The sequence below is a fragment of the Dietzia sp. ANT_WB102 genome (genome assembly GCF_008369165.1).
In the GTDB taxonomy this organism is placed as follows: domain Bacteria; phylum Actinomycetota; class Actinomycetes; order Mycobacteriales; family Mycobacteriaceae; genus Dietzia.
Genome location: NZ_VOBA01000001.1, coordinates 1311183 through 1368853, shown reverse-complemented (window position 1 = coordinate 1368853; position 57671 = coordinate 1311183). Strand labels below are relative to the sequence as shown.

Sequence of the window (57671 nt, the reverse complement as noted above, 5' to 3'; positions counted from 1 at the left end):
TCGTCGTAGTTCGATGAGTCGTAGGAACTACCGAGAAGTCGAGATTCAAGGCCTCTTTTGTCGTCAATGTGTTACCTAGCAAGAAGCGCGCTGCGGCTTCTATAAATACTCCGCGGCCGCCGTCTAACACTGGACGGACCGTCACACCAGGCACTCGGCGAAGGGATCGGATCAAGCCGATCCCCTGATCAGAAAAGGGATCCAAGATTGCAAATTTAAGTTCGGGCCTCTGGCTCGGTCTATTCATAATTCGTCACACTACCGCACTTCTCGTCGACGTCGAAAAAGAATTGAAGGTCGAGGGTTCCCATTTGGCGTTATTCGCACTTCTACAATATTGCGACCAAGCATTTTAATGACTAAACTCTTCGCAGCAATCCGCCCGCCCGCCCGCAGACTCGAAGAAATCGATGCTCCATTCCGCTTTTCGACAATTGCCCAGTGGCGCCTCAGTCCCATATCGGTACAGAACGCGGACTGAGCCTCCAGCAGCTTCGCGCGCAAGCCCTTGCCCCGTTGTTCCGGCATGACGAAAGTTGACGTTTCCCTGCATTCTCCGGGTAAGGTAGGAACTGAGTCGAGCCATTCTTTCTGCTCTGGGAGATGCAGGAAAGACCACGCCACTGGAGTTCCTTCTGCTTCGTATACGAACAATCGCCAGGGACCGCCCAATCGCCGGGCAACAAGATTTTCCAGTTCGGGAGGGAGCGTTCGGAACCGTTGTAACGTATCTGTTTCTAGCGGAAGTGACACTACAGTGCGATCGCTCGGCGGTTCCGGCATATTTGCGTACTCGATAACATAGCGGACACGAAATAGAACTGCACGCTCATTCAGTAGCATTGCTATCCTTCATCTGTGTGTCGCCATCGTGACTTACACACAATTTCCGAAGTGTAACTAGTAGAGAGAACTGCGCTACGGCTCCCGAGATCGAAAAAAGAACTAGAAAGAGTTCAATCGAGCCCTGTGCGTACGCTACCGCTGCCGCACACGACACTGCGATAAGTAAGATGGCCACCTGCCATGACAAGGCCACAATTTGTCGTTCGAGAACAGCGGTGACCGTTGCAAGACCATTTGCTACAAACCTTGCCGCAAAAAGTGGTACCAACAGTTGGCAATACTCGCCCGCGACTCGCCATTCACTCCCAAAGACGAAACCGAAAAGAGAGGGAGAAATGAAAAATAGCGCAACGAATAGCGGCACCGCCAGCAGACCCAAGCGCTTAGCGAACTGGTCGAAAAGAGGCGTAAGTGGTTCGCTTGAGTGACGCCGTCTCGTAGCCTCTCGAAGGAACACCTGACTAATCGCCTGCACAACAAGCATAGTGGGCAATCCGAGGGCGCGTTGAGCAAGCGAAAAGAACCCGAGAGTTACAGTTGAGAATATTGAACCTACCAGAATATTCGTGATGTGCACCGATCCAGTGTTTGCCAAAGCCGCTGGCGCGGAGTAAAGAGGGAACTGTCGGTACCGCCTCGCAATTTCAATCGAATCGCGCCACGTTGTTTCAACGTCCCGGATTTTTGCTTTCGATGCCGATCGCGCAAGGTGGAGGGTCGCAACCGGTACACCAACCGCTTGTCCCACGATCAGGCCGGCCGGCCCGGCATGGGCTAATCCAAGCAAAACCTGACATGTTGCCACGACGAAAGACCTGGATAACTGTACTCGCGCTAGCGCAGGGTAAAGCTCGGCCCTATTGTTCAAGAAATTGAGGACATTGAACAGCCCCGTCAGAAACGCGATAGGAGGTATCAGGAATAGCCATCCAGCAAGTTGTCGTTCGCCAAGTACCCCAGCTATTGGCGAGCTGGCAACTAAGACAACACCGAACAGTAATATCGAGATTGCCGCGGCGACGCGAACTCCAGTCTTCGCGACTTTCACTGCGTAGTCGTCCGATTCAGGAAGAAGCACTGCCAGCTCGTAACGTCCGCTGACGGCTATTCCTAAAATCGATACGAGGGCAAAAAATACTGCGAATATGCCCATTTCCTCTGGGGAATATATCCGAGTCAGAACCGGATATGCACCTAGTGTCACGACCTGACCGGCCGCCGTGCCACCGGCGAGGGTCAACACGGACTTAAGCAGTCGGCCCGGTTTGGGCGTTTTCGTTTTAAACATCTGCAGACAAGGAATTACCGGCTGAGCGGGTCAAGATGAACCACCTCACTGGTTGCAGATGATCGGATAACAGCTTCAGCGACTTTAACTACCTCTAAACCGGCCTTGAAATTAACAATGTCGGACTCCGCACCTTTTACGGCGTCCCGGAAGTTCTCGTGCTCAATTCGAAGCGGCTCGGGCTTTTGAAAAGCGTATCTCAGTACGTCACCTTCGGACACCCCACGGAAGCGCGAAATCTCGTCCCATGTAGTCGGCACGCTTCCGTTTCCATAAAAGGTCAGATCTGCTGTGAGAGTATCCGCGACGAACGTTCCCAGTTCTCCGGTGATAATGGTTGAACGCTCCTTCAGCGGAGAAAGCCAGTTGACCAGGTGGCTAGTTACCGTCCCGTTATCAAGCTGCCCTATTACGGCCACGAGATCTTCATGCACGCGGCCCGACTTATGGCCGGTTTGCGCCGACACCGATGTGTAAAATTGCTGGGTTACCCACGAGGTGAGATCGAAGTCGTGCGTTGCTAGGTCTTTGACCACACCTACGTCGGCTATACGTCCCGGGAATGGGCCCTGCCGGCGCGTGGCCACTTGGTATATCTCGCCTAAGTCGCCCTGTGCAATTCTCATGCGTGCTTGCTGCAGCGCAGCGTTGTATCGCTCAATGTGCCCCACGCCGCCGATAAGGCCACGCTCTGTGAAAGCGGAAAATATTCTTCGTGCAGACTGGCTGTCATGTGCAAGCGGCTTCTCTATTAAGGCGTGGACGCCAGCGTCGGCAAGCTCCAAGGCCACATCCTCGTGAGAGCCCGTTGGCACTGCGACCACGCAATAGTCTATTCCCTGATCAATGAGCTCGGACACTGAAGAGAGCAGAAGCCGCCCCTTGGCTGCGCCGAAGTGGTCGCCCGCAGGATCTGCGACTGCCACAAGTTCGACACCTTCGAGGGTCCCAAGCACGCGTGCGTGGTGACGCCCCATCATTCCTAGGCCAATTAGTCCTGCTCTGAGATCCGCCATGTTAACTCCCCGCCTTTGCCAACTTGTTGACCGCCGTGACGATCCTGTCCAGTTCTGCCTCACCAATCGACGGGTGCACTGGGAGCGACAAGCACTCCCCTGCCGCGGTTGCCGTCTCCGGCAGATCAATATCGACGGCAAACGGGGCAAGCCTGTGATTCGGTACTGGGTAGAACAACCCCGACCCCACCGAGTACTCGTCCTTGAGCGCCGCAGCAAAACCGTCGCGATCTTCTGCGATCCTCACGGTGTACTGGTGGTAGACGTGCCGAGCGCCGGTCGCCACGGGCGGCACGATGACGCCCTCGAGATGAGCGTCCAAGTGCGCTGCGTTGGACCGACGGGTCTCCGTCCACGCGTCGACTTTTTTGAGCTGCACCCGCCCGATCGCGGCATGGATGTCGGTCATCCTGTTATTCATTCCTACGACCTCGTTGTGGTACTGCTTCTCCATGCCCTGATTGCGGTAGAGGCGCAGCTTGCGCGCGGTCTCAGCATCCGCCACAGACACCATTCCGCCTTCACCAGCTGTCATGTTCTTGGTGGGGTAGAGCGAGAACATGCCGAACCGACCGAAGGCCCCGACCGGAGTCCCGTCAAGGGATGCCCCGTGTGCCTGGGCCGCGTCTTCGAACACATCAAGACCGTGGGATTCGGCTAGCCGGAGGAGCGCTGGCATGTCCGCCGGATGTCCGTAAAGGTGCACCGGCATGATCGCTCGCGTCCGCTCAGTGATCGCGGCTTCTACTGCAGCCGGCGACAGGCAGAACGAGTGGGGGTCGATGTCCGCAAACACCGGGGTGGCGCCGGTGAGTGCTACGGAGTTGGCGGTCGCCGCAAAGGTGAACGACGGCACAATGACCTCGTCTCCGGGACCGATCCCGCTGGAGAGCAGCCCGAGGTGCAGGCCAGAGGTGCCGGAGTTCACTGCTACGCACTCGCGGCCCAGACCGAAGTGAGTTGAGAACTCCTCCTCGAACGCTCGTACCTCCGGACCCTGCGCAATCATTCCGCTGCGCATCACGCGGTCGACCGCGGCGCGCTCATCATCACCGATGAGCGGTTTGGCGGGGGGAATGTAGTCCATCAGGTTGTCTCCTCGATCAAGGTGTTTCCAGTCTCGCGGAACAGGTCGCCGGTCTGCGGGCAGATCCACGCTCCGTTGCCGGAGTCCTCGAGTGGCACGCCAGCCCGGCCGACCCAACGGATGCGGCGAGCGGGAACTCCCGCGACGAGGGCGAAGTCAGGGACGTCCTTGGTCACGACCGATCCAGCCGCAACCATCGCCCACCGCCCGATGGTGACCGGAGCAATGCACACCGCGCGAGCCCCGATAGAGGCACCAGTCCGACACGTGACGCCCACCGCGTCCCAGTCGTCTGCCCGCTTAAGAGACCCGTCCGGGGAGATCGACCTTGGGTAGTGATCATTGGTGAAAACTGCGGCGGGTCCAATAAACACCCCGTCCTCCAACTCGGCCGGTTCGTACACGAGGGCGTAATTCTGAAGCTTGCAATTGGCGCCCATCGTCACCCCGGTGCCCACATACGCGCCTCGTCCGATAACACAGTTCTCGCCAATTCGCGCATCCTCGCGCACCTGGGCTAGGTGCCACACCGAGGATCCGTCACCGATCGTCGCCGTCTCCGCGACGTCTGCGGAATCCACCACCCGCACCGCCATCAGTCGTCGGACCCTTCGGCCGGTCGCCCCACGACGAGGAACGTCGCCGAGCCGAACCGGTCGGCATCTAGGACACGCCTCCCGTCCACGACGATGCTCACCCCGGGAAGGTCGTCGGCGGAGAGCTCGCGGTAGGAGGCATGATCAGCCTGCAGGACCGCAACGTCGACGTGATCTCCCAGGGCGTAGGGCTCCCACTCGAACCCACGCAACTCCTCGTCGGAGTACATGGGGTCGTGCACGGTGACTTCGGCGCCAGCCTCGCGCAGGGCCTCGATTGTGGCAAAAACGCCAGAGAAAGCGGTTTCCTTCACACCACCCCGGTAGGCGACGCCAAGAACGACTGCTTTCTTGCCCGCAAGTGACCCGCCGGCGGCGCCGACAGCCAGGCCGACGGTGTAGCTTGGCATCGCCGCATTGGCCTCGCGCGCGGCGCGGACCACTGTCGCGTCAGGATCGTTCCACAGGTACAGCCGCGGGTACACGGGAATGCAATGCCCGCCCACAGCGATGCCCGGTCGGTGGATGTGGCTGTACGGCTGCGAGTTGCTCGCCTCAATGACCTCGTAGACGTCAATGCCGTTCTTCGCTGCAAACACACCAAACTGGTTGGCCAGTCCGATGTTGACGTCCCGGTACGTGGTCTCGGCGAGCTTTGCCATCTCCGCGGCCTCGGCCGAACCCAGATCCCATACGCCGTTGCCTCGCTCGAGATCCGGGCGCTGGTCGAACTGGAGCACCTGCTCGTAAAACTCTGTAGCGCGACGTGCGCCCTCGTTACCCAGCCCTCCAAGAAGTTTGGGGTATTTACGCAAGTCCTCAAAGACCCGTCCGGTAAGCACCCGCTCCGGCGAGAAGACGACATGGAAATCCTGGCCCTCAGTGAGGCCGGACTCTTGCTCGAGCTTCGGCTTCCACCGGTTCCGCGTTGTGCCCACCGGCAGCGTCGTCTCGTAGATAACGAGGGTCGAGTTTTCTTTACGCAGACCACCCGCGATGTCGCTCGTCGCGGAATCCATCCATGCAAAGTCGGGGCGGGCATCTTCGTCAACGAAAAGGGGTACCACAACTACAACGGCGTCGCTTTTTGCGACTGCGTCAGCGGTATTCGTTTGCGCAGTAAGCTGGCCTGCAGCCACTGCTTCGGAGAGGTATTCAGCCAGGTGTTCCTCGCCCGGGAATGGCTCGGTCCCACTATTAACCAGATCTACGACATTCTGGTTGACATCTGCACCGAACACATGATGTCCGGACCTTGCGAATTGCACCGCTAGGGGAAGTCCGATTTTCCCCAGGCCTACGACGGTGATCTTCATGTGCGTCTACCTATTACTTTCAGTCAGATAAGGCTCAAACGAGGGATACGCGTGGCTCGCGAGCCAGTCCCGAGCCTCGTCGTGATCCGCAATTTCAGCGATCTCCATTAGATCCAGCGCGATGGGGGGAACTCGAACTTCGTAGAGAGCTTCGTGTTTGGAGCTGACTTCCGGCTCTTCCGTGTCGTCAAACAGTTCCTCCGACATCTTCTCGTTCTCGCGTAGGCCGGTGTAGACGATCTCGAGTTTCTTTCCGGACTGTTCGATAAGAGTTTTTGCAACGTCGGCAATCTTGATCGGCTCCCCCATGTCTAAGACAAGGGTGTCGCCGCTCGACCCGACGGCCGCAGCCTGAAGTACCAACTGACAGGCTTCAGGGATGGTCATGAAGAAGCGATTGACGTCGGGATCGGTCACAGTCAGAGGACCGCCATCTTTGATCTGCTTCTCAAAAACTGTGAGCACAGAGCCGCGGGAACCGAGAACATTTCCAAAGCGCACAGATACGTACTTGGCGCGCTCGTTCTTTTTGGCTTCCGCGGCCGTGAGTCTTTCCGCAATCCGTTTGCTGGTGCCCAGCGCCGAACTCGGGTTGGCTGCCTTGTCCGTGGAGATGTTGACAAAGGTCTCCACGCCGCTCATCGAGGCTGCCTCGAGCAGGTTCAGGGTGCCCATGACGTTTGTCTTGAGTGCCTCAAGCGGATAGTGCTCGAGCAACGGCATGTGCTTGAGCGCTGCTGCGTGGAACACGATTTGGGGCTTACGCAGGGCAAAAATTTCCTGGATCGAACTCCGGTCGCGGATCGACGCGAGGACCGTATCCTCCCCATCAAGCATGGCCTGGTCGTGAATTGAAAGCTGGACTGCATGCAGGCCAGATTCATCTCGGTCCAGCATCATGAGTTCAGCTGGACGAAACCTGCTGATCTGGCGGCACAATTCGGACCCGATTGAGCCTCCGGCGCCGGTCACCATGATCCGCTTTCCGCGGAGGTACTCGGCAATCTGCGTCTGATTGAGTTGCGCGGGCTTACGTCCCAACAGATCATTCACGTTGATCTCGCGAAGCTCATCCGCAGCAACGCGACCCCGCATCATCGAATCGAGTGGCGGCAACATCAGCACCCGTAGACCTGCGGATTCGGCACGGTCTCGGATCTCGATAAGCTCGTCGGCGGGCAGGCTCGGTACCGCCAACAGGAGGGTAGAAGCCCCCGTCTTCTTGGCCAATTCTTCGAGAATGTCGCGTCCACCATGCACGCGAACACCCTCGATCACCATGTGGCGCTTAGCTGCGTCGTCATCCAAGATCCCGACCGGATTGAAGTGGGAGACCTCTGAACGACGGAGTTGGCGAACGAGTTGCATACCGCCATCGCCGGCTCCAAAGACCAGCGCACGCTCCGCATTCTTTGTCCCGCCTGCACCGAACAGTTTCTTCCGCCGCACCAGTGACCTGAGGACCAGTGCAGCGAGGATGGTAAATGCGCCGGTCACGATGGGCGTGGAGCGCGGGACCCCTCCGTACTGACCTCCGACGATGTGGCCGAGAAATACAGTAAATGTGGCAGTCGAAAATACGAAGGTGATGACACTGGACTCAAGAACGCTGCCGGGCACAAACCGTCCACGGTATAACCCAACCAACCAACCTAGGACCCACGTCAGCACTATGAGCGCAGCAAGTACGAAGTACGCGCTTCCCATTCTCAGGGACTGCGCGAGACGATCCACCGAGAAATCGAATCGCAGCCATATAGCGACGACGAACATTGCCGCCCATAGCACAGAGTCGACGACGGTCCATTGCGAAGTACCGAGCCCTACCGTTCGACGGTCTCGCATTCCACGCTGTCTGACCCGAGCACCGGAGGTCATCTGCGATTCCTCCCAAATCAGTGACTTCGCTGCGGACGGAGCGTGCATCAAGACTGCTCAACCATCGAAGAATTCTTGGACGAGTAATAATACGAGTCGTAGTAGCCCGCAGAACCTTTTTTAGCGGGTCTATTTGCGACAGTCACCAGACCGAGAAGGGGCGCGTCCGCCTTAGCCAGGTTATCTACGGCCTGCGCGACCTGATCTGCGGTGGTCCTGCGGGAGCGCACCACGAGCAGCGCGCCGTCGGTGATCCTCGCCAGCAACGCGCCGTCTGTCACGGGGAGTAGCGGCGGGGAATCGATGATGACGTAGTCGTACTTGCCGCGAAGGTCCTCGAAGAGATGCTGCGCCATATCCGAGGCCAGCAACTCGGAGGGGTTGGGCGGCAGCGGACCGCATGCCAACAGGTCAACACCGTCGTGTCGCGTCTCCTGTACCACGTCCGCAAAATCGGCCTGGCCGGAGAGAATGTTGGTGAGGCCGACTTTGTCCGGCATGGACATGTAACTGACCACCAGCGGCCGGCGGAGGTCTGCCTCAACGATGAGGACCCGATTGCCTGACTCTGCGAGCGCGAGCGAAAGGTTGATCGCGGTCTCAGATTTGCCCTCAGTTGCGACTGACGAGGTGAGCACAACTACGCGCGGAGGATTGTCCACGTTGAGGAACTGCAGGTTGGTGCGCAGCCGACGGAAGCTCTCGGCCGCCGGGGAGTGCCCCTCCCGGAAGGGCACGATGTGGGCGGCGTCCTTATTCCTATCCTCGTTCTTGCGGAACGGGATCGAGCCAACGACGGGCTTACCGCTAATCGCTTCCAACTGCTCCGTGGACTTCACTCTACGATCAAGAGCATTTGCGAGAAGTGCAATGCCGATTCCGGCTAGAAGACCCAGTGCCAGGCCGATTGCAATATTTTGCTCGGTCTTGGGGGCCACCGGCACTGTGGGGAGCGCGGGGGGATTGACCACACTTAGCTTGGCAAGTGCCGGTCCGCCGCCGTCCGGGGTCTCGAGGCCCTGGATCGCCTCGGGCAGGACGTCTCCGAACGCCTCAGCCATTTTTAGCGCCCGTTGGGGATCAGCGTCTGACACCACGACGTTGAGCAGCACGGTCTTGGCGTCAGCGGTGGCTGTGACCCTTCCCGCGACCTCGGTGGCGCTGAGATCGACGTCAGAGGCGTCGGCGACTTTCTGCGCAATATCCGTGCTCTTGACCAGCGCTGCGTACGACTGCACCCTCTGCTGGGCACCCAGCGAACCCTGGTAGGCCGCCGCGGCGGAGTCTCCCCCGGCGACCGTGACGTAGAACTGCAGCTTCGCTTGGTAGGTCGGCGTAGTAAGAAGACTCATTCCCAGCGCCAGGAGCCCTCCGAGAAGGGTCGCAGCCACAATGGCGATCCAGCGGGCACGGAGTACGGACAACAGATCCCGCAGATCCACTCCAGGGTCCTTTCCTCGAGGCAGTCGCACAGAAGTGACCCGGTTCCGCAGATGCGAACCGGGCCGAACGATGACACTACTTTGCTGAGGCATTCCTCAACACCCGTCGTTCACACAATGAACATGGATTAACGGATGCGCACAGTTCTCACGATCACCACCGCCGCAACTTTCCCTCGAGTCGCACCCCCCAACTTCGTCCCTGGAGAGACGCAGGCAGCGCCAGCGCTACCCAGCAATTGTTGTTGCGACACCATGTTTGCAGTTAGCGGGGTCGAAACTCCTCCTGGCTGGCAGTCTTGTTGCTCAATTTAGGGTGCGCCCAGTAGTCCATACGATCACAATCGTGGTGGTAGCAGGCCTAGCCGCAGCCGATCTGACGATACCTGAAACCTTGCTTAACGAGCGGCGGCGGACCGCATCCTCGCCATGCGTCCGCCACGCGTAACTGGCCGACCACCAAGCGCTCTTCGCATGTTCTGTACCCGCGCTACCGAGCGCACCGCAGTCGGTTACAGGTCGAAATCTCGAAGGCCACACCCGCTTTTGGCGCAGCCAAGAACGTAACCAGTGAGTAAAAGCGCTCCGCCCACAGCCGGGGGTGGGCTTCATCGATATCGAGATCGACCAGAGCCGGACCTGCCCCCGTATCCAACCCCTCCAGGCTCGCCGGGCGGATCTCATCCAGCCACAACAACGTCGGCAGCATCAGCACTATCGCGACATCGCTGCCGCAATCGAGCCGGGCCCACCCATTGTTTGGGCTGGCCCGGCTCGAGACATACGGCTTACGGCTCGAACCGAGCGAAGTTGCATCTGGTCGACTATTCGACCTCATCGTGAACCCGCTGGACGACAATCGGAACGCGCTTTCCAATCACACCAGCGTCGCTGGACCTCCACTTTAGCCATTGCATTAAACGACTCGATGTTGCATCGTGTGCAACATGGTTGTGAGGGGTGAACTCCCCGGTTCCGCACGCCAGGCCCTACCGGACGGCGTGACGTTCCTCGACGCCGAACCCGCCGTGTTCGAGGCAATGCTCGACGGCTGGGCGATGCAACAACGTGCCCGATTCCTCAAAGCCAAGACGATCGAGGTGCGCCTTGGTTTGATTCGACGCTTCGCCATTTTCAGCAACGACTACCCGTGGTCGTGGACATGCGCAGACGTCGAAGCGTTCATCTCCGACCACCGGCAAGCAGAGCACCCGATCGCGATGTCGACCGCGCGGATGTACGAGATCACCATCCGAATGTTCCTGACCTACATCACCGATCCCCGCTACGGCTGGGCCTCGACGTGCCAACAACTCTTCGACGCGGTGCCGCAGCAGATCCTGCATGAGTGGAACACCATCGTCCACACCACGGACTACGAAGGCGCCCCCGGCCGCCGACCACTGACCTACGACGAAGTGCAGGCACTGTTCGATGCCGCCGACGGACGCGCCGAAGCGATCCCGGGAACCGGACGCAAGGGCGCGCTGACTGCGCAACGCGACGCGGCGCTTTTGAAAACGATCTACGCGTTCGGACTCCGTCGCCAGGAAGCGTGGGGCCTGGATATAGCCGACCTGCGGCACAACCCCACGACGCCGGGCTACCGCAACTGTGGTGCTGTGTTCGTCCGGTTCGGCAAAGCCAGCAGGGGAGGGGCGGCTAAACGTCGCACCGTGCTGACCGTCCCGGAAATGGACTGGATCGTGCCGGTCCTGGAGAACTGGCGAAACGAAATCCGGCCACTGCTGGGATGCCGATCCCATCCAGCCTTGTGGGTCACCGAACGCTCAGACCGCATCTCCATGCGCCGCATCAATGACGCGTTCACCACCGCCCGCGACGCGGCCGGCCTGGACCCGGTGCTGGACCTGCACTGCCTGCGCCACTCCTATGTCACCCACTTGGTGGAGTTCGACTACCCCGAACGGTTTGTCTCCACTCAGGTCGGGCACTCCTACGCCGCGACCACCGCCATCTACACCGGCGTGTCCGACGAGTACCGCAACCGCTTGCTGCGCCGATCCTTGAGCCGCCACCCCGACCTCTGGGAGAGCCCGTGAACAAGAAGATGAGCTACACCTGGCACCTGCGCACCCTGATGGCCGAACGCGGACACTTCGCCACCAGCGACCTCGTCCCGCTACTAGCCGAACGCGGCGTCCACCTGTCCCGCGAACAGGTCTACCGCCTGGTCACCACCACCCCGCAACGCCTCAGCTTGGACGTGTTGGCCGCACTGTGCGACATCCTCGACGTCGACACCTCCGACCTCATCGAAATCACCACCGCCAACGTCTCGGTCACCAAACCCACCGGCACCGCCGAAGCCGGCCACCCGCCACCCGTGCGACGCACCACGATCCGCCGACCCACAGGCTCATGACCGACCCCACGACTGGCCTGGCGGCGGTGCTCGCCCTCCTCTACTCCGACCACAGCAAGGCGGCACATCGCACTGCAATCACCGCCGCGGAACTGTTACCGGACGAACTTCATCACGTGCTCCATTACGTACGTCGAAATCTCGCAACAGTGCGCACCCGCCCAGATGACGCACCGCCAGGACTGCACCGGCTACTCGACCAGGTCACGGCGCTTCCGACCGAAGTAATCACCCCGCCACAGTGCTCCGGCTGCGGCAAAGAACGTCGCCTGCGCTATCGCGCACCGAGCGGGGGACGCTGGTGCCTATCCTGCTACAACGCCTCCCGGCGAACCCCGTGCCGGCGATGCGGAATACTCGCGGTACCCGCCGCCCGCGAAGAGGACGGCGTGCTCTGCGCTCAATGCCGACGCGCAGACCCCGATCGCCGACCACCATGCTCACGCTGCCACCGGCCCCGCCCGGTTGCCTACCGCGTCGATGGACAACCCCTCTGCCAGGCCTGCGGGCCCAAAAAGCTGTACACCTGCAGCGACTGCGGACGCCCCGATCAACCGGCTCACGCCATCACCGACACCGGACCGCTCTGCCCGCGCTGTTACCACCGCAGCCGCCCCCGCACCTGCCACCACTGCACGCGATCTACGCCTCACGCCCGCCGCGACCCCGACCTCCCAGGCACGTGGATCTGCTACCGCTGCTACACCCCACCGATCGCCGAATGCACCATCTGCGGCCAAGAAAAACCCTGCGACAGGGGAGTGCCCACCGGACGACCGATCTGCTCGTCATGCCGATCCAAACAACGACCCCATCGGCAATCGAAGCCCGCCACCAAAGAGCGCTGCACGATTTGCGGTCTCACCCGATCAGTGCGCATCACCCTGCCGCTCGGGCCAGTGTGCGATCCCTGCTGCCACCAGCTGCGCGAGAACCCCATCAACTGCACTTCCTGCGGTCATCGGCGACCCCAGGCCGGCCTCGACGCGCACGGCCACCCGCTCTGCGGCCCGTGCTCTGGTGAGCACAGGAACTGGTACTGCCGCTCCTGCGGAACCATCGACCTCCTGGTCACCGCCACCGACTGCCTCGGCTGCCGCAACTCCGCCCGAGTCGACCAAGCCCTGCAGTGCACACATCCGCACCTACGCGCCCAAACCGACTCCATTCGAGCCCTGCTGCTCAAGTCCTACCCCCCGCGGCGCACCGCATTACTGCTCGAGAGCCCGCACAGTTGGTTCATCCTGCTCACCACCCTCATCGCCGAGGATGAACCCCTGACCCACGCGAGCCTGGACCGCAAGCCTCAGAACACCCGCACCCACCATCTTCGGCGGCTACTCATAGCCCTGGAGGTTCTGCCCCCACGAGAGGACATCGTCGACGGACTCAACCTATGGATCGACGCACTGCTGGCCGACCAACCTCCACCGATCGCCGTCGTACTCCAGCCCTACGCCACCTGGCACGTCACCCACCGACTGCGCCGCGCCCGCGGTAACAGCCCCTCCGCAGGCAAATACGCGCGAACCCGCATCCGATGCGCCGCCAACTTCCTGCACTGGCTCCAGGACCGCGGCACCGACCTCACCCAAGCAACCCAGTACGACGTCGACTCCTGGCTCGATGAAGGTGCCACCACCCGTCGCCGGGTCCGCGACTTCCTGACCTGGACCGCTGGACGCGGGCTCACCACAGACCTCCACGTGCCGTGGCTAGGCACCGAGGGCCCTCCCGGGTACGTCCTCGACGAAGACACCCGGTGGCAACTCTTGCGCCGGTGCCTCACCGACCCCTCCCTCGACCTGCGCGTGCGTGTCTCCGGCGCACTGGTCCTGCTATTCGGGCAAAACCTCATCCGAATCGCCGCACTACGCGCCGAGGACATCACCACCGCAGGCGACGACACCTACCTAACACTTCGTGACCACCCGGTCCTACTGCCACCCATCCTGGCCACCCTCATCGGAGACCTCGCAGCACAACCGGCACCCATCGACGATCCCCGCCCACCAGGCACCCCGATCTGGCTCTTCCCCGGCCGCAACGCAGCCCATCTCCACCCCAGCCGCCTGGCTCAGCTTCTGGGCCGCGACCTGGGTCTCGACACCCGCGCCGCCCGCGGCGGCGCGCTGCTGGCCCTGGCCTCCGACCTGCCCGCCTCCGTCCTGGCCGACCTGCTCGGCCTGTCTATCACCGCCGCCCTGCGCTGGACAGCTCTAGCGGCCCGCGACCAGGGCGTCTACCTCGCCGCACGGCTCGACAACTGCAACTGATGTCGGAGACGGCACCTATCCTCACCCCACCCGGTAACAGCTCCCCGACACCCCTCGAGGCCACCATGACCGCCGCCCTGTTCCCACGACCCGAAGGAACCGACACCCAACAGCTCTCCCTGCTCGGCGACCCGCGCCCGGTGCGCACCCCAGCCAAGCTGTGGCGGGTCTGGCTCACCGACTCCGCGACCCAGCAGCGGTTCGAGGCCAAGCGCTACCGCCGCGGCACCGATCAATGCTGGCCGTGGATCGGAGCGATCTCCTCCACCGGACACGGCTCCTTCCGCGCCGCCAGCCTGCCCGGACTCTCCCGCCGCGGCACCGTCCCCGCGCACCTGTACGCCTACCAACTCGAACACGGCATTATCGACCGACTCGGTTGGAGCGCACTGAACGACTCCATCCTGTGCCACCGCTGCGACTACGCCGGCTGCACCAACCCCCACCACCTACGCCTGGGCACCGCCACCGACAACCGCACCGAATACCTCGCCAGGCGACACGGCCCAAACAGCCCCCTGGCCGACACCCGTGGCCCCGCCGGCCTCTCCCGCGCTATCGCCGCCGCCATCCGGAACGCCCACGCCGCAGGCGAATCACCGCACATCATTGACCGACGCATTAACGACGCCGCCGATGTCGGTCGCCCTTGGTCACTTTGGTAGTCATCGGCGCTGAACACCTCGCCTTAGGTAGCTCGTAAGTCAGCTTGGAAACCTGTGTGGCGGATCAAGACCGGGCGAAGCCTGCAATACCGAGCACACCTAGGAAAGGGCCGGATAGCGTCGATGGAAAACTCACGAAGCGCGATTATTTTGCATCAGCTTGCAAAGTTGCGCCGTCAAACAGGACGATTCACGCTTTAATCAGCAAAGACCTCGACGCCGCCCTTGAACGTAATTCTCTTAACCCTGGACGGCTCACTTCTATCTAAATATCTTCCGCCGGAGTATACAACCTCGGCCTCAGGAATTTCAGCGGATATTGATCGAGCCAATTCGATCCCTCGCAAATTCCACTGATCTACGTCGAATCCATCATCCCGCCAAGTAACCCTGCCAAGATCCGCCCTAAACTCGCCCGAGCAGTGCTCGTGAAATTCGCGAGTCCATATAGTCAATCCCTCCGCGAGCTCGGCAGAGACGGGAAACTCGTCAAGTTCTACCCACGGAGGCCCGCCCTGACCTGGCGGCCTATTGGTGATATTCGTCCATATTGAAGAAGGGTGGCCAAATTCTGGCATCAGCTTGACATACGGCTTCACTCATTCCTCTTTCGCTAGGCAAGCCTATAGCGGCAGTCGCTCCAGTCCCCACTCTTAGGCGGACCACCGGCCCATGCTGTAACGATAGTATCGTCCGGGGAGACGATAACGACGCTGCCTACATCCTTGTAATTGTTTCCGCGTTGGCGTCCCCAGTTTGGATAGTCGGCAAATCCAAGTGGGGTATCCTCGGCATTTAGGGTGTGATACACGCATGACATGAAATCGAGCCAGTCCTGGGCCTCAGGGAATTCGTAGAAGTGTCCGTCTTCCAAATCCGGCATGTCGACAATGTGCTCCCTAAAAACCGCACAAGACAAAGTGACCAGATTGCTTCCCGTTTTCGAATCTCGAGTCGGAAATGCCGCAATGTTCCGTTCGGCTGGATACGCCCACTCTAGGCAAGGGAGAACTGTCGACTCATAGTTCCAGGCGACTACTTGACCATCGCTATACTGGAGAACGAGTGGATCTTCATGCATTCTCGTTCCACTAAGCTGGCCAGATTGGAACTGCTGAACGTACCAGATTCCATCCTGGCCAGTCGGATCTGAAACCGGGTACCCGTATTCCCCGAGTTCATAACCCGAATTTGACCATCTGTCTAGGATAGTTCCGCCAAGATATTTCGCTCCCGTACTGGGGTGCCAGTAGATCACACCATTCTCGAAGCGGTTCATGCGCCCAACGCCATCGGGAAGAACTCTCTCGTCGCTGATGGGATACCCGAGCATGCCTTGCTCTGCGCCGAGTTCGTGCCACTTGTCGGCTATTGCTCCTCCGATGCTGTATGCCTCGTTGAGCTTCCAGTAGATGGTGGAGCCGGTGAAGTGCTGTCGGCGGCCGATACCGTCTGGGTTGGTGATCTCGTCGGTGGTTGGGTAACCGATGTAGCTGTTCTCGTAGCCGTGGCGGGCCCAGGCAGCGAGGAAGTGATTCACGACCGGGTGGGCGCCGCCCTGGGGGGACCAGTAGATAGGGCCGTTCAAGAATTCGGTGCGCTTGCCGATGCCGTCGGGGTTGGTCAGCTCGTTGGTCTTCGGGAACAGAAGGAAGCTGTTCGGTCCGCCGAGCTCGTTGTACTTGTCCCGGATGGCACCGCATACCTCGTAAGGTGCTGGCCAGTAAACCTGGCAGCCCGGAGCCGCCAGGGCCTGATTCGCGCCGTCTTGGCTGTTGAGTGCGGCTTCCATTGTTTCAGCCTTGTCGGCTTCTTCCTTGGTGAAGCCTGCCGGAATCTCGTCGCGGTCCGACCGCATCTCACCCGGCACGATCTGCCGGTTGGGATTGCCGGTAGCCCGCCACTCCTGTTCGAGTTGGGGGGTCTGGCCACGCTGGGCGACAGGGCGGCGATCCCACTGCTCCTGAGACAACGCCGTGCCGGGAGCTTGACGAGCCATCGCAGATGCTCGAGCAGGTGGCTCGTCCAGCGGCATCGCATCAGCCGGCATCGGCGCCGCCCGCAAGGTCGTATCCGATCGCTCCGCAGGCGCAACTGTCTCGGCCACCCGGACCGGCTGACTCGTCTGCGGCGACTGCTGGGCGAACACGGTTGGCGGGGTCGTCAGCGCGAGGCCGGTGGCCACCATAAAGGCGACAGTCGAGGCTGCCGAACGAGAAAATTGCCGATACCCGGTACGAGGGGTCACGACAGCCTCCTAAACACTAAGGGAACGTACAGCTTTGACCTATGTTTACAACAGCTCGCCGTAGCGCAAGCACTCTTCGAGGAACTAAGACTCAGGTTTGGATAGCGCCTACTTGGAATACCTACCGCTTGCCAGTCATATAGGCGCCGTCGAACAGCATCGTGGAGGCCACCGTCGGCTGACGCCCTTGACCGTCTCGTCCACCACCACGTACTCCTCGGCGTTTGCGAAGACGGCGAACGGCATAACCCGGTTGAACTCCTTCTGGAGGCAGTGGAACGCAGCCATCTGCTCGTCCAGCGTCTCCACCGAGTTGAGGGCCCTGGCTGCATCGAGCTCAGGATCGTCGACGCCGTTGATTTTGGTAGATCCGCCCGGCACCACGTTGGCCAGGAAACTCGCCGATGCGTCGGCGTCCGAGGGGCTCATGCCTCCGATGGTGATCTCGAAATCGCCGCTGAACAGCTTGGCGGATTGCTGCGATGCAGGCACATTCTCCCGAATGACACCAAGTCGACGGCGTCGAGAAGGGCCTTGACCACAGTCGTCAAGCCATGTTGTTCACCCGCTCGATTGTGGTAGCCGGTTCACGACGACTCCGCCCGCGGCTGCCCGCGACGCTGTCTGTGATGCCCTGGTTCTTCCGAAACGCACCTGAGTGAGTGAGCACCGGGGCCGCGGAGGGGGGTTCCGCGGCCACCGGCGACTCTGTCACGCACGCGGCAGGACGGCGACCGGGGGGTGGTCGGCGCATCCCGCTCATCGTGCGGAGTCGGCGGCACCTAGAGGGGGAATCAGGCTCCGCCACCGACTGCCTGCGACATTAACCGCAGAATGGCTACTACACAACTGTCAAGTTGGTATGGGCTCCTAACGAAACTCACAGGCTGCTTGGTCGGGGCCTTCGTCGTCGTCAGGCTGACTTCTTCGCCGGAGCCTTCTTGGCAGCAGACTTCTTGGCTGCGGGCTTCTTCGCGGGCTGCTTCTTGGCCGCAGTTTTTTTTGCGGGAGTCTTCTTCGCCGCCGCCTTCTTCGCTGCCGCCTTTTTCGCCGGAGCCTTGGCGGCCGTGGACTTGGAGCCCTGCTTGGCCGCGGGCTTCTTCTCCGAGCCGGAGGCCTTGTCGTCGTCGTCATCGTCGTCACTATCGGCGCCAGCGTCGACCTGGCCGCCGCGGTCCTTCACGCTCGCCCGCAAGGCGGCCAGCAGGTCGGCGACCTCGTCGTCCCCGTCGTCGTCGCTCGAGGACTCACGCTCCTCGACCGTGAACGCCTCACCGCCCGCAGCCTTGGCCTCGATGAGTTCCTTGAGCTGGTGCTGGTAGTCGTCCTCGTACTTCTCCGGCTCAAAATCCGCCGCCATCGTCTCGATGAGCGACGCCGCCATCTTCACCTCCTGCGGACGGACCCTCGCCTCCGTATCCAACCCCTCCAGGCTCGCCGGGCGAATCTCATCCGGCCACAACAACGTCTGCAACATCAGCACGTCCTCGTACACCCGCAACGCACACAAACGCGTGCGGTTGCGCAGCGTAAACGTGCAGATCGCCAAGCGGTCCGTCGACTCCAACGCCTCCCGCATCAGCACATACGCCCGATTCGAGCGCGACGCCGGCTCCAGGAAGTAGGCGCTGTCAAAAGCGACCGGATCCACCTGGTCGGCCGGGACGAACTCCGTCACCGCGATCTCGTGGGTCTGCTCCACCGGCAAGGTCGCCAAGTCCTCCTTGGTGAGGATGACCATCTCGCCGTCGTCGGACTCGTACGCCTTGGCGATGTCCGAGAACTCCACCTCCTCGCCGTTGTCCTCCCGCACCTTCTTGTAGCGGACGCGCACACCATCGGACTTATCGACCTGATGCGCGTGCAGATCGTGGTCCACCGTCGCCGAATACACCTTGACCGGCACATTCACCAGACCAAAGGAAACCTCGCCCTTCCAGATGGATCGCATGAAACGAGTATGCGACAACCGGACGCGACGCGCCGCCGGTCGAGCACGCGTCCCCGGCCCCGCCCGCAGCCCGCCAGTTACCTCAGCTGGCAACGTACGTCGTGGACGCGTGCTGCCGCCGCACCCGCGCAGGCACCACGAACAGCATCACCACCACAAACACCGCCAACACCGCCCCCGCCGCGACACCGCCCGCGGTTCCCACCACCAGGGAGAAGATCAGCGCCCCGAGACCCACCATCGCCACCGCGAGCAGCGCCAACCCGACCCGCGCCAGCGTCGCCGACAGGCGCAGCACCCGATCCTTACGGTGGGAGCGGAACACCGCCCGGTGGATCATCACCGGGCTCAACAGCACCACCGTCGCCGCCAGAACCAGCGTCAACACACCCAGATACAGGGCACGTCCTCCCCCACCGATCTCGGCGAACCGGTCCTGGAACGGCACCACCAGCAGAAACCCGGTGAGCACCTGGCCGCCCGTCTGGACGATGCGCAACTCCTGCAGCAACTCGATCCAGTTGCGGTCGATGCGCTGCGCCTCGGTCTCATTGCGTTCCGTCTCGTTACGCTCCGGTACCCCGTCGGCGTGCATGTGGCCCCCTTCCGCCACCCCAGTGTGCCCCGCCGGCGCCCACCATCCACCCCACTCGCGGGATCGCCGCCGCCGCGGACGGGCACCGGACGTGAAAAGGTACAAGCACCATGCTCGCCGAAATCGCCCCGCAGCTGCTCCTCGTCGCCGCCGCGTCCGTCATCCTGGGAACCGTCCTGCAGCGGGTCAGCGGGATGGGTGTCGGGCTCGTCGTCTCCCCCACCCTCGTGCTGCTCCTCGGGCCCGTCACCGGCGTCCTGCTCACCAACCTCACCACGACCGTGTCCGCCACACTCATCGCGATCACCCTGCGCCGCGACATCGACTGGCGCCGCTACCGCCGCCTCGCGCCCCTCATCGTGGTGGGATCCGTGCTCGGAGCGCTCCTCGTGCGTGCCGTGGACCGCAGTTGGCTCGAGGTGGTGATCGGCACACTCCTGCTGGCCACGCTCGCCACCACCGCCCTCGTGCGCATGCCACCGGTCAGCGGCCCGATCCCCGCCGCCGTCGCCGGCACCGCCGGAGGATTCCTCAACACCGCCGTGGGAGTGGCCGCGCCCGCGATGCTCATCTACGCCCACGCCACCAACTGGACCCAGCGATCCTTCGCCGCCACCCTGCAACCGATCTTCGGCACCATGGGCGCCGTCTCCGTGATCACCAAGGTGGGCCTCGGCGCCGCGCCCATCACCGACCTGCCGCCGCTGATCGTCATCGCCCTCGTCGTGGCGATGGTGCCGGTGGGCATCACGCTCGGCGGGCCGATCTCCCGGCGGGTCAGCGCCGAGACCGGGCGCAGGCTCGCCGTCGTCGTCGTCACCGCCGGAGCCCTCACCACCCTCGGCCGCGGGGTTGGGCACCTCACCGGGGTGCTCTGACACCCTGACGCCCGGCCCGCGTCTTACCCACCCGGGGACACTCCACCCAGCTCTCTTCCACCCGGGTCTCATCCACGCCAGGTCTCATCCATTCGACTGATGGCAGCGCGCCACCGCGCCGTTAAGGTCGGACCAATGACGAGTGAGCAGCCCACCACCGCGGACCATCACTCCCCCGCCGGGACGCACACCCGCCCGCGCCCCAGCAAATGGTGGGCGCTGGTGGTGATGGCGGTGGGCCTGGCGATGATCGTCATGGACGGCACCATCGTCGCCGTCTCCATGCCCACCATCATCGCCGACCTCGACCTCGACCTCACCGACGCCCAATGGGTCAACTCCTTGTACTCCGTGGTTCTGGCGGCGCTGCTGCTCACCGCCGGCAGCCTCGGCGACCGACTGGGCCGGCGGCGACTATTTATTGCGGGAATCGCCCTGTTCGTGGCCGGCAGCATCTGGGCCGCCACCGCCGGCGACGCCACCGCCCTCATCAGCGCCCGCGTCCTGCAGGGAGTCGGCGGCGCCTGCATCCTCCCCACCACCCTGTCCACCGTCAACGACACCTTCCGCGGCACCGACCGCGCCGCCGCGTTCGGCGTGTGGGGCGCCGTCATCTCCGGCGCCGCCGCCCTCGGCCCCCTGCTCGGCGGGTGGCTCACCAGCACATTTTCCTGGGAGTGGATCTTCCTCGTCAACGTGCCCATCGGCGTAGTCCTGGTGGTGGCCGCACTCATCGCCGTGCCCAAGACCACCGCGCCGTCCGGCCGGCGCGGCTACGACGTCGACGGCCTGCTGCTCAGCGCGATCGGATTCGGGCTGCTCGTGTTCGCGATCATCGAGGGCTCGGCGCTCGGCTGGTGGGAACCGCTCGCCGACCTCCACCTGTTCGGGCTCACCTGGTCGCAGGACATGCCCGTCTCGATCGTGCCGATCCTGCTCGCCGTGTCCGTGGTGGCGCTTGTCTTGTTCGGGTTCTGGGAACGTCACCGCGAACGCGTCCACCGCTCCGCGCTGCTCGACCTCACCCTGTTCTTCATCCCCACCTTCAGCCTGGGCAACCTCGCCGCCATGATGATCGCCATCGGCGAGTTCGGGCTCATCTTTGTGCTGCCGCTGTTCCTCATCAACGCCGTCGGGCTGGGCACCATGGCCACCGGCTACGTGCTGGCGACCATGGCCCTCGGTGCGTTTGTCGCCGGCGCCCTCGCCCGGCACCTCGCCGCCCTCATCGGCGCCGCCGGCACCGTGCTCGCGGGCGTGGCCCTCGAGGTACTGGGCGCACTGACCCTGGCGCTGACCATCCACGCCGGCACCTCGCCGGTTGTGATCGGTGCGATTCTGGTGATCTACGGCATCGGCCTGGGGCTGGCCTCCGCACAACTGACCAGCACCGTCTTGCACGACATCCCCGTCGCCTCCTCCGGGCAGGGCTCGGCCACCCAGAGCACCGTCCGACAGGTCGGCGCCGCCATCGGCGCCGCCGTCGCCGGCTCCGTCCTCTCGCTAGGGCTGGCACAAAGTTTTGCATCCGTGACCGGCCCGGCAGCCCAGTTCGCCGATGCCACCCGCAGCTCCGCCGGCGGCGTCATCTCCGGCCTTCGCGACCAGGGTGCGCCCGACGCCCTGGTGGGCGTCCTGGCCGACGGCTTCGCCGACGCCACCCGCTGGACCCTCTACAGCACCACGGGGTTCCTCGTGCTGGGGCTGCTCGCCGCCGTCGCCGTGTTGGCGGCAGCGCGGCGGGGTGGGGCTGGGCAGGAGGATAAAAGCGTCAACGCTGAAACTGGAGCTACTTCTGTTTAGGCCGATGCTGGTGCGCGTTTACGAGATTGGTTCCGGGCACTGGCCAGTGACCGCGCCGATCGAGTTAATCTCCGCATTGGATCGAGGATCGTTCGCGTAATTGATCTGGTTGGTGCACCGATCGTCGGGCGTGGCATTCGGATCGCGCATAGTGGCACCGGACGGGTACCTGCACACCGTTCCGTCGCACTTCGGCGAGTTGGCCGCAGCCTCACCTTGCAAAGTGCGGTCGTGAACCGCTTGGCAGTAATCGGAGTACCCGGTCACGCTTCCGTCGGACCAGTAAGTCTCTACCGGCCCGAGTCCCATCTGACAGTCGACTATGTAGGGCGTCTCGACCGCGGCAAGCTCAGGCTCGCTGACAGGTGCCTCGACCGTCGTCGTAACGGTGGCGGTCGAAGGCTCACTACTCGTCGACCGTTCGCTTGTTGAAGCGGTGGCTGATTGCGGCGCCTGGGTCTCGCTCGAGCCACACCCCACCAACCCGGCACCCAGCAAAACCACGACCAGAAGACAGTACTTAGCACCCATGCCGAATATGTTTACGCTGCAATCGTGGGTTTGCGGTGGAAACGCGCGTTTACGTCATGACCTCTGGCGGGGACCTGCCAGTCCCTCTCGGATCGAGCGCAGTCCAGGCCGCACACCTGCTCCGGCGTGTCACGGACGTACGTTACGTACTCATAGTCAGGAACGGCTTCGATTGATTCAGTGTGGGCGTTCATTGCTGGTTCGTCTGCTTGGTGCCTGCGGGCGGCGGGCGGGATCGGCACACCCCCAGCGCCCGAGGGTGGCGGTTGGCAGAGACGGCCCAGTATTCAGCCCCACCCCGAGGTGATCAACGGTCTAGGCAAGATTCCATATCGCCGCGCTGCGGGCAGCCTGAGCCGAGGCGGTCGCCGGTGTCGGACTGAAGTGCCAGAGTGGACCCATGGCGACCAAGGGGAAAAAGGAGTCGGTCGAGGTCGACGGGCGGACCGTGCGGTTCACCCACCCCGACAAGGTGCTCTACGAGGCCACCGGCACGACCAAGTCCCAGGTGCTGGAGTACTACCTGGCCGTGGCGCCCCTGCTCATCACGTACGCGGGCCGGCGGCCGGTGACGCGCAAACGCTGGCCCGACGGCACCGGCGACAAGTCGTTCTTCGAGAAGAACCTCCCCTCCCACGCGCCCGACTGGGTGCCGCGGGTGACGATCGAGCATTCCAAGCGCGACGTCACCTACCCCGTGCTCGACTCGCCCGCCACGCTCGCGTGGTTCGCCCAGCAGGCCGCGCTCGAGCTGCACGTGCCCCAGTGGACCCTGGAAGACGACGAGCCCGGGCGGACGCGCCGGATCGTCATCGACCTCGATCCGGGACAGGACGTGGATCTGGATACGACGGCGAAGGTCGCCCTGCGCGTCAAGGACTTGCTGGACGAGGCGGGACTCGATTCGTTCCCGGTCACCAGCGGGTCGAAGGGAATTCACCTCTACGCCCGGCTGGACAGGGCCGTCACCGCCAAGAGCGCCTCCGCGGTGGCCAAGCAGATCGCGCAGTCGCTCGCCACGCAGACCCCCGACCTGGTCACTTCCACCATGACGCGGTCCATCCGCGACGGCAAGGTGTTCGTGGACTGGAGCCAGAACAGCGGCGCCAAGACCACCGTCTCGCCGTACTCCCTGCGCGGTCGGGCCGAGCCGTGGGTGGCCGCTCCCCGGTCGTGGGAGGAACTCGGCGACGGCGGGCTAACGCACCTGCACTGGGACGAGGTCCTGAAACGGCTCGACGCGGACGGTGACCTCCTCGACGGGCTCGAGGGGACCGGGTCCGCCAAGAAGAAGTCCGCAGCGAAGAAGTCAGGATCGTCGGCCGGTTCAGCATCGCGGGCAAAGAAATCGGGGGGCGGCAAGAAGAGCTCGTCGTCGTCCGATGACGAGGACCCCGAGCCCGCCGGCACCGCCCCCACCCGCGCCGACTCCGCGCGCAACGAGACTGCCCGCAACGAGGCTCCCACCAGCGACGGCCCCACCAGCGATGACGCCGTCGTCACCAGTCTCGAGGAGTACCGACGCAAGCGGGACCGCCGCAACACCCCCGAGCCGTTCGAGGGCGAGGTCGAGACCGATCGCGACGGCGCCGACGGGCCGATCTTCGTCATCCAGGAGCACCACGCCCGGCGACTGCACTACGACTTCCGGCTCGAGCGCGACGGAGTCCTGGTCTCGTGGGCCGTGCCCAAAAACCTGCCGACCGTGCCCAAGGACCGGCGGCTGGCCGTGCACACCGAGGACCACCCGCTCGGCTACGAGACCTTCGCCGGCACCATCCCCAAAGGTGAATACGGCGGCGGCACGGTCAGCATCTGGGATCACGGCTGGTACGAGTGCGAGAAGTGGCGCGACGACGAGATCATCATCTGGCTCCACGGCGAGCAGGTCTCTGGCCGGTACGTCTTGGTGCGCACGAGCGCGGAGAAGAACCAGTGGATCGTGCAGTACATGAAGGACCAGTCGCCGGACTCCTTCTACGGTGGCCGCTCCAACCCGAAATCGTCCTATCCCCCGGGCGACAAGCGGGGCCGCAACTCGGGTGCTGACGCGTCCGGCGGGGCCGGCGAGGCGAGTGCCCGCAGCTCGGACCACGCCGACCACCCCGACGCTCCCCCGCCGCCGATGATCCCCACCGCGGCCACCGTGACCGAGCTACCCAACGACAAGTGGGCGTTCGAGGGCAAGTGGGACGGCTATCGGGTGACCGTCGCGACCAGCGGCAGCGGCGGGCAGACGCGCCTGGTCAGCCGCAACGGCAACTCGCTGGACTGGCTGGCCGACGGCTTCCCCGGACTCGCCGACGCACTCGAGCGGCCGGCGGTACTCGACGGCGAACTCGTGGTGCTGGGCTCCGACGGCGTCCCCGACTTCGCGGCGCTGGCCAAGCAGGCCGCGGCCGAGGGGCAGGACTCGTCGCTGCCCGCCGCGGAACTGTTCGTCTTTGACGTGCTCGAGGTCGACGGCGTGGACCTGCAGTCACAACCGTGGGAGCGTCGCCGCGAAGTGCTGGATCTGCTGACCCCGGCGTTGACCGAGGTCGACCGGGTGCACGTGCCGGCCGTACTGGACGGCCCCGGCGACCGCGCCCTGGCCGAGGCGGAGGAGTTCGGCTGGGAGGGCATCGTCGCCAAACGCCGGGACTCCCGCTACGAGTCCGGCCGGCGGTCGCAGTCGTGGCTCAAGGAGAAGCTGCTCACCACCACCGACGCCGTGGTGGGCGGCTGGCGGCCAGGCAAGGGCGGACGCGCCGGGGCGGTGGGCTCCCTGCTGCTGGGCCTGCCCGCCGAATCGGGGCTGACCTACATCGGCCGCGTGGGCACCGGCTTCACCGACAAGCAGGCGCGCGCCCTGCTCGACGAGCTCGAACCGCTGCAACGAAAGACCAGCCCGTTCATCGAGCAGCTGCCCGCCGACGCCCGCCGCGACGCCCACTGGGTCCTGCCCAAGCTGGTCGTGGAAGTCCGCCACCAAGGCTTCACCGACGACGGCGTCCTGCGGCAGGCCTCCTGGCGCGACATCCGCCGCGACAAGCTGCCGGGGGATCTGTAATCCCAGATCGCCAATCCCAGATTGCCCGACCACCCGGGCCTTTCCGCGTTGTCGGCACCCCCGCACACACGCGCGCAAGTACTGCAGCCGCGCAGGAAATTTCGTGCGCGGCTGCAGGAATTGCGCGCGGCTGCGTGGCGTGGGGTGCACGGTGACCACCGCGCAGCGGGCAATGCTCCGGCCCGCCGTCCCCGCAGGCAGCTCAGTCCGGCCACAGGGCCACGCCGTAGTCTCGGGCCGGTGAGACCCCGCTCCCTACGCCGCCGAATCGCAGTTCTCGCGACAGCGCTAGTGCTCCTGACCGGCACTGTGACGGGGTTGACGGCCGCGCGCGCCGTACTCTTCCCGCGTGTCGACTCCCCCGACCACGTCGACGCGATCGTTGTCGTGGCCGGTGCGAACGACGACCGCTACGTCTACGCGCGCCACCTCGCCGAAGAAGGGGTGTCCGACCACATCCTGGTCTCGCAGCCCTCCCCCGGAGGCCGCGACACCTACTCGGCCGCGATCGAGTCCTACTGCGCCGCCAGCCCGGTCACCGCACGCGACGGGCGGCGCATCCGGGTCGAGTGCTTTGAACCGGACATCGGCACCACCGAGGGGGAGACGACTGCCGCGACGCGCATCGCCCGCGACCGCGGCTACGAGTCACTTCTCGTGGTGACCTACTGGGGGCACGTGTCGCGGGTCCGCATCTACTTCGAGCAGTGCTTTGACGGGCCGGTCTACGTCACCGACACGCCCCGGCCACTGTCGCGGTCGCGGAAGCACGCGCTCCTGCACGAGACCGGCGGTTACGTCAAAGCCTTCCTCAAGCCCGCCTGCTGACGTCCCACCCTGTCAATCAAGCGACTGCTTGGTGCACATCCGAATTCCGCGTCGGTGGCGCAACATCGACACAACGCAGCGACTTGGGTAAGTATTAGCAGGTGGTGAGCCGTCAAGCCCAGATCAAGTTCGTTGCCGCAAAACTGTTCGTCGAGAACGGCGTGGCCGGAACGAGTGTGCGCGATATAGCTGACGGGGTCGGCATGCTCTCCGGCAGCTTGTACCACCACTTCCCTTCCAAGGACGCAATCGCCTTCACCATCGTCTCCGATTTTCTCGCAGACCTGATCAGCCGCTATGAGTCGGTTCTCCCGCACGTCAACGGGATGCGAGAAGAGTTCGGCGCGCTGGTCCACTCTTCAATCGACGTCGCGACCGCGCATCCGTACGCGACAGAGATCTATCAGAACGAACGCTCGTTTCACGGCCCCCAGGCTCCGTCTGAGATCTCGGATGCCGTCGAGCGTGCGCACCACTTTTGGACGAACACTGCGGAGCAGGCCAGTCGGAAGGGTGATCTACGTGCGGAAATGGACCCACTAGAATTCGCGCGGATGTTGCGCGAGGGCGTGTGGTGGTCAGTGCGGTATCACCGTGAGTCGTTGGCCGAGACCGCCTCGACGGTTGCCGACACACTTCTCACCCTGTTCCTCGATGGCGCCACCCCCCGGCCGGTCTCGTCGGGAGGCCCCAGCACGCTCGAACATCGAGTTGATCAGATCGAGGCTCGGTTAGACCGCCTCGCCCGCCACCAGCCGAACTGACTCGCCCCACCCCGCGAATCCGTGTCGAGGTCGGCGGGTAGCTCCTCCTGACGCCACCCACGTTGACACCCGATAGTGCCATGGGTCACACTGCCAAGCGAATGCTTGGCAAACGCAAAGCAAACGTTTGATTTGTGGAGGCTTCATGAAGAGACCACGATTCACCAGGACCCTTCTGGCTGCGGCACTCGCCCCCGTCATCGCGACCGCCGCCTGTGCCTCGGTCGAGGATCCGGTGGACGACTACATCGTGATCGGGATGGACGAAGATTCGACGGGACCCGGCGCGTCTTACGCGACCATCGCCGGCACCACCGTTCGCGCGACGATCGACCGCCTGAACGCCGAGGGCGGCATCAACGGAACACCGGTGCGGCTCGTAGTGGAGAACGACGAAAGCAGCCCCACCAACACTCCGTCCATCATTCGAAAGCTCAAGGACCAGGGCGCCGCCGCAGTGATCCTGTCCACCGGAAGTGGAGCAGCGCTTCAGGCCAAGCAGGTCTCTGAGACCGCGGAGATCGTCACCATCGCCCCAGTCGCACTGACCGACTCCGTCGCTGGCCCACCAGGCAACGAGTACGCCTACATGGTGCCCAACCCACTGGCCCAGTACGCCGAGGTTTACTGCGGCGCATTCAAGGCCGGAGGCAATGGACGACTGGCGATCCTCGCGGATGCGAGCCCCGCGATCTCGGGAATCCTCGCCACCCTCGACCCCAAACTGCAGGAGTGCATCGAGGTCGTCGACACCCGTAAGGCCGCCGTCGACGCAGCCGACCTCACCGCCGGGGTCAGCCGACTCCTCGATTCAAAGCCAGACGCCGTGCTCGTCGCCAGCGTCGGCGGCAACTTCGAGCTGACGGCGCAGAACACCCTGCACCGCCTCGCCCCCGGGCTGCAACGCTTCTCACTCGCCTCCATCGGTAACCAGCCGGAAGCGTGGAACCTCGCCAATCCGGGCTCACTCGACGGACTGGTTTTCATGGGAAGCCTCAGCACCCAGAACCAGCGGACCACCGAACTCGAACAGTGGCTGCGCACCATCAAGGGGCCCGACTACTCGCTCACCGCCTACGACGCTCAGGCCTACGACGCCGTGATGCTCATCAAACACGCGATCGAGCTCGCTGGGACCCACACGGATCCGCAAAAACTCAACGAAGCCATGCAACAGGTGCAAGATGTTCCCGCCAGCTTCGGGCAAGAACAGTTGACCCTGTCCTTTAACCCGGACAAGCACATCGCCCCGGACTCGGTCTGCGGCTTGGTGCTGGTCGAGTTTGGTCCGGACAACACCCCGGTCGGCCCCTGGTCCGACTACCAGCCCGAATGCACACCCGAGGAGGGCGAAGCCTGATGGACGACCTGCAACTCTGGCTAGCCGCGGCCGAGATCGGCTGCTTCTTCGCCCTCGTCGCGCTATCGATTTACCTCGTCGTCGTCGGCGCCGACTTCTTCAACTTCGCCGCCGGCCCCTACGCCATGACCGCGGCGATGCTCACCGGATACGCGGCCACGATGTGGGGCGTGCCTGTTTTCCTCGGCGCGCTCCTCGGCATCGCGGTAGGAATCGTGATCTCCATCCTCACCGAGATCACCGTGGTCAAACCCGTTCAGCGTCGCTCGGGCGGTGCGGAACTCCCCGCGCTTGTGGCGGTCACAGCCACGCTCTTCGCGATCCAGCAACTCGCCGGCACCCTCTTCGGACGCACACCACTGCCAGTGCAGAACCTGCTCCCGATCTCGGACTTCCACCTCGGCTCCCTCTCAGTGCAGGGCACCACCATCACGATCGTCCTGGTCACCGCCGTCGTCCTGACCGCCACCGTCCTGTGGCTGCGGATGACGCAGACCGGTCAGCTTCTGCGCGCTGTCGGAGACAACCACACCGCCGCCCAGACCATCGGCGTCAACGTCAACCGCGTGCGGCTCTGGGCGTTCGGTATCTCCGGCGCCATCGCGGCGATCGCCGGCATCGTCTTCGCCGCCAAATCCGGCGTGCAGTTCACCAGCGGACTGTCCTGGACCCTCACCGGGTTCCTTGCTCTGGTCATCGGCGGCACCGGCAAACCCTGGGCCCCGCTCGTCGGAGGTCTCGCCCTGGGCTGCGTACAGGTCTTCGGAAGTTACTACTTCGGCGCCACCGGCAGCTCGATAGCCATCTTTGTGATCGCACTCGTCTTCTTCGCCTTCCGACCAGAAGGTCTCTTCCAGCGAAAGGTGCGTGTCTAGTGAGCACCACAACACAGCACACCCGACCTGCGGTCCCACCCGCTCGCGCGGTCCCACACCGCTCACCCCTGCGTTCTGTCCTCGGCGAGAGTGCGCTCTGCCTCGTCGTCGTCGCCGGTGTCCTAGCCTGGATGGGGCCCAGCCTCTACCGCCAGGACCTGGTCTTCCTCACCGCCACCTACGCGCTCGTCGCGCTCGGCATGTACCTCCCATTCGTCCTCGCCGGCTCCCTCTCGATGGCCTACAGTGCCTACGCCGCGATCGGCGCGTATGCAGTGGCCTACCTCGCCGTTACGCAGGGCGTGTCCCCGTGGTGGGGTTGGTTGGTCGGAATGGTGCTCTCGGCGATCGTCGCAGTCATCATCGCACTCGCTACGCGCAAACTCTCCGGCTTCTACCTCGCGGCAGTGACGCTCTTGTTTGCGCTGGCCTTCGAACACTGGCTCGGCGATGCCGACAGCATCACCGGCGGCTCCTCCGGAATCTCCGCCATCCCGGTGCCGACGTTCTTCGGGCTCGAACTTCCGCGCTACGCGCTCGTCGTGGCCGCAATTGCGTTCGTCTGCCTCGTGGCAGTTCTTCTGGACCGCCTCCGTCGCTCCGCATGGGGACTGTCACTCTCCGCAGCCCGGGAAAGCACGCCCGCGGTGCAGTCCTCGGGCATCTCCCCCACCCATCTCACAGTTGTTGCCCTGGCAGCAGGCGCCGCCATCGCCTCCACCGGCGGGGCCCTATTCACCGCCTCCGTGCAAGCCGTGACCCCCGAGACATTTGCGCTCGACCTGGTGTTCCTGGCGATCTTCATGCCCATCATCGGCGGCCGAGGCTCCGCGTGGGGCGCTCCACTCGGTGCGCTCATCGTGGTGGCCGTCACGCTTAATATGCCCGGCTACCAGGGCTCGGGCGAACTGCTGCTCGCTGTGGTGGTGCTGGTGATCCTGCTACTGGCGCCGGGCGGCGTCATCGGATGGACGAGACAGGCCATCGAGCGCCTGCGCGGAAAGAAGGGATGACGATGACCGACGCATCACTGCCTTACGAAGGCGGCACCCCCAGCCTGCTGTCCGTCGCCGGGGTGACCAAACGCTACGGCGGGGTCACCGCGGTCGACGACGTCAGCTTCGACCTGGCTGCTGGCCGCGTCCTCGGACTGGTCGGACCGAATGGCGCCGGCAAGACGACGCTCGTCGACTGCATCGTCGGCACCCAAGCCGCAACCGCCGGGACCGTCGAACTCGACGGCCGCCCCCTCGGATCCGGGCCCACCCGACGCGCGCAGGCCGGGCTCGCCCGCACCTTCCAGCACCCACAACTTGCTCTCGAACTGACGCCGGTGGAGAACATTGTTCCCGGGCTGGTGGGCCGCGGAATCAGCTCGTACGCCGGCTCCTTCGGCGCGATGCTCCGCGGACTCTCGGGAACCCCCCGGGATGTCCTGGCGGAGGCCGCCGAGCTCGCTGCCGAATACGGGGTCACGACCGACGCCGTACCAACGGGGGACCTCAGTCTTGGCGCCCAGCGGCTAGTCGAAATCGCACGCGCCATGGCCGCTCAACCGAAAGTGCTTCTGCTCGACGAGCCGTTCGCCGGCTCTGATCCGGACGGCATCGCGGCGGTCTCACGCGCCATTCACCGGGTCCGAGACTCCGGCCGCTCGGTGGTGCTCGTCGACCACAATGTCGACCTCATCGCAGACCTGTCCGACACCGTGGTCCTGCTCGCCGAAGGCCGTGTGGCTTTCCGCGGCGATCCGGTCGAGTGCATGCGCAGCGCGGAGATGCAGGCCGTCTACTTTGGCGCCCCAGTGACCACGGAGGAAACACGATGATCACGATCAAGGAACTCACGGTCCGCTACGGAAACGCCCATGCCGTGCGCGCGGCGTCATTCACTGCGCCATCCGGACAGGTGACCGCGATCGTCGGCCCCAACGGAGCCGGCAAGACGAGCCTGATGTCGGCAGTGTTCGGCTCGGTCCCCGCCACCGGACGGGTGGAGATCGACGGTGAGGACATTAGCGGTGCCCCCGCGGGCACTCGACTACGAAAGGGGCTGGCGTACGTCCCACAGGGGCGTCAACTCTTCCCGCGGCTCACCGTGCGGGAGAACCTCGAGATCGGCGCCCGCTTGGTGGGCGTACGCAACACGGCCCTGGACTCTGCTTTCGAGAGCTTCCCGATCCTTCGGACACGGCAGCGCCAGCTCGCTGGTGTTCTCTCGGGGGGTGAGCAGCAGATGCTCGTGCTGGCCCGGGCCCTGCTGGTGACCCCGAGCGTGCTGCTGCTTGATGAGATGACGACGGGACTGTCACCCAAGATCACCGGGGAGCTCCTGGAACGGGTCCGCGATCTCGCCGACTCCGGCGTGACTGTCGTGGTGGCCGAACCCGCCCTGCACCGGGTGGCGAAGATCGTCGACCGCGGGTACGTGATGATGCGCGGAACCGTCACCGGACCAGAAGGCGACTCGACTGCCCTTGACGCGGCATACCGTAGCGCCATGGGCGTATTGGAGGAGGCACTGTGACCGAGCTGACCGGGCCGGGTCCCGACACCTTGGACGACTTCACGGTGACCCCCGACGCGTTCACTGGTGTCTCCGTCAGCGATTTGGTCCGCCACTGGGCCCGCACCCACGGCGACGAACCCGCCTACATCAGCCCCGACGGCGCGACCACGTGGGCCGCGTACGACCTCGCCGCGGACCGCATGTACGCCGCGCTGCGGTCCGGCCCCGGCGGGCAGCAGCCCCCGGAGTCGGTGGCGGTGTACCTGCCCGACACGGTCGGCTTCCACGTCGCGCTGGTGGGCGCCTACCGAGCCGGGGTCCGGGTCGCGGCGATGGGCGCACGCTCCGGGCCCGCCGAGGTCGCACACATCATGGCCTCGGCCGGTGCGCGGGTCCTGGTCACCGCGCCACAGGTGCGCGGCGTGCCCGTTGAGAACCTGCTCGCCGACCTGCGGGGTCGCGGCACCGCGATCGACCGGGTCCTGCTGGTCGACGACACCACGATCGTAGAGGTCGGCAGCGAGGTCGGCGCCACCGCTGACGCGGCGGGCGACCAGGGCGGGGCGGACGACCTCGGCGCCACCGCTGACGGCCCGGACAGCACCGCTCCCGGGCACCCGGTGCCCGTCGATCCTCGGCACTCGTTCGGCGTGGACGAGGTGTCCATGCTCAACAGCACCTCGGGGACCACCGGCCGGCCCAAGCTGGTCACCCAGACGCAACGCCGCTGGACCGCCTTCGCGGCGCTGGCCTGCCGCAACGCGGAGCTGACCCGGCAGGAGACGGTGGCCGCGTTCGTGCCGGCGCCGTTCGGATTCGGCCTGTGGACGTCCCACTTCCTGCCCGCCCTGCTGGGCCGCACCGCCCTGGTGATGGAGCGATTCGACGCCGCCACCGCCATCACCATGATGCGCGAGCACCGGGCGACCGTCCTCGCGTGCGTGAGCACCCAGTTCCGCATGATGCTGCACTGCTCGCAGCCGCCGCTGGGCAGCGTCCACGACCTGCGGGTGATGTTCACCGGCGGCGAGGCCGTGCCGTTCGCCGAGGCGAAACGCTTCGAGGACGTCACCGGCGCCAAATCGCTGCAGTTCTACGGCTCCAACGAGACCGGGGCGGCCAGCGCCACCACGATTCACGACGACGACGAGACCCGACTGTCGACCGGCGGCCGCATCATCCCGGAGATGCGCGTGCGCGTCTTCGACGGGGGCCGCGAGGTCACTGGCCCGGGCCTCCGGCGCGGCCAGCCGGCAGTGCGGGGTGTGCTCACCTCGCCCGGCTATTGGAACGACCCCGAGGCCAACGCCGAGTTGTTCACCGACGACGGGTGGGTCCTGTTGGGCGACGTGGTCGAGATCGACGAGTCGGACCGCCTCCGGGTGGTCGGGCGGTTGGCCGACCTCATCATCCGGGGCGGCAAGAACATTTCCGCCGTGGAGGTCGAGGACCACGTGCGCGAGCACCCGGCAGTCGCGATGGTCGCGGCAGTCGGCGTCCCGGACCCGATCTTCGGCGAACGACTGTGCGTGGTCGTCACCCTCGAGCCCGGCGCCGAGGCGATCACCCTGGCCGAGCTCACCGACTGGCTGCGTACTCACGGGGTGACCCGCGAGTACCTGCCCGAGAAGCTCCTCGTGGTGGAGGCCCTGCCCACCGCGCCGGGCGGGAAGATCGCCAAAGGCGAGGTGCGGGAGCTGGCCCAGGCGAGCATGTCGGACGGTGGCGGCCCGCGGGTCGCCACAACCTGAACGCCCGGTCAACAAAAGCCAAGTCGCGACTTACACCAGCAAGTATGCGATGAGCTCGCCATTATGTAATCCTTATACACATGTCAGATCCGAACACACCCTGGTCGGGACGAGCCGACGACGCCCCTTCGCACCCAGACCACCGGCCGGGTGCTGAACCCACCACTCAGCCCCAGTACGAATTCGCCACCGCATCGGGCCCCCACCCCCCATACGGCGGACACGCCGGCCCCCATGGGCAGTACAGCGGCCCCCCTCCGCAGTACGGCTATCCGGCCTATGGAAACGCCCCCTTCCCCGGCGATGAGCCCGCCAAGAAACGGAACACCCTCGGCATCATCGCTCTGGTCGTAGCCATCCTGGGCGCGATCATGTCGGTCGTACCCGGCGCCGCGATCATCGGATGGATCCTCCTCCCCTTCGGGTTCATCATGGGACTGGTCGGCCTGTTCGCCAGCGGCAAGCCAAAGGGATCCGCGATCGCTGCGGTCATCGTGTCCATCCTGGGAACCATCATGGCGATGGTGTTTTTCGTCACCGTGATCGGCGACGCCTTCGACAGCGCATTTGATGACCCCGTCGCCGTGTCCCGCTCAGACTCCGGCGATACCGGCGGCTCCGGCGACTCCGGCGGTGAGGTCGCGGCAGTTGCTGGCGACAGCGGAGATGATGTCGGCACCAGGGACAACCCCGCGGCTATCGGCGACGTGCTCGGGACGGGCGACTGGAAGGTCGTCGTGAACAGCTTCACCCGCAATGCCACTGATCAGGTCATGGCCGCCAACATGTTCAACGATCTCCCGCCCGCGGGAAGCCAGTACGCGCTGGTGAACCTCACTGCCACCTACGTTGGCGACGAGTCAGGGTATGCCGACTTCCTCAGCGTGTCCTTTGTCACCGACGGCGGCAACGTCATCCGTTCGTTCGACAATATTGCTGTTACGCCAGAGCCTCTGGAGGGTGAGCTCTACCCAGGCGCTTCAGCGACAGGAAACGTCAGCCTGGCGATCCCCGAGGTCGAGTCGGGACTGCTCCGACTTGAGCTCTCCATGTTCGGAGGGGAGGTGTTTGTCGCCGTCGAATGATCGCTCGCCAAGACTGAACGCCGCCGCTCCGGGACTTCCTGGTCGGCGGCGTTTGTCGCTCCCGCCACTGCCCGCGATTCCCGGAAGGTCGACCCGGCCGAGGCGCTCGAGCGAGTACTCGCGGCCCGTCCGAATAGACGGCTCGGGCAGCTCTGCCTCGTCGCCACCCCCGCAGCCGCGCGCTAAACCTGCAGCCGCTCACGAAAATTCGTGAGCGGCTGCAGTGATTGCGCGCGGCTGCGGCTCGGGAGGCGGGGGCGGGGGATGCGGGGGCTGCGGCTCGGGAGGGGCGGCTGCGGGGGCTGCGGGGCGCTCCCGGTCAGTCGAACACTGCCGCCAGCCGCTTCTCGTCGATCGTGCGATCAAAGACGAACGCATACAGCAGGCCCGCGCCGACTGCCGTGTATGGCCAGAGGAAGTAGAAGATCACACCCATCGACATCGGCAGGCTCCACAGGGTGGCGTCGCCGGACGCGGTGAGAATCGACCACACCACAAGAACGGCCAGGCCGCCGCAGTAGCCGACGATCGCCATCGAGGACGCCCGGTCCCACGTGCCGTTGGCGCGCAGTGAGCCCATGAGCATCATGGTCACGGCGAACAGCGGGACGGCCAGGAAGACCATCTGCCAGACGTCGGCGAGCATCCCGATCAGCGCGAAGGCCGCGACTGCCACAAAAGCGTTGATGAGGGTGTTGGCGCGCTTGTACTCAGGGATCGGGGCCCCGGCGCGGCCGAGGGCAGCGAGATCAGACATGGTCGGGCCTTTCGGTGGTGGTGGCGGTTGCGGGCGCGGAGGCAGTGCCGGCCAGTGGGCCGTCGGTCACGGCGGCAGACCCGCCGTAGAGGAACGCGAGCGTCGCATTGGGGTGGCGGTTGGACGTCATGAGAGACACCACGTAGAACAGCAGGATCGACACCAGCAGCGAGATGCCGCCGACCTGCATATACGTCGGCACGGTGATGACCTCGCGGGCGGCCAGCGAGCTGATGACCAGGTTGCCGACGATCGCAAAGATGACCGTGACAGTGGCCGCCATTGCGGTCGCGCGCTCCCAGTAGATCGACATGACCACCGGCCCGACAATCGCCGCGGCGAAGGCAGCCCAGCCCAGAGCGCCGAGCAGGAACACCACCTGCGAGAGGAACAGGGTGAGCAGCACGGACAGCGCCACCAGCACGCCACTGGCCACTCGGCTCCACAGCACCTCGCGGACCACTCTCACGCCAAACGCAGCAGGCAGGTCTCGCATCATCGACGAGGCGCCGATGGTAATGAAGCTCGAGGCCGAAGACATGATCGCGGCCAGCAGGCCGGTCAGCGCGATACCGCCGACGATCGGGTGCGTCACGGAGTTGAGGAACCAGATGGCGGTGTCGTCGATGTTCTCCAGCTCCGGGGCGTCGCCCGTGATGACCATCGAGCGGGTCGCCAGGCCGATGCCGACCGAGAACAGGGTGGTCACGGCGTAGGCGATGCCGGCGACGGCGGCGCCCCACTTGAGCTGGGTCATGTCCCGCAGCATGAGGAACTTGGTGAGCAACTGCGGCTGCCCGACCGCACCCACAAAGATGAGCAGGCCAAAGGCGAAGATGTACGTCGGCGACTTGACCCCGTCGATCGACAGCAGCTCGGCGCTGGACGCGGTGATGGTCTCGAGCATCGGGCTCCACCCGCCGGCCACCTGGACGGCAAAGATGAACAGTCCCACGGACATGACCACCATGAGCACGCCCTGCACGAGGTCGGTCCACACGGCGGCGAGCATGCCGCCGGCCATCGTGTACGCGGCCACCACCAGCGAGCCGATCCACGCGCTGGTCGCCACGGAGGTGCCGAGCAGGAGCGAGATGATGACGCCGATCGCGGTGACCTGCGCCGTCATGTAGGCGATCGCCGCGATGAACACCGCGACCGACATGGTGGCGTGCGACGTGCGGTCCTGGAAGCGGATCCGGATGAGGTCGGGCACCGAGTACACGCTGTGCTTCTTGCCGATCCAGTTCAGGCGGCTGCCGAGGAGGAACCAGGCGACGGCGAACCCGAATGGCGCGAAGAGCCCGACGGCGATGAGCGCCTGGAGGCCCCACGCGTACGTCTGCCCGGTGCCGCCCACCATGCCCCAGCCGGACTGGATGGACGAGAAGCTGGCGATGGCCATCACAAAGAAGCCGAGCGACTGGCCTGCGACGAGGAATTCCTTGGCCGATTTCATCTTGGTGTTGGCCCACGCGCCGATGGCGAACATCAGCACGAAGTAGGCGAGCACCACGCCTATGACGACGGGATTGTTCATTGCACGTCCTTGCGTGAGGAGGAGTACGTGGAGCGCAGTTGCGCGCGGCGGATCTTGCCGGTGTTGGTGGTGGGCAGTTCGTCGAGGAAGACGACCTCGCGCGGGTACTGGTAGAACGCCAGGCGTTCCTTGACGAACGCTTGGATCTCGTGGGCGAGCTCGTCCGAGCCGGTGACGCCCTCGCTAGCGATGACGTACGCGACGATCGCTTCCCCGCGCAGGTCGTCCGGCACGCCGATCACGGCCACCTCGTCGACGGAGGGGTGGCGCAGGATCTGGTCTTCGATCTCGCCGGGGCCCACCCGGTAGCCGGCCGACGAGATGAGGTCGTCGTTGCGGCCGGAGAACCAGAAGTTCCCGTCGTCGTCGACCGTCGCTAGGTCGCCGGTGTGCAGGACGCCGCCGGCGGTCTTCTCGGCCGTCTTCTCCGGCGCGTTCCAGTAGCGCAGGAACGCGTTGGGGCTGGGCAGGCGGACGCAGATCTCACCGACCTCCCCCGTCGCGGCCGGCTCGCCGACCTCGTCGAGCAGCACCAGGTCGAAGCCCGGGGTGGGGCGGCCCATGGAGCCGGGTGGGGACGGAAATCGGGCGTGGCAGGTGCCGACGATGAGGTTGCATTCGGTCTGGCCGTAGATCTCGTTGACCTGCACTCGTAGCGCGTCGCGGGCCCATTCGGCCACGGCCTCGCCGAGCGATTCGCCGCCCGAGAACGCCGCCCGCAGCCCGGTGCGCGCATAGTCCACATCGGAGGCGCGCATCATCTTGAGGATGGTCGGCGGCAGGAACGAGCAGGTCACGCTGTGGCGGCGGAGGATGTGCTCGACGGTCTCGGGGCTGGGCCGCCGGTTCGACGCCACCACGGGTACGCCGCTGTAGAGGCTGGGCAGCAGCACGTCGAGCAGGCCGCCGGCCCACGCCCAGTCCGCGGGCGTCCAGAACACGTCGCCGGGCTCGCCGGTCGTGGCGCGCTGGGGGAACCCGTCGAGCGCGCGTACCACCCCGGGCATGTGCCCGAGCACGACGCGGTGCCCGTGCAGGGCGCCCTTGGGCTGGCCGGTGGTGCCGGAGGTGTAGATGAGCAGCGCGGGGTCGTCGGGTCCGGTCACGGGAACGACGACGGCGAGGTCAGCATCCTCCGTCACCGCCAGCGGCAGCACGGTGAGCGCGCTCGCGTCATCCGGCGCCGTTCCCGTGACCGGCACCGCGTCGCCCGTCTGCACCGCGCCGCCCGTCCGGCCCCCGCCCTCCGGCACCGCGTCGCCCGTGACGAGCACGGTCCGCAGCTCGGGCAGGTCGGCGAGTTCGCCGGCCAGGCGGGAGTAGCAGTCGGCGTCGAAGACGGCAGCGACCGCGCCGGAGTCGCCCATCCGGAACAGCGCCGCCTCGGGCCCGAACTTCACCGACAGCGGGACCGCGATCGCGCCCATGAGATACGAGGCCACGTGGGCGACGGCGGTCTCCGCGGACTGCGCGCACATCACGGCGACGCGATCCCCCTCGCCGACGCCGCGCTCGCGCAGGAACGTGATGAGTCGGCGGGCACGGGCCCCGAGTTCGCCGAACGTGGTGATCTCCGGCGGATCGCCGCCCCGGTCCACCACGATCGCGGGAGACTCCGGCGGATGCGCCTCCGTGCAGGCGGCGCCGATGTTGAACTGCTCCGGGATCTCCCACTGGAAACCCTCGGGATCCAGTGGCGGGCTCCACGGAGCTGCCTGGATTGTGAACTCGCTCACGTCTCGTGACATGCCCCTGACGGTAGAAGTGGCGCGGACCACATACAATGGAGAATCCTCCTAGGTTTGGAGACCTGCCATGTATGAATTCCTATCCCTCGACGTGACCGACGGCGTTGCCCTCATCACTCTCAACCGCCCGCCGGTCAACGCCCTCTCCCGCGCCATGCAGGAAGAACTCCGCGCAGTCGCCGCCGAGGTCTCGGGCCGCGACGACGTCGACGCCGTGGTGTTCACCGGCAGCGAGCGCGTATTCGCCGCCGGCGCCGACATCAAGGAGATGCGGCACATGACGCACGCGCAGATGGTCACCGAGGCCCGCGAGTTGCAGTCCGCGTTCACCGCTGTCGCCGCGATCCCCCAGCCGACCGTCGCCGCGCTCACCGGCGCGGCCCTCGGCGGCGGCATGGAACTCGCCCTGTGTTGCGACCGCCGGATCGCCGAAGACAAAGCCAAGCTCGGCCAACCCGAGATCCTGCTCGGCATCATCCCCGGCGCCGGCGGCACCCAGCGACTGGCCCGCCTCGTCGGCCCCGCCGCGGCCAAGGACCTGTGCCTGACCGGCCGCACCCTCACCTCCGCCGAGGCACTCGAGCTGCGCGCGGTCGAGGAGGTCGTTCCAGACGGGCAGGCCACCGCCCGCTCCCTCGAGTGGGCCCGGCAGTTCGTCGGCGGACCGCGCATCGCCCTGCGGGCCGTCAAGGAGGCCGTGGACCGCGGCATCGAGGTGGACCTGGACACCGGCCTGGCCATCGAACGCGCCCTCTTCGCCGGACTGTTCGCCACCGAGGACCGCGAGATCGGCATGCAGTCGTTCATGGACTCCGGTCCCGGCAAGGCACAGTTCACCGGCCGCTGACCGTGGCCGTCGACCTCGCCCTCGGCCTGCGCGACGTCCTCGACGCAGCCGCCGAACTCGCCACCGCCGAGGACGAGGACGCGGTCCTGCACATCGCCATCCGCCGCGCCCGCCAGATCGTGGGCACCGACCTGGCGTACGTCATGCTGCTCGACCCCGACCGCGGCGACACTTACATGCGCATGGCCGAGGGCGCCACCAGCCCCCGCTTCGACACCATCCGCCTGGGCATGGGGCTCGGCCTCGGCGGACAGGTCGCCGAGACCATGGCACCCCGCTGGACCCGCAACTACCTCGCCGACGAGCAATACACCCACGTCATCGACCCGATCATCATCGACGAGGGCGTCAAGGCGATCCTCGGCGTCCCCGTGCGCACCTTCGGCCGGCTCACCGGGATGTTGTTCACCTCCGACCGCACCGAACGCGACTTCGACCACGACGAGATCACTCTGCTCTCCCTCCTCGCCGACCAGGTCTCCGCAGCCCTCACCGCCGCCGAACGCGCCTCCCGGCGACTGCGGGAACTCGACACCACCCGCGACGTCCTCGACGCCGCCCACGCCGAAACCGCCCGCCTGTCCGCCACCGTCGACCTCCACGAACGCCTCACCCGACTGGTCGTCGCCGGGACGACCGTGCCCGAGATCGTCGACCTCGTAGTGGACCTCGGGGGCGGCACCGCCGCCGTGTTCGACCTCGCCCACCGGGAGATCGGCTCCTCTCGCTCCCCCGAGGGACCGCCGGTCGACCTGCTGCGGCAGGCCCTCGACGAGGACGGCGCGGATCCCGAGTCACCGACGAGCACGGTTACCCGGTCGGTGGACGGGCACCTCGTCGTCGTCGCCCCCGTTGTCACCGGACCCGACCACCTCGGCCACGTCGTCTTTGCCAGCCATGGACCTGCCCCCGCCGTCCGACCCGTGCTCGCCCGCGTGAGCTCCGTGATCGCGCTGATCCTGCTGGGACACCGCGCCCGTGACGAGGCCGACAACCGCGTACGCGGCGAGCTACTCGCGGAGGTCCTGGCCCCCGGCGAACACGATCTCGAGAGCATCGCCCGACGGGCCTCCCTGCTCGGGGTGGACGTGGACGCCGACCTCGTCACACTGGTGATCGTGCCCACCGATGCCCGGATGTCGCGCGCGCTGGAGACCGAGTGCCGCACCCTCGCCCGCGCCGACAACGGCCTGGTGACCACCTACGGCGACCGCGGGGTCATGCTCCTGCCCGGGGCCGACGCCGGCGACACTGCCCGCGACGTCGCCTCCCGCCTGGCCACGCATCACGCCACCGTGGGCGCCTCCGGGCCCATCTCCGGCGTCACCGGACTGGCCCGGGTGAACGACCACGTCGAGCGCGCCGGGCGGGCTGCGCGCCTGCTCATAGCTTTGGACCGGGCTGGCGACGGCGCCGCGACCGACGAACTTGGGCTGTACGGGCTGCTGTTCAGCGAGGTCGACCGCGAATCCGTCACACACCTCATCGAGCGCAACCTCGGGCCGGTGCGCGACTTCGACCGCACCCGCGGCACCGCGCTGCTCGACACCCTGCAGGCGTGGTTCGCCGCCGACGGCAGCCCCTCCGCAACCGCCGATCGACTGTTCGTGCACGTCAACACGGTCTATCAGCGGCTCGACCGGCTGGACTCGGTGCTCGGCCCGGGCTGGCGCCGCGGCGACCGGGCCCTCGAACTGCGGCTTGCCCTGCGGCTGGCCGAGCTCCGCGGCGCCTGACCTGCCCGCCCGCCGAGCCCATACCAGGATTGCTTGAATCACTAAATAGTGAGAAACATCTCATGGTAGCTTCACGAGGTGAACCATGAGTTGATCCGCGCAGGTAGAGCCCGTACTGCGCACGGGCTGGGCCGTCTTCGCCGTGCTACGGATCGGGTGGGCTGGCGGCAAGGACCTTCTCGCCTCATCGACGATGCAAAGAGCTACTGGGCAGGAAATTCCGCCGCGCGTGGACCAATGGGCTCGTTGCCGATACGCACACCGGGAAGCAGCACCGGAACGCAACAACGGGTCACATGGGAAGCAAACTCGCACTGGCGTGGCGGCATAGGTGACGATGCTTGGTGTGAAGTCGGCGCCGAGCACCTCGCGATGTTCCGAATGCTCAGGAAAGCACTGGACAATCCGCCTGATCTTGGCGTCGTCATCGAGTGGGGTTGCGGCGGCGGTGCAAACGCCGCCGCGTTTGCACCCATCTCGGAGAGATTCATCGCCGCAGATGTATCGCGTGAGAGCCTCGTCGAATGTGTGCGGCAAGTCAGTACGGTTCGCAGCGCGCCGATAGACACCTTGCACATTGAAATCGATCACCCAGAACGCGCGACCGCGGGCCTGGAAGAAAGCTGCGACATTTTCTTGTGCCTCTATGTCCTCGAGCTGACTACAGGGCCCGAGGAAGCGATACGGATTCTACAGATCGCCGAACGACTACTGGTTCCTGGCGGGATGGCGTTCGTTCAGATCAAGTACCACACGGCCGAATCGCGCCCTCCGAGGTACAAACGCAATTATCGGCGCAATCTCGCCAACATGACGACATTCGGAATTGATGAATTCTGGGTGCGTTCTGCCGAATGCGGGCTGGAGCCGAAGCTTCTCACGTTGGTGCCCAAGAATCGATTGGACTCGAACTACGCTTATTACGCACTGACCAAACCGGCGGTGGGTGCAGCGGTCGAATACCCCATTGCCGATACTGTTCGCTCTGTGGGCCCTTTCGGATCCGGAGTGGGCCCCAGAGGAACGGCCAGTCAGTGAAGGCCGGGCGCCTCGGCCCGTGGCTCGCAGCGCTTCCCACCTACGCGGCACCGTGGCAAGCGGCACGAGCGTGTTGCAGCACAGCCGCGCGCTAAACCTGCAGCCGCTCGCGATATTTCGTGAGCGGCTGCAGGAATTGCGCGCGGCTGCGACGAAGGCTGGCTGCGACGAAGGCCGGCAGCGCCGAAGGCCAGCAGCGCGGAAGGCCGGCGCCGCCGAGAGCTAGTTCAGGCCCGCGTAGGAGTGCAGGCCGGAGACCACGATGTTGATGAAGAACAGGTTGAACACCAGCACGGCGAAGCCGGCGATGTTGATCCAGGCCGCCCGCTTGGGGCCCCACCCGCTGGTCGCACGCGCGTGCAGGTAGCCGGCGTACAGCACCCAGGAGATGAACGACACCGTCTCCTTGGGGTCCCAGCCCCAGAAGCGTCCCCATGCGCCCTCGGCCCAGACGGCGCCGAGCAGGATGCCCACACCAAAGATCGGGAAGCCGATGACCGTGGTGCGGTACGCCAGGCGGTCGAGGGTCTCGGCGGCCGGCAGCGGCCGGGCAAGCCGCGCGCCCCACCCGTGCTCGGCGCCCCGGGGCTGCCACAGGCGGATGAGGTACATGATCGAGACGACGCCGGGGATGAGCAGGATGCCCGCACCCAGCGAGATGATCGACACGTGGATCGGCAGCCAGTACGACTGCAGCGCCGGCACGACGGGCGCGGCCTCGGAGTACAGGTGCGTGCCGCCGAAGAACAGCAACACCAGGACCGGCAGCAGGACGAACGGCCACGCCACCTTCATCGCGGGCTTGCGCAGGAACACCATCCCTGCAGCCACCGCCAACAGCGTGGTTCCGAGGATGAACTCGTACATGTTGCCCCACGGGTAGCGGCCCGTGGCCAGCCCGCGCAGCAACAGCGACACGGCCTGGAGCACGAACGCGACCACGATGAACAACTGCGCGATCCGCGCCCAGCGCTCACTGCCGGCCGAGGCCCGCTCCTCGTCACCGGTGTCGGTGATCGAGGTGGACTCGGTGAGCTCGATCCCGGTGCCTGGCCCACCAGCTGCGACCAGTTCCTTGTGCTGGACCTTGGGAACGCGGAAGCCCGCGTAGTAGATCAGTGAGGCGAGCAACGCCAGCACGTAGATTCCAAACGCCGTCCGAAATGTCAGGTCCGAGTAGGTGGACAGGCTTTCGTTGACGGGCATGCCCTGCGCGAGGGTCAGAGTGATCACCGGGTGTCGTCCTTCCGCACGTCGTCGTCGGCGGTGCCGCGACTGGTTGAAGTGTGTCCCTGTTGTGCCTCATCCGGCAAGACGGGTGTGACGGCCGCCCCGGAGACCAGCCGGTCGCGGAGCTCGTCGAACTCGCTGCCCCAGCCGGATCGGTCCGTCTTGGCGAGGCCACCCAGTTCGACGCGGGTGACGTCGTCGTCGTCAACACTCACCCTCGCCCAGATCCTCCGGCGCCGCACCATCAGGCTCAGCACCAGGCCGGCCATCATGACGGCGGCGGACACGCCCACCCAGATCTGCGTGGGATCGTCCGAGATCTGGATATTGATGAACTCGTCCGCTCCGTCGAAGCGGACCGTGGTGCCATCAGGGAGGGTCGTGCTCTCGCCGGGCTTGAGGTTGACGCGGGCCTCACGCTCGAGCGCACCGGATTCGATGAGGTCCGGCTCGAGCGAGAAGATCGACTGCGGGCGGCCGGTGTCGAGACCGGCGTCGCCGCGGTAGACGTCGATCGCCACCGCCGGGTCATCCATCCGCGGGAAGCGTGAACTGAGCAATTTGCCGTCGAACTGCGCGGTCGGCGCGAACAGGCCCTGGATGGCGATCTGCTGCGTACGCCGCTCGACCAGGTCGGGGTACAGGCCGGCCGGCGGGTCGAAGCGCATGATGCCCGAGGACAGGAACGTCTGCAGATCGGTCGGCTGCCAATGCTGCGTGTCCGTGCGGGTCTCCCCGTTGGGGAACGTCACCGTGAAGGTGGGCGCGAAGCCGTGTCCCTGCAGGTAGACGCGGGTGGAGCCGACGCGCAGCGGGTGGTTGACCCGCATCTCGTACGGCTCCCACGTGTCGGGGTCGGTGGTGGTGACCTCTCCGCTGTAGCGGACGTTGGAGGTGAACATCTTGGCCTGGCCGTTGGGCAGGTAGTCGGCGCGGAAGTCCTCGACCTTGAGGCAGAACTGTTCGAGGTCGGTGCCGTCGATGAGCAGCCCGGCGCGGAACGAGTCGTACGCGCTGGGGGTGGTGTTGCAGAACGCGGGCGAGTCCTCGTTGGCGATGATCACGCGCATGCCCTCGGAGTAGACGAACTTGCCGGCCGCGAACATGATGAGCAACGCGAGCAGACCGAAGTGGAAGACGATGTTGCCGACCTCGCGCGAGTAACCGCGCTCGGAGGAGAACTCGATGGTGCCGGGGACGCGGCCGTCGCCGTCGTTGCGCCGGACCCGGCCCTTGAGCTCGCGCCGGATCTGGTCGGCGGCCTGCTCGGGCGTCGCCGTTGTGCGGTACGCCGCGTGGTGCGGCAGCCGGGACAGGTTGCGGGGGGTGAGCGGCGGCGGCGTACGCAACTGACGGACCAGTTCGACACAGCGCGGGGTGAGACAGCCGATCAGCGAGATGAACAGCAGGACGTAGATGGCGGTGAACCACCAACTGCTGAACACGTCGAACAGTTGCAGCTTGTCGTAGGCCTCCCCCAGCCAGCCGTTCTCGGCGATGTATTTGTTGACGTTGCCCTCGTTGAGGCTGCGCTGCGGCAGGAGTGCGCCGGGGATGGCGGCGACGGCCAGGAGGAACAGCAGGATCAGCGCCGTGCGCATGGCGGTGAGGGTGCGCCACGCGTTGCGGAAGAAGGCGATAACGGCAGCGGTTCTGGGCATGGTGTCCATCTGCGGGTCGCGGCGCGCCGAGGCGGCTCGGCGCCGGTCGCACCCAGGCTAGTAGGGCCTTCCTGAGCGGATCCTGGCAGGGTGAGCCGCCGCCACCCCTGCAGAGCGGCGGCTCACCAGGCGGTTCGGACTCAGCCGCGGCTGACGCTCTCCACCACGGAGCGCGGCACTGTGAGGTGGCGGGCGCGGACGAACTCACCGAGTCCCTTGGCCTGCGTGTCCAACGCGATGTTGGTCGCGGTGCCCAGGCCGAGGTACCCGGTCACCGTCACGCCGAGAGCCCTGAGGCTGGGGATGGCCCACAACCGAAGTGCCGAGTATTCCTCCGGCGGCAGCAGACTGGCGACGTTGTCCTCGGTCCACCACCGGCTGAGGAACTCGTGCGCCTCATCCGACAAGGCCCAGATGCCCAGCGTGGCGTTTCCGCCCTTGTCGCCGGATCGGCTACCGGCGATGCTGCCGAGCGGGACGGAGACGCCGGTCTCGTCGTCGTACTCGTACTTTCCGGTCCCCACCTCAGGCAGCGGGGTCTCATCCACGGCGGCAAGCGCGGGCGCACGCTCCACCTCCCACGTCCGCCCCTCGAACGTCACCCGCTCCGGCACCGCGGTGGCGGGGATGAGCGTGGGCCAGAACAGTTGACGACGACGAGCCCGGCTCGGCGGTGAGGTGAGGGCCATGCCCGGGAAACCGCCCAGCAGGATCTCCACCAACGCCCGCGGGAAGCGGGTGACCAACTCCTTGTCCGCATCGGCGACGGCGATCCGGAGGATGCTGGTGCCCTCGTCGAGCGTCTGTGGATCCTCGGTCTCGGAACCGATGAGGTTCACCACCACGTCGTCGAACGACCCGCGCCCCTCCGGGAACTCCGCCCACAGCTGGCGTAGGCAGTAGTCCGCCTTGAGGCGGCGCTGACCGCCGGTGACCAGGACCGACATCTCGGCGGACCACCCGTGGTCGGCCACGATCCCCGCCTTGAGCGTGGCCGGCACGACCTCACCAAACGCACCGTGGACGCGGACTCGGTCCGGGCCCACCTGCTCGACCTGCAGGCGGTCGAAGCGGGACAGCACATCCGGGTTGGCGTAGTCCGGACCGTTGATCTCGTACAGCAGCTGGGAGATCACGGTCTCGGTGGTGATGACCCCGCCGGTGCCCGGGTGTTTGGTGATCACGCAGCTGCCGTCGGACTCGATCTCCGCGATCGGAAAACCCGGGTGCTCCGGGTGCGGAATCTCCGTGAAGAACGAGAAGTTGCCGCCGGAGACCTGCGCACTGCACTCGATGAGGTGACCGGCCACCACCGCGCCCGCAATCCGGTCGAGGTCGCCGGGCTCCCAGCCGTAGTGCGCGGCGGCGGCGGCGACGATCGGGGACGCGTCCGACACGCGGCCGGTGATGACCACGTCGGCCCCGGCCCGCAGGGCCTCGACGATGCCCCACGCGCCCAGGTAGACGTTCACCACGGCGGGGGTGAGGCCGGTGTCAGCGAACGGCTCACCGGAGTCAAGGTGCTCGGCCCGCCAGCCGTCCGCCCGGAGTTCGTCGACGCGGTCCACCACGTCGTCGCCGTCCACCACGGCGATCCTCACCTCGACGCCCCGCTCACGGGCCGCCTCGGCCACCGCGGCAGCGCACCCGTGTGGGTTGACGCCGCCGGCGTTGGCGAGGATCTTGACCCCCTTGTCCCGGGCCAGTCCCAGGACATCGGAGATCTGGTCCACGAAGGAGGTTGGGAACCCGGCCTCCGGGTCTCGCGAACGCTGCTTGGCGAGGATGCTCATGGTGAGCTCCGCCAGCCAGTCACCGGTCAGGTAGTCCACGGGACCGCCCTCGAGCATCTCCCGCGGGCCGGTCTTCCGGTCCCCGAGGAACCCACTGCAGTTGGCGATACGCACGGTCATCGAAATACCTTCCTAGAACAGGGCGAGGATCGCCGGGACTGTCAGCAGCGCGACGTAGAACGCCATGAATTGCACACCGGCGTGGAGTTTGAACGCGCGGGACAGTAGTCCGCCGACCAAACCGACCGTCACCACCACAAGCACGCCGTAGACGCCGCCCTCCCACACCGCCACCATGAGGATCAGGGCGGTGAATGCGGCCACCACGGCCTCGTGACTGACCTTGCGCATGACGAACGAGGCGGCCGGGGCCGCGAACTTCATCGCGAGCGGGTACACCACCACAGCGGCGACGATCACCCCGACGAGGCCGAACACGAGGAACTCCCACGAGCTCATGAGTGTGTGGAGGTTGTTGACCTCCCCCGTCTCGGTGTCCACGGTGAAGCGCGGCGGGGCGTTGAACAGTGGCGCGGCCGGTCCCACTGACATCGGGCTCAGCGGCAGTCCGAACGCCACCAGCGGGATGAGGGTCTCACCGAGATAGGTTGATTCGGTGGTGCCGTTCTTGACGGCCATCTGCGTGGTGAGTCGGTGGTAGACGTTCTTGGGAACGCGTCGGATCGCCTCGCCCACCATGACCGTCATCGCGACCGGGCTGAACACGAACGTGCTCGAGGAGACGGCCGACGCCGCAATAGTCAGGCCCACCTGACGACGGTCAAGAATCTTCAGAGGGTTGGGGAAGTACCGCCCGTTCGAGGAGCCGGACACGGCCATGTGCCGCGTCTCCACCTCGTCCCGTCGCGCCTCCCGCCGACCGGCGGGCGACGACACCAAGAGCAGGTCGAGGATCAGGGGCCCCGCGGCGATACCCAGGAAAAAGCTCACTGTCAGCGGCTGTCCCCCGAAATCCCCGGCGACCGCGCGCAGTCCCAGGATGAGCATGACGAACGGGATGATCACGAGTACGCCCGCGGTCCGGGCCGGCGAGAAGAACGCGATCAGCACGGTGGCCGCGAGGAAAATCCACGGGGCCGCAGTGGAAACGGCGTCGGCGAACGGGCTCAGCAGCCCGGCGATACCCACCGAAACGGGCACCGAGACGAGGGCGGCGATGATGCCGCCACTGATCGCCTTGCGCAGGGCGATGTGCGGGATTCCCAGTCTGCGCAGGTAATTGGCCTCCTCGAGGAGAGGGATGGCCATGGTGTCACCGGGGATCCCCAGCATGGTGGTGGGGATCGCGTGGGTGAGGTGTTTGGACACCACCGCCGCGATGAAGAACGCGAAGATCCCGACCGGAGGCACGCCCAGCAGCACCACGAGCAGGGTGATGGGGGTGATGGTGGCCGTCTCGTCCGTACCCGAGACCAGGCCGAGCGCGCCAAAGACGACGGCGCCGATGAGCGCCCAGAGCAGGCCAACGGGCAGCAGCTCGATGATCTGTCCGAACATCACCGGTCACCCGCCTTCCCTGCGTGGTCGACCCCTGCGCCGTCGACGTCGCCGGCCGCGCGCCGCTCCGAGTCGACGAACGCGTCGTACAGTCCGAGGTCACGCATCTCCTGCCGGATCTGCTCCGGCACCCGCGAGGTATCACCGAGCCCACCGGGCTCGGTCGCCAGCTCCCTCAGGGTGTCCTCGAACGAGGTGCTGTCCTCCGGCGCCTCGGTGGTGACGATGCGCTGCGGGGCGAACAGTCGCGCGTTGAGGACGGCCGTGGACACGACGACAGCGAGACCGATCAGCAGGGAGTAGGTCCTGGCTATCTCCTGGTCGTCCATGACCGAGCCGAGGACCTGCTGCGACACCAGTAGCGCAATCAGCGTCGCGGGGACGCTGATGAGCAGCGACAGCCCCAAGTGGCGGGTCTTGACGGTCTCATTCCAGACGCTGACCAGTTCGGGTTCGGCGTCCGGGGCGACCGCCGGTGCGGCCGTCCGTTCCGGGTTATCGGCCATCGCGACGCAGCTCCTCAAGAATTTCGGCGGCCCGCTCGGCGCGGACGGCCTTCTCTGACACCATGCGGGTGGCCACGGCAGTGATCTCCTCCGGTGTGGTCGCGCCCGCGGACACTGCCACATTGCGGGCGTGCAGCGACATGTGACCTCGCTGCACTCCCTCGGTGGCCAGCACACGCAGGCCGGCGACGTTCTGGGCCAGTCCGACGGCCGCGATCACCTCTGCGAGCTCGGAGGCGGTGGTGACCCCCAGCATCTTGACGGCCGCCTGCGCACCGGGGTGCACCTTCGTGGCACCGCCAACGAGGCCCACGGCCATGGGGACCTCGAGCGAGGCCACCAAGTCGCCGTTGGCGTCCTTCTCAAACTTGGTGAGCGAGGAGTACCGACCATCGCGGACGGCGTGGGAGTGGATTCCCGCCTCAACCGCGCGAGTGTCGTTGCCGGTGGCCAGCACGACGGCGATGATGCCGTTCGTCGCTCCCTTGTTGTGGGTGGCGGCACGGTACGGGTCGGCCTCCGCCAGTGCGGCGGCGTGGACGATGTCGTCGACGATGTGCTCTCCACCGAGCTGCTCGGCGGAGAACACCGCTCGCGCCCGCGCCAGCCGCAGGTCGGCCTTATTGCTGAGGATCCGGAGGATCGCTCGCCCCTGGGCGATCTCGCCCACGCGCTCGGCGAGCGCCTCAGCCATCGTGTTGACCGCGTTGGCGCCCATGGCGTCGCGGACATCCACGATGAGGTGCAGTACCACGTAGGTCTGAGTGCGGGCCTCGACCAGCTGCACCTCGATATCCCGAACACCTCCACCGAGGGTGACCAGCATCGGATCCTGCTCGTTGGCAGTGGCGATGAGTTCGTCCCGCGCCTCGAACAGGCGGAGCCTGGCAGCCTCGGGGTCGGCCACGTCCACCAACTGGATCTGCGCCCGCATGATCGGGTCGGACGAGCTGGTGGTGAACCCGCCCGAGGCGCGAGCGATGCGGGCCGCGTTGGACGCTGCGGCGACGACCGACGGTTCCTCGGTGGCCATCGGGACGAGCACGTCGCGACCGTTGATGGTGAAGTTGGCCGCGAACCCGACGGGGATGGGCAGTACGCCCACCACGTTCTCGATCATGTGGTCGGCCTGGTCGAGCGTCAGCGCGGTCGCGGGATCCCACGCCGCGAAGTCCGCTGACTCGAGGGGGGAGTTGGCCGCCACGATTTCGCGACGCTCCTCCAGGGTCAGGTCTTTGAGTCCCGGGATACGACTGTTCACCATGCGTTGTCACACCTTCTCGAGGTAGAGGCTCTGCTGGGTCCCTGGCCCTTCACCACCAGCGGCGAAGGGTGTGACCCACTGCACTTAGCTGTGACCATATGTGCGGCCGCTCCGTCGGGCAATGTGCTGAGGTCACTGCTGTAGATTGATTTTTGTGGTCATCGCACATGATGCAGACGACGGTTCGGATACTTCCGGTTCACTGTCCGGTCTCCTGCGCAGCATCGCCGACCGGGACTCCGAGGCGGATTTCGACGCCCACCTTCGCCGCGCCGAAGCCGGACTCGACGCCGCGGAGGCCGCACGGGTCCGGGCCGCCGCGCACGCCGCGCGCGGTGCGTTGATGACCGAACACCTGCGGGCCTCCCGGATGCGCGAGGTCCACGAGTCGACCGGCGAACTCGTGGCCATCCACAATGTGGACGCGGTGCTCCGTGAGATCACCTCGAGGGCGCGCCGCCTGCTCGAATGCGAGTACGTCTACCTCAACACTCCCGACGAGAGCGGCGAGGGCTCGTTCGCTATCCGCGCTTGGAGCGGTGACCTCGACCCCGAGTTCCTGGGGGTCACTGTGGCACCGGGTGTCGGGGTGGGCGGGATCGTCCTGCAGACGGGCGAGACGTTCCAGGTCAGTGACTACGGGTCCACCCACCGGATCGCCCGCTCCCCCGGTTACACGGACTTGCTCGCACGTCAGGGAATCTCGACCCTGCTCGGCACTCCGCTGATGGTGTCGGGGCGGATTACCGGACTATTGTTCGCCGCGCGGTCGCACGCGTCGGCGTTCACCGACGACGAAGTCTTCCTGTTGACCGCTCTCGCGCAGCACGCGGCGATCGCCCTGCAGAACGCCGAGTCGGATGAACGCCGGGAACGGGCGTTGCGGGAGTTGTCTGTGGCGATCGAGCAGTCCGAGACCAAGCGTGCCGAGCAGGAGCGTCAGTCCCGGCTCCAGGCCCGACTCAGTTCCATCATCCTGGACGGGGCCGGGGTCGCCGAGGTTCTGGACGCCGTGCGAGGCGAGGCTGGCATCGACATCGCGTATGTGGACACTTCACGCGGTCCGGGCGGCCACGTGATCGGCGCCGTGCCGGGGATGCCCGACCCGGGCGTTCTCGCGGCCACCCGGGGTGAGATTTCGCGTCCCGGGGTCCGCGCGGTGTCGGTGCGGGGGCGGCGGTGGTCGGTCATTGATGTGGTGGCCTACAACCGGGTGCTGGGTCATCTGGTGTCCGGGCCACGGGGGCTGGACGACGAGGCCGCCGCACGCCTTCTTGAGTGGACTTCGCAGGCCACGGCGTTGTGCCAGCTGTCCACGCAGGCGTTGGCGGATGCCGAGCGTCGGTCGGCGAGGGAGGTGGTGAGGCGATTGGTCTCGTCCGCGTCCCCCACCCATGAACTTCGGCGTCAGGTCCACCGTTCGGGTATCGGGACCGACGGACTTCGGGTGCTGTTGCTCGACACCGGCGGGGAGCCCACGGAGGGCGTCTTCACGGATCTGACGGTGCGTCACGGTGGTCTGGCCGCCGAACTGGAGGACGCGGTGGTGGTGTTGACGCCGGCCGGCGACGACGCGTCGGTACTCGAGCTCGCCGAGGAGATGCGGCGCCGCTTGCCTGTGAACGTGGTGGTGGGGCGGCACATCCGTGACCTGGCCCGGATCAGTTCCGAGTATTCGCAGGCTTTGCGTGCGGCGCGTCTGGCGGCAGCTCTCGGATATTCTGGGGAAGTCCTGCGCGTAGAGCAATTCGGCGTGTTTTCGATGTTGTTCACCGATCCGGATGCGGTGGATTTAGAAATGTTCGTGCGGGTGCAGGTCGGGCCGCTGCTCGACGCGGATGCCCGCCACGGGACCGAACTGGCGTCCACCGCGTTGACGGTTCTCGACCACGCCGGAGGACTCACTTCCGCCGCGAAGGCCCTGAATGTTCACCCCAACACGGTGGCGCAGCGCGTCGGGCGCATCACTCGTCTGCTCGGGCCTGGGTGGCGCGAGCAACCGCGTGCGTTTGAGATTCATGCCGCGTTGAAGTTGGACGGGTTGCGGGCTGCGGCCCGGTGAACTGGGCTCCGCCGTGACGGTCATCCGGCGTCAAAGGTGACGTTATCCGGCTCCGCGTCCCGTGTAGTTGCGGCCGAGCACGCGGCCTCTGGACGGTTCGGGCTGGTCCTGCGCGGCGGCTGCCGGGTCTTCTGTCGGTGCGCGGCCCAGCACCGCGGGCGCAACTTTGACGGGGTCACCGATGATCGCGGTGGTGTTGGTCGCATTGGTCAGATAGCTCGCCGGGGTGTGCCCGCGACGGTCATTGTTCTGCCCGGCCCCTGCGCCACCCATCATCCCGCCCATCGGCATCCCACCAGCCCGCCCGGCCTGGGCCGCACCAGTCGACGACGACACCGCCCCGGCACTCGGCCCACCAGCCACCGAGCCAGCCCCCGGCACCCCGGCCACCGGCCCACCGACCCCGGGCGTGGCGACCCGGCCGGCTCCGATACCGGCCAGCGTCCCGGCACCACCCATCCGCGACGCCCCGGCACCTGCAGCCGCGGCCCCGCCACCACCGACCAACCCGGCCGTCGACCCGAACCCTCGATCCCGGCGGCTGCTATCACCAGCGGCCGCACCTCGAATCCCCCGGAGACCCGCCATCCCGACTGACCTGCCGGGGCCCTGCTGACCATGCGTCCCCGGCACCGGAGCAAGCGGAGCCCCGGCCGCCGTCGTCGCCGCATTCACGCCACCACCCGCACCCGTACCCGCTGCGCCCGCCGCGCCCGGTCCTTGCGACGCCCCCACCGCCCCGGCACCCTCCGGCGATGCCGCACGCGCCGTGAGTAGGGCCTGCTCGGTGGCTGCATCTGCAGCCACGCCCGGCGAACTCACCGCCGCCCCGGCACCCACCCCGCCCACGCCCCCGGCAGCACTTACCCCGCCCACCTCGGGGCCGGTCGCTCCTCCTGCCGGCGCAGCGATCGCGGACTGGTTCGGCGCAGCCGCTTCGGCCGGGCGCGGGATGCCTTCGGTATTCCAGATGCGCGCCATATCGACACCACCCGGCCCTCCCAACGCCGAAGTCGACACCACCCGATATGCAGCCGTGAAATCCAAGTCATCCAGATTGGCGTCCATCACCGCCGGGCTGTATTCGGTATTTACAATCGCCCGAGCCTGCTGCTCCGCCGCCTCCACCCGCGCCCGCGACTGCGCCAGCGTCGACGGCGCCACCGGCCCCTGCATTTGTCCCGATGACCGCGCAATTTTCGCCTGCACAGCCTGCTCAGCAATATTCGTGCGCGTGGTGACAAACCCGTCATGCGCTCGCCGAGCCTTCACCGCCACCTTGCCCAACTCCCCAGACAGTGCGACCGCCGAGGTCACCAGACCTCGAACAGAATCCTGCGCACTCGACGCGAACTCGCCCTGCCAACCACTCCCCAGAACGTTGCCTAAATCGGCCTGCAACTGAGCCGCAGCACTCTCCAAGGCTTCAGACACGGCGCTCGCCCGTGCTTCGATCTCACCGAACTGGGCAGGCTGCAACCCCTCAGCACACTTAGCGATGTATTCCAACGGCGAATCCGACACATCCTCCGGCCCCACCCGGCCGTACGCACCCATCACGCACCGATCATCAAGCGCAAACACTTCCGACTCGCCCGCACGAATCAACCCCAAACTCTGCAACCCCGCAGGTTCCGCAGCAGCCTTCGCCAACGCCCCCGCCAACGCCTCATCCTGCGCCTCAATCAACCCCCCAGCAGCAGCAAACAGAGCCGACATCGCACGGGCCTGGTCCACAAACCCGTTCAACAATGTCCGCAAATCCTCGCCAGCAAACAACGAATACACAGTGCCGATCTGACGAGCAGTAGCAAAAGAACCAGCTCCGCTAGATTGCATATGCGAGACGTTGAGCCTAGACGCTGTCGAGACTTGGTCTATGAACCGTCCACACGACTCAATACAAACTTCCGCGACACCTGTATCGAGGTGAACCAGCATCAAAAGTCTCCTTTTGGCAAGTATGGCATTGCCGGCGAAATTGATTTTTCCAGGACAGAACATGGATCCGAGAACTTCGTGCCCTTGAACGAGGCCAGCCCGTCAATGAGGTCCACGCTCACGAAAACAGTGCCCCTCGACGAAAAGAACGTTTGTTGACAAATGTGGGCGCCCATATCTGACTTGCTGAGCAGGCGGAGGCCCGAACGATCTAAAATTATCGATTCGCTCGCTTGGAATGTCTTGTCTATCAGATACTCACCGCGCGACTTCCAGGTCGAAAGCACACCGAAGATGACTTCCTTGTTCTTCCATCCGCATGCCATTAGATCTCCCGGCCTGTCAATTTTTAACTCATCATCTACTCGTACCGGTGACCCCACCCCCTCCTCAATTGCCTCGACCGGGATCTCGGCGCACGGGTCGAACAGTGCGGGCCTCTGCTCAATCGGTAGATCCCACGGATTGCCCGGCGTCTCGGCGGCAGGTGGGCTCGTCGTCGTCGACATCCCACCTTCCCCCTCAGCCGACGCGCACCCCGACAGCATCACACCGGCCGCAAGCACGGCCACGAAAGCTCTACTTGTCCCCACAACCTGTACGACGGGCCACCCCACCACACGGTTCCCCCGGCCGGCGACATTCTTCGACCGGCCGCATCGTCGCAGCTCAACGGGGATCTCGGTGTAGTAGTCGCTCACGAGCAGACATCATCCCAGCCACCGCCCACCAGTGGGTGGGCCACCAACGTCACCGATTGCGGGCCGATCACCGTGCCCGCGGAACCATTCAGAAGTACCGCGACGTCGCGAGCACAACCCATATCGGGTCTGGGTCCGGAGTCTCGCGGCCCTCTGAATGCTGGTCCCCCGAGTCGCGCGAGCCGCCTGAACTTCGGCAACGCACCGTGTCGTACCCCGATGACCTAATCGAACACATGAGCGACACCGTGATGTGGGCGACGGCCAGCAGCGAAGCGACCACCGTGCTGTCCGCGTTGGATGCGCACCTACAGCAGGACTGGACTCGGGCGTCAGCGGCTGAGCTGCATGCCGAACTTGTCGCTCTTGAGCAAGCCCAGCGTCGCATCCGCGCCACCCAGGCCCGCGTCATCGCCGCCGCGCGCACCACCAGCACGGCCCGGCAGATGGGGTTCGTCAATGAACGCCAGATGCTCACCGGGGGTTTGGGCCTGGCACCCGGGGACGCCCGCGGGCGTCTCGACGACTCGGCTATCGCCGATACCGCGCGCATGCGCGCCACCGCCGAGGGCACCCTGTCAGCCGGACACCTCAGGGTCATCAACGTCGCCCTGGCCGCCTTGCCTGACGACTACGACGACGAGGGGCGCGCCCACCTGGAAGCGCAGCTGATAGCCCTGGCCGCTGACCAGTGCACGACCCGCCGGCTGCACGAACACGCGCATCGGCTCCTCGACGCAGCCGACCCGGGGCGCGCCGAGCGCGGCGCAGAAGAGCGCGCCCGCCGCCGATCCGTCACGTGTAGCGGTCAGGGGCTGAACTTGATGGCGCGGGCATCGATGACCATGGACCCGGAACTGGCCGCTTTGATGCGCGAGGTGCACGCCCGCTGGGGTCAACCCGGCCGGCTATGGCCCGACCCGGAGGCCAAGGACACCCGCACCGACGGTCAGCGCATGCACGATGCGCTGGTCCATTCTCTGCAGTTGGCACTGTCGGCGGATGCAGCCAAGACCGCCGCACCGGCGGCGATAGTTGTCCGCGTGGACCTCGATCAGCTCGCCACGCTCGCCGGCTGCGGCGAGACCGACGGCGGGATCCGCGTGCCCGTGCCGCAGGCCTTGGCCATGGCCCGCGCTAACCACTGGTTCCTGGCCCTGTGCGACCAGGAAATTGGCCTCAAGCTCTACCGCGGGCGCCGCACCGCCTCCCGCTACCAACGTCTAGCCCTGTTCGCTGCTTACGGAGGATGCACTCACCCCGACTGCGACCAAGACGCCCGGCACTGCCAAGCCCACCACGCAGGAAAACCCTGGGCCGCCGGCGGCCTCACGAACATCGACGAACTCGCCCTGGCCAGCAGCGACTGCCACGCCATGATCCACGACACCGGCTGGACCACTGTTCCCGACCCGCGCGCACCTCAAGGAGTCAGATGGATCCCACCCGCCGGAACGCCCCGCGCAACGACTCCGCCGTCACCCAAACCCGGGCCACCACCACCGACACCACTCAAAGCGCCGGTCCTACCCTTCGCACTCCTACACGACCTCGACGCTGCCATAGGCCAGCGTCTCCATACCGGCCGGGAGGCTGCGTGACGCCGCGCGGTCCGTGCAGGTCAGATGGGCAGAGTGGTGTCGGAGATGGCGAAGTCCCGCAGCCAGTCGATGAACAGCGCCCATCCACCGGTGAGCAACAGCAGTCCCACGAGGATGAGCATGACGCCGCCGAACACCTGAATGGTCCGGGTGTGCTTCTGCAGCCAGCCGACGGTCCTCATCGCCCGGGTGGAACCAAAGGCCACGATGACAAACGGGAGTCCCAGACCGAGGCAGTAAGCCACGATGAGCAGCACCCCGCGTATCGCATCGACCCCGGTGCCGGCCGCGACCGACAGCGCGGCGGCCAGCGTCGGACCCAGGCACGGAGTCCAGCCCAGGGCGAACACTGCGCCGAGCATCGGGGCACCGATCCAGGTGGACAGTGCTTTGGGCTGCATACGTGTGTCGCGCTGCAAGGTGGGAACGAGCCCGATAAAGACGAGGCCCATGAGGATCGTCACCACGCCCCCGAGGCGCTGCAGCAACTCCTGCTGAGGCGCCAGGTACTGCACAGTGCCCAGCACCATCGCACTGAGCAACACAAAGACCACGGTGAAGCCGCCCACGAACAGCAGAGAAGCGCCCACCACCCGGGCCCGCGAGGATCGCCGGGTGCGGCGCTCCTCCACCGTCAAAGTAGCTGTGGCGGCGCGCTGACGTTCGGCAGCGGCAGCAGTAGCCGGGGGGCGCTCGGCGCCCA

The 57671-nt window shown here is 65.6% G+C and carries 46 protein-coding genes (1 of these 46 only partly in view); 21 read left to right on the top strand and 25 right to left on the bottom strand.

Features of this window, described 5'->3' with window-relative positions; genetic code table 11:
- Window positions 1–258 precede the first annotated feature (258 nt).
- The 8 genes from FQ137_RS15675 to FQ137_RS06180 form a co-directional block, all read right to left on the bottom strand.
- Window positions 259–783 (bottom strand): N-acetyltransferase family protein, encoded by a 525-nt coding sequence (locus FQ137_RS15675; RefSeq protein WP_370452380.1) that lies wholly within the window; start codon window positions 781–783, stop codon window positions 259–261.
- 46 nt (window positions 784–829) lie between these two features.
- Window positions 830–2134 carry a lipopolysaccharide biosynthesis protein gene (locus tag FQ137_RS06210; protein ID WP_149291622.1) on the bottom strand — a complete coding sequence of 435 codons (1305 nt, stop codon included), beginning with the start codon at window positions 2132–2134 and terminating at the stop codon, window positions 830–832.
- A 14-nt stretch (window positions 2135–2148) separates the two neighbouring features.
- A complete protein-coding gene (locus FQ137_RS06205) occupies window positions 2149–3150 on the bottom strand; it encodes a Gfo/Idh/MocA family protein (RefSeq protein ID WP_149291621.1) in 1002 nt (333 codons plus the stop codon).
- Between the two features lies 1 nt (window position 3151).
- Window positions 3152–4237, bottom strand: coding sequence for a DegT/DnrJ/EryC1/StrS aminotransferase family protein (locus tag FQ137_RS06200; RefSeq protein WP_149291620.1), 1086 nt, complete (start codon window positions 4235–4237; stop codon window positions 3152–3154).
- On the bottom strand, window positions 4237–4833 hold the full coding sequence (locus FQ137_RS06195) for an acyltransferase (RefSeq protein ID WP_149291619.1): 597 nt from the start codon (window positions 4831–4833) through the stop codon (window positions 4237–4239). The genes FQ137_RS06200 and FQ137_RS06195 overlap by 1 nt, the downstream gene beginning before the upstream one ends.
- Window positions 4833–6149 (bottom strand): nucleotide sugar dehydrogenase, encoded by a 1317-nt coding sequence (locus FQ137_RS06190; protein ID WP_149291618.1) that lies wholly within the window; start codon window positions 6147–6149, stop codon window positions 4833–4835. Before FQ137_RS06190 ends, FQ137_RS06195 begins: the two co-directional genes overlap by 1 nt.
- 6 nt (window positions 6150–6155) lie before the next feature.
- Entirely contained in the window at window positions 6156–7856 is a 1701-nt protein-coding gene (locus FQ137_RS06185) for a polysaccharide biosynthesis protein (protein WP_370452379.1), read from the bottom strand.
- A gap of 218 nt (window positions 7857–8074) precedes the next feature.
- Window positions 8075–9469 (bottom strand): polysaccharide biosynthesis tyrosine autokinase, encoded by a 1395-nt coding sequence (locus tag FQ137_RS06180; protein ID WP_188064797.1) that lies wholly within the window; start codon window positions 9467–9469, stop codon window positions 8075–8077.
- Between the two features lie 947 nt (window positions 9470–10416).
- On the opposite strand from FQ137_RS06180, the gene FQ137_RS06175 reads away from it, so the two are divergent.
- The 4 genes from FQ137_RS06175 to FQ137_RS06160 all read left to right on the top strand — a co-directional run bounded on the left by FQ137_RS06175 (window position 10417) and on the right by FQ137_RS06160 (window position 14796).
- Complete coding sequence (locus tag FQ137_RS06175; protein ID WP_149291615.1) at window positions 10417–11532, top strand: tyrosine-type recombinase/integrase; 1116 nt, start codon at window positions 10417–10419, stop codon at window positions 11530–11532.
- Window positions 11529–11855 carry a helix-turn-helix transcriptional regulator gene (locus FQ137_RS06170; protein ID WP_149291614.1) on the top strand — a complete coding sequence of 109 codons (327 nt, stop codon included), beginning with the start codon at window positions 11529–11531 and terminating at the stop codon, window positions 11853–11855. Before FQ137_RS06175 ends, FQ137_RS06170 begins: the two co-directional genes overlap by 4 nt.
- Window positions 11856–12727: 872 nt before the next feature.
- Window positions 12728–14131, top strand: a complete 1404-nt coding sequence (locus FQ137_RS06165) for a hypothetical protein (RefSeq protein WP_149291613.1) — start codon at window positions 12728–12730, stop codon at window positions 14129–14131.
- A gap of 65 nt (window positions 14132–14196) precedes the next feature.
- Window positions 14197–14796, top strand: a complete 600-nt coding sequence (locus FQ137_RS06160) for a hypothetical protein (protein ID WP_149291612.1) — start codon at window positions 14197–14199, stop codon at window positions 14794–14796.
- 197 nt (window positions 14797–14993) lie between these two features.
- On the opposite strand, the gene FQ137_RS06155 is transcribed toward FQ137_RS06160, so the two are convergent.
- The 5 genes from FQ137_RS06155 to FQ137_RS06135 form a co-directional block, all read right to left on the bottom strand.
- Window positions 14994–15395: a hypothetical protein gene (locus tag FQ137_RS06155; RefSeq protein ID WP_149291611.1), complete on the bottom strand. Its 402-nt coding sequence runs from the start codon at window positions 15393–15395 to the stop codon at window positions 14994–14996.
- A gap of 14 nt (window positions 15396–15409) precedes the next feature.
- The gene (locus tag FQ137_RS06150; RefSeq protein WP_255583680.1) at window positions 15410–17044 is read right to left on the bottom strand and encodes an LGFP repeat-containing protein; all 1635 of its coding nucleotides are present in this window, start codon (window positions 17042–17044) and stop codon (window positions 15410–15412) included.
- 135 nt (window positions 17045–17179) lie between these two features.
- Window positions 17180–17473 (bottom strand): hypothetical protein, encoded by a 294-nt coding sequence (locus tag FQ137_RS06145; RefSeq protein WP_149291610.1) that lies wholly within the window; start codon window positions 17471–17473, stop codon window positions 17180–17182.
- 484 nt (window positions 17474–17957) lie between these two features.
- A complete protein-coding gene (locus FQ137_RS06140) occupies window positions 17958–18995 on the bottom strand; it encodes a Ku protein (protein WP_149291609.1) in 1038 nt (345 codons plus the stop codon).
- An 82-nt stretch (window positions 18996–19077) separates the two neighbouring features.
- A complete protein-coding gene (locus tag FQ137_RS06135; protein WP_149291608.1) occupies window positions 19078–19590 on the bottom strand; it encodes a DUF6328 family protein in 513 nt (170 codons plus the stop codon).
- A gap of 110 nt (window positions 19591–19700) precedes the next feature.
- Between FQ137_RS06135 and FQ137_RS06130 the strand changes: the two genes are divergently transcribed.
- From FQ137_RS06130 to FQ137_RS06070, 12 genes are all read left to right on the top strand, one after another.
- Window positions 19701–20468, top strand: coding sequence for a sulfite exporter TauE/SafE family protein (locus FQ137_RS06130; RefSeq protein ID WP_149291607.1), 768 nt, complete (start codon window positions 19701–19703; stop codon window positions 20466–20468).
- Between the two features lie 135 nt (window positions 20469–20603).
- The gene (locus FQ137_RS06125; protein WP_149291606.1) at window positions 20604–22271 is read left to right on the top strand and encodes a DHA2 family efflux MFS transporter permease subunit; all 1668 of its coding nucleotides are present in this window, start codon (window positions 20604–20606) and stop codon (window positions 22269–22271) included.
- 931 nt (window positions 22272–23202) lie between these two features.
- The gene (locus FQ137_RS06115) at window positions 23203–25854 is read left to right on the top strand and encodes an ATP-dependent DNA ligase (RefSeq protein ID WP_149291604.1); all 2652 of its coding nucleotides are present in this window, start codon (window positions 23203–23205) and stop codon (window positions 25852–25854) included.
- Window positions 25855–26094: 240 nt separating this feature from the next.
- Complete coding sequence (locus tag FQ137_RS06110) at window positions 26095–26682, top strand: YdcF family protein (protein WP_255583677.1); 588 nt, start codon at window positions 26095–26097, stop codon at window positions 26680–26682.
- Window positions 26683–26786: 104 nt separating this feature from the next.
- Window positions 26787–27446, top strand: a complete 660-nt coding sequence (locus tag FQ137_RS06105) for a TetR/AcrR family transcriptional regulator (protein ID WP_188064795.1) — start codon at window positions 26787–26789, stop codon at window positions 27444–27446.
- 145 nt (window positions 27447–27591) lie between these two features.
- Window positions 27592–28806: an ABC transporter substrate-binding protein gene (locus tag FQ137_RS06100; protein ID WP_149291602.1), complete on the top strand. Its 1215-nt coding sequence runs from the start codon at window positions 27592–27594 to the stop codon at window positions 28804–28806.
- Entirely contained in the window at window positions 28806–29681 is an 876-nt protein-coding gene (locus FQ137_RS06095) for a branched-chain amino acid ABC transporter permease (protein WP_149291601.1), read from the top strand. The genes FQ137_RS06100 and FQ137_RS06095 overlap by 1 nt, the downstream gene beginning before the upstream one ends.
- Complete coding sequence (locus tag FQ137_RS06090; protein WP_255583675.1) at window positions 29681–30694, top strand: branched-chain amino acid ABC transporter permease; 1014 nt, start codon at window positions 29681–29683, stop codon at window positions 30692–30694. Before FQ137_RS06095 ends, FQ137_RS06090 begins: the two co-directional genes overlap by 1 nt.
- 2 nt (window positions 30695–30696) lie before the next feature.
- On the top strand, window positions 30697–31509 hold the full coding sequence (locus FQ137_RS06085) for an ABC transporter ATP-binding protein (protein WP_149291600.1): 813 nt from the start codon (window positions 30697–30699) through the stop codon (window positions 31507–31509).
- Window positions 31506–32207, top strand: a complete 702-nt coding sequence (locus FQ137_RS06080) for an ABC transporter ATP-binding protein (RefSeq protein ID WP_149291599.1) — start codon at window positions 31506–31508, stop codon at window positions 32205–32207. Before FQ137_RS06085 ends, FQ137_RS06080 begins: the two co-directional genes overlap by 4 nt.
- Window positions 32204–33940: a class I adenylate-forming enzyme family protein gene (locus tag FQ137_RS06075; RefSeq protein ID WP_255583672.1), complete on the top strand. Its 1737-nt coding sequence runs from the start codon at window positions 32204–32206 to the stop codon at window positions 33938–33940. Before FQ137_RS06080 ends, FQ137_RS06075 begins: the two co-directional genes overlap by 4 nt.
- A gap of 80 nt (window positions 33941–34020) precedes the next feature.
- Complete coding sequence (locus tag FQ137_RS06070; protein WP_149291598.1) at window positions 34021–35025, top strand: DUF4352 domain-containing protein; 1005 nt, start codon at window positions 34021–34023, stop codon at window positions 35023–35025.
- A 319-nt stretch (window positions 35026–35344) separates the two neighbouring features.
- Here the strand turns inward: FQ137_RS06070 and FQ137_RS06065 are convergent, their stop codons facing one another.
- The 3 genes from FQ137_RS06065 to FQ137_RS06055 are packed head-to-tail and all read right to left on the bottom strand — an operon-like array spanning window position 35345 to window position 39070.
- Window positions 35345–35782: a hypothetical protein gene (locus tag FQ137_RS06065; RefSeq protein WP_149291597.1), complete on the bottom strand. Its 438-nt coding sequence runs from the start codon at window positions 35780–35782 to the stop codon at window positions 35345–35347.
- Window positions 35775–37322, bottom strand: coding sequence for a sodium:solute symporter (locus FQ137_RS06060; protein ID WP_149291596.1), 1548 nt, complete (start codon window positions 37320–37322; stop codon window positions 35775–35777). Before FQ137_RS06060 ends, FQ137_RS06065 begins: the two co-directional genes overlap by 8 nt.
- The gene (locus FQ137_RS06055; RefSeq protein WP_149291595.1) at window positions 37319–39070 is read right to left on the bottom strand and encodes an AMP-binding protein; all 1752 of its coding nucleotides are present in this window, start codon (window positions 39068–39070) and stop codon (window positions 37319–37321) included. The genes FQ137_RS06060 and FQ137_RS06055 overlap by 4 nt, the downstream gene beginning before the upstream one ends.
- A gap of 67 nt (window positions 39071–39137) precedes the next feature.
- Between FQ137_RS06055 and FQ137_RS06050 the strand changes: the two genes are divergently transcribed.
- The 3 genes from FQ137_RS06050 to FQ137_RS06040 all read left to right on the top strand — a co-directional run bounded on the left by FQ137_RS06050 (window position 39138) and on the right by FQ137_RS06040 (window position 42691).
- On the top strand, window positions 39138–39917 hold the full coding sequence (locus FQ137_RS06050; RefSeq protein WP_149291594.1) for an enoyl-CoA hydratase/isomerase family protein: 780 nt from the start codon (window positions 39138–39140) through the stop codon (window positions 39915–39917).
- A gap of 2 nt (window positions 39918–39919) precedes the next feature.
- Complete coding sequence (locus FQ137_RS06045) at window positions 39920–41653, top strand: helix-turn-helix domain-containing protein (RefSeq protein WP_188064793.1); 1734 nt, start codon at window positions 39920–39922, stop codon at window positions 41651–41653.
- A gap of 78 nt (window positions 41654–41731) precedes the next feature.
- Window positions 41732–42691, top strand: coding sequence for a methyltransferase domain-containing protein (locus FQ137_RS06040; protein WP_149291592.1), 960 nt, complete (start codon window positions 41732–41734; stop codon window positions 42689–42691).
- A gap of 222 nt (window positions 42692–42913) precedes the next feature.
- Here the strand turns inward: FQ137_RS06040 and ccsB are convergent, their stop codons facing one another.
- The 6 genes from ccsB to FQ137_RS06010 form a co-directional block, all read right to left on the bottom strand.
- Entirely contained in the window at window positions 42914–43897 is a 984-nt protein-coding gene (ccsB, locus tag FQ137_RS06035) for a c-type cytochrome biogenesis protein CcsB (protein WP_188064968.1), read from the bottom strand.
- A gap of 23 nt (window positions 43898–43920) precedes the next feature.
- Window positions 43921–45582 carry a cytochrome c biogenesis protein ResB gene (locus FQ137_RS06030; RefSeq protein ID WP_149291590.1) on the bottom strand — a complete coding sequence of 554 codons (1662 nt, stop codon included), beginning with the start codon at window positions 45580–45582 and terminating at the stop codon, window positions 43921–43923.
- Between the two features lie 140 nt (window positions 45583–45722).
- The gene (locus FQ137_RS06025) at window positions 45723–47495 is read right to left on the bottom strand and encodes an acyclic terpene utilization AtuA family protein (protein ID WP_149291589.1); all 1773 of its coding nucleotides are present in this window, start codon (window positions 47493–47495) and stop codon (window positions 45723–45725) included.
- A gap of 12 nt (window positions 47496–47507) precedes the next feature.
- Complete coding sequence (locus FQ137_RS06020) at window positions 47508–48893, bottom strand: tripartite tricarboxylate transporter permease (protein WP_149292678.1); 1386 nt, start codon at window positions 48891–48893, stop codon at window positions 47508–47510.
- Window positions 48893–49399, bottom strand: a complete 507-nt coding sequence (locus FQ137_RS06015) for a hypothetical protein (protein WP_149291588.1) — start codon at window positions 49397–49399, stop codon at window positions 48893–48895. Before FQ137_RS06015 ends, FQ137_RS06020 begins: the two co-directional genes overlap by 1 nt.
- Window positions 49389–50663 (bottom strand): hydroxymethylglutaryl-CoA reductase, degradative, encoded by a 1275-nt coding sequence (locus FQ137_RS06010; protein ID WP_149291587.1) that lies wholly within the window; start codon window positions 50661–50663, stop codon window positions 49389–49391. Before FQ137_RS06010 ends, FQ137_RS06015 begins: the two co-directional genes overlap by 11 nt.
- A 154-nt stretch (window positions 50664–50817) precedes the next feature.
- On the opposite strand from FQ137_RS06010, the gene FQ137_RS06005 reads away from it, so the two are divergent.
- Window positions 50818–52725, top strand: coding sequence for a GAF domain-containing protein (locus tag FQ137_RS06005; protein WP_149291586.1), 1908 nt, complete (start codon window positions 50818–50820; stop codon window positions 52723–52725).
- 42 nt (window positions 52726–52767) lie between these two features.
- On the opposite strand, the gene FQ137_RS15345 is transcribed toward FQ137_RS06005, so the two are convergent.
- Together FQ137_RS15345 and FQ137_RS05995 are read right to left on the bottom strand one after the other, a co-directional pair.
- Complete coding sequence (locus tag FQ137_RS15345) at window positions 52768–54729, bottom strand: hypothetical protein (RefSeq protein WP_188064791.1); 1962 nt, start codon at window positions 54727–54729, stop codon at window positions 52768–52770.
- Complete coding sequence (locus FQ137_RS05995; protein WP_149291585.1) at window positions 54666–55367, bottom strand: DUF3558 family protein; 702 nt, start codon at window positions 55365–55367, stop codon at window positions 54666–54668. The genes FQ137_RS15345 and FQ137_RS05995 overlap by 64 nt, the downstream gene beginning before the upstream one ends.
- Before the next feature lie 236 nt (window positions 55368–55603).
- Between FQ137_RS05995 and FQ137_RS05990 the strand changes: the two genes are divergently transcribed.
- A complete protein-coding gene (locus FQ137_RS05990) occupies window positions 55604–56968 on the top strand; it encodes an HNH endonuclease signature motif containing protein (protein WP_149291584.1) in 1365 nt (454 codons plus the stop codon).
- A gap of 20 nt (window positions 56969–56988) precedes the next feature.
- Here the strand turns inward: FQ137_RS05990 and FQ137_RS05985 are convergent, their stop codons facing one another.
- On the bottom strand, window positions 56989–57671 hold the 3' portion of the coding sequence (locus FQ137_RS05985; protein ID WP_149291583.1) for a cytochrome c biogenesis CcdA family protein. 178 nt of this gene lie beyond the right edge of the window; the window shows 683 of its 861 coding nt (coding positions 179–861); the start codon falls outside the window, past its right edge; it ends in the stop codon at window positions 56989–56991.

What these genes read in the sequence shown, in the direction of transcription:
- FQ137_RS15675 (WP_370452380.1), bottom strand. Translation starts at nt 783, where the DNA reads ATGCCGGAACCGCCGAGCGATCGCACTGTAGTGTCACTTCCGCTAGAA.
- FQ137_RS06210 (WP_149291622.1), bottom strand. Translation starts at nt 2,134, where the DNA reads ATGTTTAAAACGAAAACGCCCAAACCGGGCCGACTGCTTAAGTCCGTG.
- FQ137_RS06205 (WP_149291621.1), bottom strand. Translation starts at nt 3,150, where the DNA reads ATGGCGGATCTCAGAGCAGGACTAATTGGCCTAGGAATGATGGGGCGT.
- FQ137_RS06200 (WP_149291620.1), bottom strand. Translation starts at nt 4,237, where the DNA reads ATGGACTACATTCCCCCCGCCAAACCGCTCATCGGTGATGATGAGCGC.
- FQ137_RS06195 (WP_149291619.1), bottom strand. Translation starts at nt 4,833, where the DNA reads ATGGCGGTGCGGGTGGTGGATTCCGCAGACGTCGCGGAGACGGCGACG.
- FQ137_RS06190 (WP_149291618.1), bottom strand. Translation starts at nt 6,149, where the DNA reads ATGAAGATCACCGTCGTAGGCCTGGGGAAAATCGGACTTCCCCTAGCG.
- FQ137_RS06185 (WP_370452379.1), bottom strand. Translation starts at nt 7,856, where the DNA reads ATGGGAAGCGCGTACTTCGTACTTGCTGCGCTCATAGTGCTGACGTGG.
- FQ137_RS06175 (WP_149291615.1), top strand. Translation starts at nt 10,417, where the DNA reads ATGGTTGTGAGGGGTGAACTCCCCGGTTCCGCACGCCAGGCCCTACCG.
- FQ137_RS06160 (WP_149291612.1), top strand. Translation starts at nt 14,197, where the DNA reads ATGACCGCCGCCCTGTTCCCACGACCCGAAGGAACCGACACCCAACAG.
- FQ137_RS06145 (WP_149291610.1), bottom strand. Translation starts at nt 17,473, where the DNA reads ATGAGCCCCTCGGACGCCGACGCATCGGCGAGTTTCCTGGCCAACGTG.
- FQ137_RS06140 (WP_149291609.1), bottom strand. Translation starts at nt 18,995, where the DNA reads ATGCGATCCATCTGGAAGGGCGAGGTTTCCTTTGGTCTGGTGAATGTG.
- FQ137_RS06135 (WP_149291608.1), bottom strand. Translation starts at nt 19,590, where the DNA reads ATGCACGCCGACGGGGTACCGGAGCGTAACGAGACGGAACGCAATGAG.
- FQ137_RS06130 (WP_149291607.1), top strand. Translation starts at nt 19,701, where the DNA reads ATGCTCGCCGAAATCGCCCCGCAGCTGCTCCTCGTCGCCGCCGCGTCC.
- FQ137_RS06125 (WP_149291606.1), top strand. Translation starts at nt 20,604, where the DNA reads ATGACGAGTGAGCAGCCCACCACCGCGGACCATCACTCCCCCGCCGGG.
- FQ137_RS06115 (WP_149291604.1), top strand. Translation starts at nt 23,203, where the DNA reads ATGGCGACCAAGGGGAAAAAGGAGTCGGTCGAGGTCGACGGGCGGACC.
- FQ137_RS06100 (WP_149291602.1), top strand. Translation starts at nt 27,592, where the DNA reads ATGAAGAGACCACGATTCACCAGGACCCTTCTGGCTGCGGCACTCGCC.
- FQ137_RS06095 (WP_149291601.1), top strand. Translation starts at nt 28,806, where the DNA reads ATGGACGACCTGCAACTCTGGCTAGCCGCGGCCGAGATCGGCTGCTTC.
- FQ137_RS06085 (WP_149291600.1), top strand. Translation starts at nt 30,697, where the DNA reads ATGACCGACGCATCACTGCCTTACGAAGGCGGCACCCCCAGCCTGCTG.
- FQ137_RS06080 (WP_149291599.1), top strand. Translation starts at nt 31,506, where the DNA reads ATGATCACGATCAAGGAACTCACGGTCCGCTACGGAAACGCCCATGCC.
- FQ137_RS06070 (WP_149291598.1), top strand. Translation starts at nt 34,021, where the DNA reads ATGTCAGATCCGAACACACCCTGGTCGGGACGAGCCGACGACGCCCCT.
- FQ137_RS06065 (WP_149291597.1), bottom strand. Translation starts at nt 35,782, where the DNA reads ATGTCTGATCTCGCTGCCCTCGGCCGCGCCGGGGCCCCGATCCCTGAG.
- FQ137_RS06060 (WP_149291596.1), bottom strand. Translation starts at nt 37,322, where the DNA reads ATGAACAATCCCGTCGTCATAGGCGTGGTGCTCGCCTACTTCGTGCTG.
- FQ137_RS06055 (WP_149291595.1), bottom strand. Translation starts at nt 39,070, where the DNA reads ATGTCACGAGACGTGAGCGAGTTCACAATCCAGGCAGCTCCGTGGAGC.
- FQ137_RS06050 (WP_149291594.1), top strand. Translation starts at nt 39,138, where the DNA reads ATGTATGAATTCCTATCCCTCGACGTGACCGACGGCGTTGCCCTCATC.
- ccsB (WP_188064968.1), bottom strand. Translation starts at nt 43,897, where the DNA reads ATGCCCGTCAACGAAAGCCTGTCCACCTACTCGGACCTGACATTTCGG.
- FQ137_RS06030 (WP_149291590.1), bottom strand. Translation starts at nt 45,582, where the DNA reads ATGCCCAGAACCGCTGCCGTTATCGCCTTCTTCCGCAACGCGTGGCGC.
- FQ137_RS06025 (WP_149291589.1), bottom strand. Translation starts at nt 47,495, where the DNA reads ATGACCGTGCGTATCGCCAACTGCAGTGGGTTCCTCGGGGACCGGAAG.
- FQ137_RS06020 (WP_149292678.1), bottom strand. Translation starts at nt 48,893, where the DNA reads ATGTTCGGACAGATCATCGAGCTGCTGCCCGTTGGCCTGCTCTGGGCG.
- FQ137_RS06015 (WP_149291588.1), bottom strand. Translation starts at nt 49,399, where the DNA reads ATGGCCGATAACCCGGAACGGACGGCCGCACCGGCGGTCGCCCCGGAC.
- FQ137_RS06010 (WP_149291587.1), bottom strand. Translation starts at nt 50,663, where the DNA reads ATGGTGAACAGTCGTATCCCGGGACTCAAAGACCTGACCCTGGAGGAG.
- FQ137_RS15345 (WP_188064791.1), bottom strand. Translation starts at nt 54,729, where the DNA reads ATGTTCTGTCCTGGAAAAATCAATTTCGCCGGCAATGCCATACTTGCC.
- FQ137_RS05990 (WP_149291584.1), top strand. Translation starts at nt 55,604, where the DNA reads ATGAGCGACACCGTGATGTGGGCGACGGCCAGCAGCGAAGCGACCACC.